52 protein-coding genes and 2 pseudogenes (2 of these 54 only partly in view) are annotated in these 55,268 nt (G+C 73.8%); 29 read left to right on the forward strand and 25 right to left on the reverse strand.

The features are described from left to right. The 3 genes from ACF07V_RS28855 to ACF07V_RS28865 form a co-directional block, all read right to left on the reverse strand. Window positions 1-286: the 5' portion of a hypothetical protein gene (locus ACF07V_RS28855; protein ID WP_392158515.1), read on the reverse strand. It extends 194 nt beyond the left edge of the window; the window shows 286 of its 480 coding nt (coding positions 1-286); its start codon is at window positions 284-286; the stop codon falls past the left edge of the window. Window positions 287-436: 150 nt separating this feature from the next. Continuing rightward, a complete protein-coding gene (locus ACF07V_RS28860) occupies window positions 437-976 on the reverse strand; it encodes a GNAT family N-acetyltransferase (protein ID WP_392158517.1) in 540 nt (179 codons plus the stop codon). A gap of 59 nt (window positions 977-1,035) precedes the next feature. Continuing rightward, on the reverse strand, window positions 1,036-1,584 hold the full coding sequence (locus ACF07V_RS28865; protein ID WP_392158519.1) for a hypothetical protein: 549 nt from the start codon (window positions 1,582-1,584) through the stop codon (window positions 1,036-1,038). A gap of 106 nt (window positions 1,585-1,690) precedes the next feature. Here ACF07V_RS28865 and ACF07V_RS28870 point away from each other — a divergent pair, with 106 nt between their 5' ends. The 6 genes and pseudogenes from ACF07V_RS28870 to ACF07V_RS28895 all read left to right on the forward strand — a co-directional run bounded on the left by ACF07V_RS28870 (window position 1,691) and on the right by ACF07V_RS28895 (window position 6,960). Then, complete coding sequence (locus ACF07V_RS28870; RefSeq protein ID WP_392158521.1) at window positions 1,691-2,269, forward strand: isochorismatase family protein; 579 nt, start codon at window positions 1,691-1,693, stop codon at window positions 2,267-2,269. A 344-nt stretch (window positions 2,270-2,613) separates the two neighbouring features. Then, a complete protein-coding gene (locus tag ACF07V_RS28875) occupies window positions 2,614-3,648 on the forward strand; it encodes a hypothetical protein (RefSeq protein ID WP_392158523.1) in 1,035 nt (344 codons plus the stop codon). A gap of 156 nt (window positions 3,649-3,804) precedes the next feature. Next, window positions 3,805-4,143, forward strand: a pseudogene (locus ACF07V_RS28880) (ArsR/SmtB family transcription factor); the annotation flags it as partial. A gap of 170 nt (window positions 4,144-4,313) precedes the next feature. Then, window positions 4,314-5,963: a SulP family inorganic anion transporter gene (locus tag ACF07V_RS28885; RefSeq protein ID WP_392158711.1), complete on the forward strand. Its 1,650-nt coding sequence runs from the start codon at window positions 4,314-4,316 to the stop codon at window positions 5,961-5,963. Between the two features lie 8 nt (window positions 5,964-5,971). Beyond that, window positions 5,972-6,358: an anti-sigma factor antagonist gene (locus tag ACF07V_RS28890; protein ID WP_392158525.1), complete on the forward strand. Its 387-nt coding sequence runs from the start codon at window positions 5,972-5,974 to the stop codon at window positions 6,356-6,358. 242 nt (window positions 6,359-6,600) lie between these two features. Then, window positions 6,601-6,960 carry an ArsR/SmtB family transcription factor gene (locus tag ACF07V_RS28895; protein ID WP_392158527.1) on the forward strand — a complete coding sequence of 120 codons (360 nt, stop codon included), beginning with the start codon at window positions 6,601-6,603 and terminating at the stop codon, window positions 6,958-6,960. A gap of 12 nt (window positions 6,961-6,972) precedes the next feature. On the opposite strand, the gene ACF07V_RS28900 is transcribed toward ACF07V_RS28895, so the two are convergent. The 3 genes from ACF07V_RS28900 to ACF07V_RS28910 form a co-directional block, all read right to left on the reverse strand. Continuing rightward, the gene (locus tag ACF07V_RS28900) at window positions 6,973-7,503 is read right to left on the reverse strand and encodes a carboxymuconolactone decarboxylase family protein (RefSeq protein WP_392158528.1); all 531 of its coding nucleotides are present in this window, start codon (window positions 7,501-7,503) and stop codon (window positions 6,973-6,975) included. Window positions 7,504-7,598: 95 nt separating this feature from the next. Next, complete coding sequence (locus tag ACF07V_RS28905; protein ID WP_392158530.1) at window positions 7,599-9,215, reverse strand: FAD-dependent monooxygenase; 1,617 nt, start codon at window positions 9,213-9,215, stop codon at window positions 7,599-7,601. 179 nt (window positions 9,216-9,394) lie between these two features. After that, window positions 9,395-10,222, reverse strand: a complete 828-nt coding sequence (locus ACF07V_RS28910) for a helix-turn-helix domain-containing protein (protein WP_392158532.1) — start codon at window positions 10,220-10,222, stop codon at window positions 9,395-9,397. Here ACF07V_RS28910 and ACF07V_RS28915 point away from each other — a divergent pair. Then, window positions 10,221-10,706: a DUF2000 family protein gene (locus ACF07V_RS28915; protein ID WP_392158534.1), complete on the forward strand. Its 486-nt coding sequence runs from the start codon at window positions 10,221-10,223 to the stop codon at window positions 10,704-10,706. The two genes, ACF07V_RS28910 and ACF07V_RS28915, sit on opposite strands and share 2 nt — an antisense overlap. Window positions 10,707-10,809: 103 nt before the next feature. Beyond that, window positions 10,810-13,887: an AAA family ATPase gene (locus tag ACF07V_RS28920; RefSeq protein ID WP_392158536.1), complete on the forward strand. Its 3,078-nt coding sequence runs from the start codon at window positions 10,810-10,812 to the stop codon at window positions 13,885-13,887. On the opposite strand, the gene ACF07V_RS28925 is transcribed toward ACF07V_RS28920, so the two are convergent. Further along, on the reverse strand, window positions 13,869-15,677 hold the full coding sequence (locus tag ACF07V_RS28925; RefSeq protein ID WP_392158537.1) for a serine/threonine-protein kinase: 1,809 nt from the start codon (window positions 15,675-15,677) through the stop codon (window positions 13,869-13,871). The two genes, ACF07V_RS28920 and ACF07V_RS28925, sit on opposite strands and share 19 nt — an antisense overlap. Next, complete coding sequence (locus ACF07V_RS28930; RefSeq protein WP_392158539.1) at window positions 15,674-17,284, reverse strand: hypothetical protein; 1,611 nt, start codon at window positions 17,282-17,284, stop codon at window positions 15,674-15,676. The genes ACF07V_RS28925 and ACF07V_RS28930 overlap by 4 nt, the downstream gene beginning before the upstream one ends. 267 nt (window positions 17,285-17,551) lie before the next feature. On the opposite strand from ACF07V_RS28930, the gene ACF07V_RS28935 reads away from it, so the two are divergent. Beyond that, the gene (locus tag ACF07V_RS28935; protein WP_392158541.1) at window positions 17,552-19,612 is read left to right on the forward strand and encodes a SpoIIE family protein phosphatase; all 2,061 of its coding nucleotides are present in this window, start codon (window positions 17,552-17,554) and stop codon (window positions 19,610-19,612) included. Between the two features lie 12 nt (window positions 19,613-19,624). Here the strand turns inward: ACF07V_RS28935 and ACF07V_RS28940 are convergent, their stop codons facing one another. The 3 genes from ACF07V_RS28940 to ACF07V_RS28950 all read right to left on the reverse strand — a co-directional run bounded on the left by ACF07V_RS28940 (window position 19,625) and on the right by ACF07V_RS28950 (window position 21,505). After that, on the reverse strand, window positions 19,625-20,242 hold the full coding sequence (locus tag ACF07V_RS28940; protein WP_392158543.1) for a DinB family protein: 618 nt from the start codon (window positions 20,240-20,242) through the stop codon (window positions 19,625-19,627). Between the two features lie 283 nt (window positions 20,243-20,525). Then, window positions 20,526-20,921, reverse strand: coding sequence for a molybdopterin-binding protein (locus ACF07V_RS28945; RefSeq protein WP_392158544.1), 396 nt, complete (start codon window positions 20,919-20,921; stop codon window positions 20,526-20,528). Between the two features lie 104 nt (window positions 20,922-21,025). After that, the gene (locus ACF07V_RS28950) at window positions 21,026-21,505 is read right to left on the reverse strand and encodes an Lrp/AsnC family transcriptional regulator (protein ID WP_392158545.1); all 480 of its coding nucleotides are present in this window, start codon (window positions 21,503-21,505) and stop codon (window positions 21,026-21,028) included. 159 nt (window positions 21,506-21,664) lie between these two features. Between ACF07V_RS28950 and ACF07V_RS28955 the strand changes: the two genes are divergently transcribed. From ACF07V_RS28955 to ACF07V_RS28965, 3 genes are all read left to right on the forward strand, one after another. Further along, the gene (locus tag ACF07V_RS28955; protein ID WP_392158546.1) at window positions 21,665-24,004 is read left to right on the forward strand and encodes a SpoIIE family protein phosphatase; all 2,340 of its coding nucleotides are present in this window, start codon (window positions 21,665-21,667) and stop codon (window positions 24,002-24,004) included. Window positions 24,005-24,280: 276 nt separating this feature from the next. After that, a complete protein-coding gene (locus tag ACF07V_RS28960) occupies window positions 24,281-25,774 on the forward strand; it encodes an FUSC family protein (RefSeq protein ID WP_392158713.1) in 1,494 nt (497 codons plus the stop codon). Window positions 25,775-26,014: 240 nt separating this feature from the next. Further along, on the forward strand, window positions 26,015-27,076 hold the full coding sequence (locus tag ACF07V_RS28965) for a lactonase family protein (RefSeq protein WP_392158548.1): 1,062 nt from the start codon (window positions 26,015-26,017) through the stop codon (window positions 27,074-27,076). Between the two features lie 105 nt (window positions 27,077-27,181). On the opposite strand, the gene ACF07V_RS28970 is transcribed toward ACF07V_RS28965, so the two are convergent. Together ACF07V_RS28970 and ACF07V_RS28975 are read right to left on the reverse strand one after the other, a co-directional pair. After that, window positions 27,182-28,105, reverse strand: coding sequence for a sirohydrochlorin chelatase (locus ACF07V_RS28970; RefSeq protein ID WP_392158550.1), 924 nt, complete (start codon window positions 28,103-28,105; stop codon window positions 27,182-27,184). 179 nt (window positions 28,106-28,284) lie between these two features. Beyond that, complete coding sequence (locus tag ACF07V_RS28975; protein ID WP_392158715.1) at window positions 28,285-29,274, reverse strand: N-acetylglucosamine kinase; 990 nt, start codon at window positions 29,272-29,274, stop codon at window positions 28,285-28,287. A 118-nt stretch (window positions 29,275-29,392) separates the two neighbouring features. Between ACF07V_RS28975 and ACF07V_RS28980 the strand changes: the two are divergent. Together ACF07V_RS28980 and ACF07V_RS28985 are read left to right on the forward strand one after the other, a co-directional pair. Further along, a pseudogene (locus ACF07V_RS28980) lies at window positions 29,393-29,512 on the forward strand (RNA-guided endonuclease TnpB family protein); the annotation flags it as partial. A 95-nt stretch (window positions 29,513-29,607) separates the two neighbouring features. Continuing rightward, a complete protein-coding gene (locus tag ACF07V_RS28985; RefSeq protein WP_392158551.1) occupies window positions 29,608-30,285 on the forward strand; it encodes a uracil-DNA glycosylase in 678 nt (225 codons plus the stop codon). A gap of 43 nt (window positions 30,286-30,328) precedes the next feature. Here the strand turns inward: ACF07V_RS28985 and ACF07V_RS28990 are convergent, their stop codons facing one another. The 3 genes from ACF07V_RS28990 to ACF07V_RS29000 all read right to left on the reverse strand — a co-directional run bounded on the left by ACF07V_RS28990 (window position 30,329) and on the right by ACF07V_RS29000 (window position 33,261). After that, a complete protein-coding gene (locus ACF07V_RS28990) occupies window positions 30,329-30,871 on the reverse strand; it encodes an RICIN domain-containing protein (RefSeq protein WP_392158553.1) in 543 nt (180 codons plus the stop codon). 127 nt (window positions 30,872-30,998) lie between these two features. Further along, complete coding sequence (locus tag ACF07V_RS28995) at window positions 30,999-32,081, reverse strand: WD40/YVTN/BNR-like repeat-containing protein (RefSeq protein WP_392158555.1); 1,083 nt, start codon at window positions 32,079-32,081, stop codon at window positions 30,999-31,001. Between the two features lie 100 nt (window positions 32,082-32,181). Next, window positions 32,182-33,261, reverse strand: coding sequence for an NADH:flavin oxidoreductase/NADH oxidase (locus ACF07V_RS29000; RefSeq protein ID WP_392158557.1), 1,080 nt, complete (start codon window positions 33,259-33,261; stop codon window positions 32,182-32,184). Between the two features lie 123 nt (window positions 33,262-33,384). Between ACF07V_RS29000 and ACF07V_RS29005 the strand changes: the two genes are divergently transcribed. Next, window positions 33,385-33,738: an ArsR/SmtB family transcription factor gene (locus tag ACF07V_RS29005; RefSeq protein ID WP_392158559.1), complete on the forward strand. Its 354-nt coding sequence runs from the start codon at window positions 33,385-33,387 to the stop codon at window positions 33,736-33,738. A gap of 42 nt (window positions 33,739-33,780) precedes the next feature. Here ACF07V_RS29005 and ACF07V_RS29010 read toward each other — a convergent pair whose 3' ends face one another. Beyond that, window positions 33,781-34,428 (reverse strand): DUF305 domain-containing protein, encoded by a 648-nt coding sequence (locus tag ACF07V_RS29010; protein WP_392158717.1) that lies wholly within the window; start codon window positions 34,426-34,428, stop codon window positions 33,781-33,783. A 284-nt stretch (window positions 34,429-34,712) separates the two neighbouring features. Between ACF07V_RS29010 and ACF07V_RS29015 the strand changes: the two genes are divergently transcribed. Continuing rightward, a complete protein-coding gene (locus ACF07V_RS29015) occupies window positions 34,713-36,143 on the forward strand; it encodes an LVIVD repeat-containing protein (protein WP_392158718.1) in 1,431 nt (476 codons plus the stop codon). Between the two features lie 14 nt (window positions 36,144-36,157). On the opposite strand, the gene ACF07V_RS29020 is transcribed toward ACF07V_RS29015, so the two are convergent. The 4 genes from ACF07V_RS29020 to ACF07V_RS29035 all read right to left on the reverse strand — a co-directional run bounded on the left by ACF07V_RS29020 (window position 36,158) and on the right by ACF07V_RS29035 (window position 39,308). After that, window positions 36,158-36,781: a TetR/AcrR family transcriptional regulator gene (locus ACF07V_RS29020; protein WP_392158560.1), complete on the reverse strand. Its 624-nt coding sequence runs from the start codon at window positions 36,779-36,781 to the stop codon at window positions 36,158-36,160. A 129-nt stretch (window positions 36,782-36,910) separates the two neighbouring features. After that, on the reverse strand, window positions 36,911-37,594 hold the full coding sequence (locus ACF07V_RS29025) for a phosphatase PAP2 family protein (RefSeq protein ID WP_392158561.1): 684 nt from the start codon (window positions 37,592-37,594) through the stop codon (window positions 36,911-36,913). Window positions 37,595-37,693: 99 nt separating this feature from the next. Continuing rightward, a complete protein-coding gene (locus ACF07V_RS29030) occupies window positions 37,694-38,629 on the reverse strand; it encodes a M56 family metallopeptidase (protein WP_392158563.1) in 936 nt (311 codons plus the stop codon). A 118-nt stretch (window positions 38,630-38,747) separates the two neighbouring features. Then, window positions 38,748-39,308: a DUF5134 domain-containing protein gene (locus ACF07V_RS29035; RefSeq protein ID WP_392158564.1), complete on the reverse strand. Its 561-nt coding sequence runs from the start codon at window positions 39,306-39,308 to the stop codon at window positions 38,748-38,750. 171 nt (window positions 39,309-39,479) lie between these two features. On the opposite strand from ACF07V_RS29035, the gene ACF07V_RS29040 reads away from it, so the two are divergent. From ACF07V_RS29040 to ACF07V_RS29060, 5 genes are all read left to right on the forward strand, one after another. Continuing rightward, window positions 39,480-40,031, forward strand: coding sequence for a GNAT family N-acetyltransferase (locus tag ACF07V_RS29040; RefSeq protein WP_392158566.1), 552 nt, complete (start codon window positions 39,480-39,482; stop codon window positions 40,029-40,031). 157 nt (window positions 40,032-40,188) lie between these two features. Then, window positions 40,189-41,595, forward strand: coding sequence for a DUF6421 family protein (locus ACF07V_RS29045; RefSeq protein WP_392158568.1), 1,407 nt, complete (start codon window positions 40,189-40,191; stop codon window positions 41,593-41,595). A 35-nt stretch (window positions 41,596-41,630) separates the two neighbouring features. Continuing rightward, window positions 41,631-42,392 (forward strand): SDR family NAD(P)-dependent oxidoreductase, encoded by a 762-nt coding sequence (locus ACF07V_RS29050; RefSeq protein ID WP_392158720.1) that lies wholly within the window; start codon window positions 41,631-41,633, stop codon window positions 42,390-42,392. Next, window positions 42,389-43,468, forward strand: a complete 1,080-nt coding sequence (locus ACF07V_RS29055) for a threonine aldolase family protein (protein ID WP_392158569.1) — start codon at window positions 42,389-42,391, stop codon at window positions 43,466-43,468. Before ACF07V_RS29050 ends, ACF07V_RS29055 begins: the two co-directional genes overlap by 4 nt. 74 nt (window positions 43,469-43,542) lie before the next feature. Next, on the forward strand, window positions 43,543-44,142 hold the full coding sequence (locus ACF07V_RS29060; RefSeq protein ID WP_392158570.1) for a transglutaminase family protein: 600 nt from the start codon (window positions 43,543-43,545) through the stop codon (window positions 44,140-44,142). Window positions 44,143-44,173: 31 nt separating this feature from the next. Here the strand turns inward: ACF07V_RS29060 and ACF07V_RS29065 are convergent, their stop codons facing one another. Further along, on the reverse strand, window positions 44,174-44,896 hold the full coding sequence (locus tag ACF07V_RS29065) for a lysophospholipid acyltransferase family protein (RefSeq protein ID WP_392158572.1): 723 nt from the start codon (window positions 44,894-44,896) through the stop codon (window positions 44,174-44,176). Between the two features lie 223 nt (window positions 44,897-45,119). Here ACF07V_RS29065 and ACF07V_RS29070 point away from each other — a divergent pair, with 223 nt between their 5' ends. The 6 genes from ACF07V_RS29070 to ACF07V_RS29095 all read left to right on the forward strand — a co-directional run bounded on the left by ACF07V_RS29070 (window position 45,120) and on the right by ACF07V_RS29095 (window position 51,704). Further along, the gene (locus tag ACF07V_RS29070; protein ID WP_392158574.1) at window positions 45,120-45,431 is read left to right on the forward strand and encodes a TlpA family protein disulfide reductase; all 312 of its coding nucleotides are present in this window, start codon (window positions 45,120-45,122) and stop codon (window positions 45,429-45,431) included. Window positions 45,432-45,628: 197 nt separating this feature from the next. Continuing rightward, a complete protein-coding gene (locus ACF07V_RS29075) occupies window positions 45,629-46,153 on the forward strand; it encodes a flavin reductase family protein (protein WP_392158575.1) in 525 nt (174 codons plus the stop codon). Window positions 46,154-46,353: 200 nt separating this feature from the next. Continuing rightward, the gene (locus tag ACF07V_RS29080; RefSeq protein ID WP_369142806.1) at window positions 46,354-47,139 is read left to right on the forward strand and encodes an electron transfer flavoprotein subunit beta; all 786 of its coding nucleotides are present in this window, start codon (window positions 46,354-46,356) and stop codon (window positions 47,137-47,139) included. A gap of 63 nt (window positions 47,140-47,202) precedes the next feature. Then, window positions 47,203-48,177: an electron transfer flavoprotein subunit alpha/FixB family protein gene (locus ACF07V_RS29085; RefSeq protein WP_392158577.1), complete on the forward strand. Its 975-nt coding sequence runs from the start codon at window positions 47,203-47,205 to the stop codon at window positions 48,175-48,177. Between the two features lie 155 nt (window positions 48,178-48,332). Then, window positions 48,333-49,625: a DUF6986 family protein gene (locus ACF07V_RS29090; protein WP_392158579.1), complete on the forward strand. Its 1,293-nt coding sequence runs from the start codon at window positions 48,333-48,335 to the stop codon at window positions 49,623-49,625. Window positions 49,626-49,670: 45 nt separating this feature from the next. Beyond that, complete coding sequence (locus ACF07V_RS29095; protein ID WP_392158581.1) at window positions 49,671-51,704, forward strand: protein kinase; 2,034 nt, start codon at window positions 49,671-49,673, stop codon at window positions 51,702-51,704. Between the two features lie 10 nt (window positions 51,705-51,714). On the opposite strand, the gene ACF07V_RS29100 is transcribed toward ACF07V_RS29095, so the two are convergent. Further along, entirely contained in the window at window positions 51,715-52,749 is a 1,035-nt protein-coding gene (locus ACF07V_RS29100; RefSeq protein ID WP_392158582.1) for a LacI family DNA-binding transcriptional regulator, read from the reverse strand. Between the two features lie 155 nt (window positions 52,750-52,904). On the opposite strand from ACF07V_RS29100, the gene ACF07V_RS29105 reads away from it, so the two are divergent. After that, complete coding sequence (locus ACF07V_RS29105; RefSeq protein WP_392158584.1) at window positions 52,905-53,861, forward strand: ROK family protein; 957 nt, start codon at window positions 52,905-52,907, stop codon at window positions 53,859-53,861. A gap of 98 nt (window positions 53,862-53,959) precedes the next feature. Here ACF07V_RS29105 and ACF07V_RS29110 read toward each other — a convergent pair whose 3' ends face one another. Continuing rightward, window positions 53,960-54,577 (reverse strand): hypothetical protein, encoded by a 618-nt coding sequence (locus tag ACF07V_RS29110; protein ID WP_392158725.1) that lies wholly within the window; start codon window positions 54,575-54,577, stop codon window positions 53,960-53,962. Between the two features lie 251 nt (window positions 54,578-54,828). After that, on the reverse strand, window positions 54,829-55,011 hold the full coding sequence (locus tag ACF07V_RS29115) for a hypothetical protein (RefSeq protein ID WP_392158585.1): 183 nt from the start codon (window positions 55,009-55,011) through the stop codon (window positions 54,829-54,831). A 137-nt stretch (window positions 55,012-55,148) separates the two neighbouring features. On the opposite strand from ACF07V_RS29115, the gene ACF07V_RS29120 reads away from it, so the two are divergent. Next, a protein-coding gene (locus ACF07V_RS29120) for an NUDIX domain-containing protein (protein WP_392158587.1) crosses the window boundary here: on the forward strand, window positions 55,149-55,268 show its 5' end (the start). 915 nt of this gene lie beyond the right edge of the window; only the first 120 of its 1,035 coding nucleotides appear in the window; its start codon is at window positions 55,149-55,151; the stop codon falls past the right edge of the window.

Genomic DNA, 55,268 nt, shown 5'->3' on the forward strand with positions numbered 1-55,268 from the left:
CGACGTAGACGCACCGAACCGGGTCAAGAGAGCCGCTCCGCGCCACCACGAGCAGCCTGCGGTCGCCGCGATCGGCGGCAGGCTCAGTCTTCACCTCCTCCTCCGAGCCACCGAACACAGCCGAGACAAAGCCGCCGAGAAGCAACGTCGATGCGCCGATGACGAGCAGCGTGGTGACCAGAGGCACGCGCAGTGAGGACTTCGTCAGCCCCAAGAGGACTGCCCCGGTCAGCGCGGCCAGGGCGAGCCGTCCCAGCGACAGGACGTACTCACGGATCCCGATCAAGCGGACGGCGAGCTGGTCGTAGCGCGTGGTGGCAACAGCGTGGTGCCGCTCGAGCCGGTTGATCCCGCACTCGAGCGCGTGGCGCTCGCGGTGGTCGGCCGGGTCGAAATGAGGCGGCCGACGCGTCCGCCGGTCCGACGGCGTGGCGCCCTAGGACCGGTCGGACTTCCACTCGTGGGCGAGCTGGCCGAGCAGGATCTCGTCGAGGAACTCGCCCAGGACCCAGGCCGAGGACCGCAGCACGCCCTCGCGGACGAAGCCGTTGCGCTCGGCCGCGCGCAGCATCGCGTGGTTGTCCGCGAGCGTCTCGATCTGCAGCCGCTGCAGGCCGCGCACGACGAAGCCGTAGTGGCAGAGGACCGCGACCACGTCGGTGCCGTAGCCCTTGCCGCGGGCGGACGGCAGGAGTCCCAGGCCGATGTGCGCGAACCGGTTGTGGTTGTCGATGCCCCAGAGGTTCGCGCTGCCGATCAGCGTGCCGCCCTCCAACTCCACGATGGAGAAGGAGACGTTCCGCTCGTTGGTGTCGTCCACCACGAGGCGCGGGTCCTTCGAGCCCGGCGTGATCGGGCGCCACGGCGTGCTGTCGGCCCGCGAACCGTTGACCACGTCGTCGAAGAGCTCGGTCCGCAGGATCGGGATGTCGTCCTCGTGCCGGGCCCTGAGCCCGATCGTCGTACCTCTCAGCATGCAGGCTTCCTATCGGACCGGACTCGCCGCCCGCAAACGAATTCGGCGCCCCCCGCCGCTCACAGCCGCAGGCGCGGCGCCTCGTCGTCGGGGGTGTCCGGGCTCGCGAAGTGGAAGGGCACGGCGAGGTGTTCGGCCAGCGCCCGGCCGACCAGGGCGGCGGCCGCGGCCTCCGGGTGGAGCGCCTTCTCGTTCCGCGCGTCGCCCAGGTACCGTACGGCCGTCTCCCGGTAGATCGTGGCGAGATGATGCTCGCCCGCGGGCTCGGCGGTGATCGCGAGGAGGAGCACGAACCAGTCGTGGACGGTGTCGCCGTCCCAGATCGCCTCGACCGCGGCCACGGGCCCGGGGCAGCCGGCGGCCCGTGCGACCAGCGACTCCAGGTCGAGGGGGCTCAGCGGGGTGCGCGCGATCCGGTCGCCGTGGTGGAGATACCGGTCGTGGACCACCTGCTCCGCCTCGTGGAGACCCAGACCTCGGCTCCGGCAGATGTCCAGGACGACGCGCACCGCGCGGAGCCGGGCGTCCTGGAGGACGTACCCGTCGACCTCGGCCCGGATCCCCTCCGGCAGCAGTGCCCACCACTCGGGCGTCGTCGACTCGGCCATGCGGACCTCCCCCTCTTTCCGGCCAGTGAGGATACCCGCAGGTCCGGGGCGCGGGCTCGGGTGAAATCCCGTGGCGGGCACGGCCGGTGGGCGTGATGATGACCGGATGACCCAGCGCGCGCAGCCCGTGGATGCCCTGATCGTCGTCGACGTGCAGTCGGCCTTCGTCACCGGCGCCGGGGCGGTGCCCGCCGCCGAACGGCTCGTCGACCGGACGACCGACCTGATCGCCCGGGCCCGGCGGGACGGGGCGTTCATCGCGCACCTGCAGAACGACGGGCCGCCCGGTGCCGAGGACGAACCGCACACGCCCGGCTGGGAGCTCCACCACCCGGTGCGGCCCGGCCCGACCGAGGTGGTGATCCGCAAGCCCCACGACGACGGCTTCGAGGAGACCGATCTCGGCGCGGTGCTCGGTGCGGCGGGGGTACGGGCGGTCGCCGTCTGCGGCGTGATGTCGGAGATGTGCGTACAGGCCACGGCCCGTACGGCCCTGGCGCTCGGCTACCGGGTGGTCGTCCCGCACGACGCGCACGCCACCCAGGACATCCCGGCGGCGCCGGGCATCAGCGAGGCCGTGCCGGCCGTGACGGTCTCCCGCGTCGCGGCGTACGCCCTCGGCAGCGACGCGGAGACCACCGTCCCCGCCGCCGACGTCACCTTCACGGCCCCGAAGGCGCCCTGACGCCGCGTACGCCTCGCCGTCGTGCCGACGGCCAACCCGCCTTGCCGTTGTGCCGGGCCGACCCGCCTTGCCGTTGTGCCGGGCCGACCCGCCTTGCCGTCGTGCCGGGCCGACCCGCCTCGCCGTTGTGCCGACGGCCAACCCGCCTTGCCGCCTTGCCGTCGTGCCGGGCCGACCCGCCCCGCCGCCGCGCCCGGCCACCTCGGCGACGACCGCCCGGTGTTGCCGGGGGCTGGAAGGCGCGGTGCCCCTGCGGTTGCCCGGCTCCGCCCTTGTTGCGCGGTCTCCCCGCGGCGGACGCTGGGCACGCACGCGTCCTCGGCGAGAGGCAAGGGGGACCCCGGATGAGGCATGTGCCGTTCTTCCGCTGGGTGGTGACGCTCGGTCTGGTTCTGATGGGGTGCTCGTTCGTCCTGTACGGGGCCGTGCCGGACTCTCCCGGCGGCGGGCTCGGCGCACTGGCCGACGGACTCGGGACCGGCGGGTTCCTCCTGGCGGCCGGTGGCCTCGCCGGCGGGGTGATCCGGGCACGGCCCCGGCCGCGTGGCGTGCACCGGCGCCCCGGCCGCCGGGCGGAGCTGATGCGGGACGTCGCCGCACTGGTGACTCCGGGCCACCGCCGGGTCTTCCGCCGGGCGACCCGGCTGGGGGAGACCGCCGCCCTCGTGGCCCGGGACTACCGGCACGCCGTGGACGCGGTCCGTACGGCGTGGGCCCCTTCGCACCGGGCCCTGGTGGACGCGGAACTGGCCCTGATGCCGGTCACCCGGCTCAAGCGGGTGGCCGGCAGGGCCTTCCCCGCCGGGGAGCTGGCCGAGCACGGCGTGCACACCGTCCGGGACGTGCTCGACGCCGAGGAGTGGGGCCTCGAACACGCCGGGGTGAACCGGCGCGTCGCGCGGCCGGCGGTCGCCGCGGCGCGAAGGCTCGCCCAGGAACGGGCCAGGTCCGTGACGGTACGGATCGAGGCGGACGGGCCGGAGGCGGGCACCGCCGCGGTGCTCGGCGCCCTCAGGGTCCTGGTGGAAGCCGGGCCGCGGGCGAAGGGGGCGGCGGAGCGCGGTGAGGCCCTGGCCGCGCGCCTGGACACCCTGCTCGCCGAGTCGGCACCGGCCGTCCGGTTCGGACCCATGCTGACCGCGGGGCCGCGCCGGATCCGGCGCGCCAGGGCCGCCCTCGCCGAACTGCGCCGGCTGCTGGACCGCGCCGAGCGGGACGGCCTCGCCCAGTCGTTCGCGCAGGCCTCCGTCGACCTGCTGCGCGGGCCGGACGCCGATCCCGCCGGACTGGCCGCGTGGGTCGACTTCACGTCACGGCCCGAGAAGTACCACGCCCTTCTCTCGAAGTTCGCGGACCGGAGCCTCTCCTGGGCCGACTGACCGGAATCCCGGCCAGGACCGCCCTCGGCGCGCCTCAGCCCCGTGGCTGCGGAATCCGTGAATTGCATAATTCTGCAATTACATACATCCTGGTCCCGCTGCGCCCGCAGGTAGCCGCGGGCGCAGCACCCCGCCCACCCCGCCGGAGGAGAGCCCGTGCCGGTCCCGCTGTACCAGGCCAAGGCCGAGTTCTTCCGGATGCTCGGCCACCCGGTCCGCATCCGGGTCCTCGAACTGCTCCAGGACGGTCCGATGCCCGTACGCGAGCTGCTCGCGCGGATCGAGGTGGAGCCCTCGGCACTCTCCCAGCAGCTCGCCGTGCTGCGCCGGTCCGGGATCGTGACGTCCACCCGTGAGGGATCGACCGTCGTCTACACGCTCGCGGGCGGCGACGTGGCCCAGCTGATGCAGGCCGCCCGGCGGATCCTCACCGAGATGCTCGCCGGACAGGGCCAGCTCCTCGCCGAACTCCGCGAGAGCGAGAGCGAGCCCAGGAGCGAGAGCAGGAGCGAGAGCGGGAGCGAGAGCGGGAGCGAGAGCAGGAGCGAGAGCGGGAGCGAGCCCAGGAGCGAGACCGGCGCGGGCGTGGGCCGGTGAGCACGCCCGTGGCCGGGGCGTGGCGCCGGGTCCGTGCCCTGCTGCCCGTCCGCGAGGACCTCGTCGCGATGACCCGCACCCCGCGACGGGACCTGGTCGCCGGACTGACCGTCGCCGTCGTCGCCCTGCCCCTCGCGCTCGGCTTCGGGGTCTCCTCCGGCCTGGGCGCCGAGGCGGGCCTCGTCACCGCCGTCGTCGCCGGGGCGCTCGCCGCGCTCTTCGGCGGCTCGAACCTCCAGGTCTCCGGGCCCACCGGCGCCATGACCGTGGTCCTCGTCCCCATCGTGGCCGCGTACGGCCCCGCCGGCGTGCTCACCGTCGGCCTGCTGGCCGGCCTCATGCTCATCGCGCTCGCCCTCGCCCGCGCCGGACGCGCCATGCGCTACGTCCCCGCCCCCGTGGTGGAGGGTTTCACCCTGGGCATCGCCTGCGTGATCTTCCTCCAGCAGGTGCCGAACGCCCTCGGCGTCGCCCGGCCCGAGGGCGAGCGGGTCCTCGCCGTCGCCTGGCGTGCCGTCGAGGCCTTCGCCGCCGCCCCGAACTGGACCGCGCTCGGACTCTCCGCGGGCGTCGCGGCGGTCATGCTGGCCGGCGCGCGACTCCGGCCCGGCCTGCCGTTCTCCATCCTCGCGGTGATCGCCGCCACCCTCGTCGTCCGCGTTCTCGACCTGCGGGACGCCACCCCCATCGGGGACCTCCCCTCCGGTCTCCCCGCTCCCTCCCTCGCCTTCCTCGACCCCTCCGCGCTGTCCTCGCTGCTCGCTCCCGCCGTCGCGGTGGCCGCGCTCGCCGCCCTCGAATCTCTCCTCTCCGCCACGGTCGCCGACGGCATGACGGTGGGGCAGCGGCACGACCCCGATCGCGAGCTGTTCGGCCAGGGCCTGGCCAACCTGGCCGCGCCCCTGTTCGGCGGCGTGCCGGCGACCGCCGCCATCGCCCGTACGGCGGTGAACGTGCGGACCGGCGCCGCCTCCCGGCTCGCCGCGCTCACCCACGCCGCCGTCCTCGCGGTCGTCGTCCTCGCCGCCGCGCCGCTCGTCTCCGCGATCCCGCTCGCGGCGCTCGCCGGGGTCCTGCTCGCCACCGCGATCCGGATGGTCGAGGTCGGCTCGCTCCGCGCGATGGCCCGGGCCACCCGCTCCGATGGTGCCGTCCTCGTCCTCACGGCCGTCGCCACGCTGGCCCTCGACCTCGTGTACGCGGTGATCATCGGCCTGGTGGTCGCGGGCGCCCTCGCCCTGCGCGCCGTCGCCCGGCAGGCCCGGCTCGACCGGGTGGACCTGCGGTCCGAGCTGCCCGGCGAGCACGGCGACGAGGAACACGCCCTGCTCGCCGAGCACATCGTCGCGTACCGCATCGACGGCCCGCTGTTCTTCGCGGCGGCCCACCGCTTCCTCCTGGAACTCTCGGAGGTGTCGGACGTGCGGGTCGTCGTCCTGCGCCTGTCCCGGGTCACGACGATGGACGTCACGGGCGCCCTCGTCCTCAAGGACGTCGTGGAACGGCTCGACCGCCGCGGCGTCGTCGTGCTCGTCTCCGGGGTGCGGGACGGCCAGCGGCGCGTCCTCGACTCGGTGGGCGCGCTGGACGTCCCGCGCCGGGCCGGACACGAGTACGCCACGACCCGCGAGGCGATCGCCGGGGCACGCGCCCACCTCCAGGGAGCGGGCCTGCTGCCCGCCCGAGCCTCCGCTGTGACCCCCGTACGAGAGGGATGACGACACCCATGACCATCGAATGGCGCTACACCGTCCAGCAGGAGCTCGGGGTGCTGTCCCTGGCCGGGTTCCTCGGGGCCGACGCCGTGGGGCGGTTCACCGGCGCCGTGGGCTGGGCGGTCGCGCGCGGCACCGGACCGGTCGTCCTGGATCTCACCCGCCTGCGCGGCTGGTCGGTGGGCGGACAGCTCGCCGTCGCCGAGGCGGCCGTACGGCTGCGGGCCGTCGGCCGGAGCCTCGAACTGGCCGCGATCCCCGCCGACGGCTCCCTCGTGCCGGCCGGCGACGAGCCCGCCGTCCCGGTCCACCGCGACCTGGCCGCCGCGCTCGCCGCCCACCGGGGCACGGGCACCGAGCAGCGCGCGTGGCACAGCGACGCGTGGCCGACCGCCTGACCCGATCTGGCCCGACCCGACCCGACCTGACCCGATCCGGCCTGCCTGACCCGACCCGACGTGACCTGCCCGACCGGCCTGCCTAGACGGGATCCGACCTGCCTCGACGGGATCCGGCCTGCCTCGACGGGATCCGACCTGACGGCTCTTGTCCGCCCCGTGTGCGTCCCGCCTGCCCGCAGGGGTGAGGATGGGGGCATGGTGCAGAGTGCTGGGTCGACGCGAGGCGCGGTGTGGGTGCGATGAGTACGCCGCTCTACCAACTGAAGGCGGAGTTCTTCAAGACGCTGGGGCATCCCGTGCGCATCCGGGTCCTGGAGCTGCTGAGCGAGCGCGAGCACGGGGTGGCCGAGATGCTGCGCGACACCGGTGTCGAAGCGGCGTACCTCTCCCAGCAGTTGGCCGTGCTGCGCCGGGCCAACCTGGTCGTCGCCCGCCGCGAGGGCACGGCCGTCTACTACGCGCTGACGAGCCCGCAGGTCGCGGAGCTGCTGCGGATCGCCCGTACGATCCTCTCCGGCGTGCTCGCGGGCCAGGCGGAACTCCTCGCCGACCTCCGGGCGGGCGGCCCGGCCCGCCCCTCGCGGGAAACGGCTCCGTGACCGCCCCCGCCGTCAGTCCTCCGACTCCGGCTGGATGCCGGCGAGGAGGTTGAAGGCGCCGGTCAGGAGGTTCAGCGTGACCACGCCGACCACCTCGGCGATCACCCGGTCGCTCCAGCTGTGCGCCCGCACCTCGGCGACGTCCTCGTCGGAGAGGGCGCCCGGTTCGGCGAGGACCCGCAGCGCGAGGCCGATGAGGGCGGCCTCGCGCGGGTCGGTCGACGTGCCCTGACGGGCGAGTTCGACGTCGGTCTCGGTGAGTCCCGCCGCACGGCCCGCGTCGCGGTGCGCCTCGCGGCAGGTGCCGCAGCCGATCCACTCCTGGACGGCGAGCGACAGCTTCTCGCTCAGGGCGCGCGGGATCTTCACCCGTTTCATGGCGCGCGAGAGGCCGAGATAGCCGTCGAGCAGGGCGGGCGAGTGCGCCATCGTGGACACCATCTCGCCGACCGAACCGTGCCGTTCGACGATGTCGGTGAGCAGCTCGCGTGCGCGGCCGGGGGCCTGCTCGGGGGCGAGCGCGGTCAGTCTTCTCGTGGTCATGGAACCTCTCCTCCGTATACCCTTGGGGGGTATAACGCGGGGATGGGGGGAGAGGTTCCCGAGCCGCCTGAGGTACGTGTGCTGGTGGGCCGGCCTCAGTCGCGCCGGGCGTGTGGCACAGGACGGGCGAGCGCCGCGAGGTAGTCGTGGAGCAGGGCGGTGCGGGCGAGCGGGGCGACGAGTCCCACGTATCCGTCGGGCCGGACGAGGCACAGGTCGTCGGGGTGCCAGAGCCTTCCGGCCTCGACGCGGTCCCGGGGCGTCACGGGCAGGATCCGGACCGGCGCGGAGAACCGGACGCACGTCTCGTGCAGGGCGTCGAGCACCCGGGGCTCGGCCCGGGCGGCGTGCAGGAGCAGCGTCCACCACTCGTACGCGAGGAGGGTGTGCAGCCGGCGGGCGACGGGACTTCCGCCGGCGGTGACTCCGGCGTCCGGAACGCGGTCGCCCGCGCGCGGGCCGCGTCGGCGGTGCCGGGCGGGGTGGTGCCGGGACAGCGCGCCGCCCCGGTGCTCGCGGCGCAGGTCGCTCGGGCGCAGGTTGCCCAGGCGCAGGTCGAGCGGGTGCCGGAAGCCGCGCCGGGCGAGGGCGCCGGGCACCGTGGCCGTGAACGCCCGGTGGCCCAGCGGGGGCAGGGGCGGCTCCATGAAGTCGAACCGCGTCTCGCGGATGTACCGCGCCGCCGTCCGCCGCTGCTCCTCGTCGTACGTGTCGAGGAGCCGCTCGTCCGCCTGCCCCCGGTGCACGGCGGCGAGCTTCCAGGCGAGGTTGTGGGCGCCGAGGATGCCGACGTTCACGCCGTGGCCGCCGACCGGGGCCCAGGTGTGTGCCGCGTCCCCGGCGAGCAGCGCGCGGCCGTGGCGGAGCCGGGCGGCGGCCCGGTCGACGAAGCGGGCCCGGTTCGTCCGGGGCGGCTCCGTCGTGTCGAGGCGGAGCCCGGGCATCCGGGCGGTGTCGGCGATCAGCTCGCGCAGTTCGGCCATGGTGGGAGCGGCGGGCGGGGTGGGGTCGGGACCGTCGCGGAAGCAGAAGAAGAGGAAGCCGCCGCCGGTCAGTGGGAAGGCGAGCAGCGAGCGGTGCGGAGCCAGGAAGATGTGTCCGCGTCCCGGCCGTTCGCCGAGCGACCGCGTGGGGCGGGCCCTGCCCTGGACGACCTGGAGGCCGGTGCGGCGACGGCCCTCGAAGGCGATGCCGAGGCGGTCCCTGACGACACTGGCCGTGCCTTCGCAGCCGACGATCCACGGAGCGGCGGCGGACTCGACCCCGCCGTCCCCGTGGCGCAGCGTGAACGCGGCCCGGTCCTCGTGGAGCTGGACGTCCGTCACCTCGGTGTTCCACTCGACGCGGGTCCCGAGCCGGGCGAGTTCCTTGCGGAGGAGGCGGGCGATGTCGTGCTGCTCGATGGTGAGCGGGCGGGCGTGCGCGGAGAGCGCCCAGCCGGTGGTGAGTTCGCCGAGGAACCGGTCGCGCGCGTGGATCGTGACCGCGTCCAGCTCCACCCCGTGGTGCCGGAGGAGCTCGCCGACCCCCAGGGCGTCGAGCGCCTCACGGGCCCGCGCCCAGATCACCAGGGCACGGGTCTCGTGCCGGGCGGCCGGCGCCTTGTCCACGATCCGCACCCGCAGCCCCAGCCGGCGCAGGGCGATCGCGAGTGTCAGTCCGACCGGTCCGGCCCCGACGACGCACACGTCCACGTCCTTGCCTGTGTCCACTCGGCCCCCGCTTTCCGCTCGCGCTCCTTTGGTGGTCAGGGTGCGGGCGGAGCCCCGGCTGGGACAGGGCGTGCGACGGAGTGTTGGAGTCACTGCGACCAGGCGGGATGACCACCTGTGCATCATCTGGTCGGTTTGGGTGACGATAGGCGGAATCCGGTCGTCCGCAGGTGGCCGGTTCACGACAGCGCGGACGGTCCGCCTCGCGTCCGGGCGAAGCGCCCCGGGGTGGTGCCCACGATCCGCTTGAACGAGCGGTTCAGATGCGACTGGTCGTAGAAGCCGGTCGCGGCCGCCACGTCGACCGGCGGCTGCCCGTCGAGCAGCAGCCGCCGGGCCCGGTCGATCCGCCGCGCCGTCAGGTACTGGTGCGGTGCGATGCCGAAGGCCCCGCTGAACGCCCGTACGAGGTGCGCCGGATGGGCGTGGAGCAGCCGGGCCGCCTCGTCCAGCGTCACGCCCTCGACGAGGTGCGCGTCCAGGAGCTCCCGCAGACCGTGCGCCGGCCCGGGATCGGCCGCACGCGCGGGCGTGAGGAGCCGCGGCCGCAGATGGCCGCGCAGCCGCTCGCCGATGAGAGCGAGACGGCTCTGCGCCTCCAGCGCGTCGCCCGGTTCCGCGAGCGCGGTGTGCAGCTGCCCGACCCGCCGCCGCAACAGCGGGTCGACCAGGTCGGGCGCGTCGACCGCGGGACCGATGAAGCTCTCGTCCAGCTGCGTCAGGTCCAGATACAGGACCCGCTTCCGGAAGCCGCCGGAGGTGGCGGGCGAGCCGTTGTGCGGGACCTGCGGCGGGAGCAGGGACACGGTGTCGCCGGGAGTGCCGCGCTCGTGCCGGTCGAGGTCGTAGCGGACCGCGCCGTCGTCGACGATGAGCAGCGTCCACACGTCGTGCACGTGCATCGGGTACGCGTGCTCGGTGAACCGGGCGTGGAACACCTCCACGACACCCGGCACGCGCGGGCGCCATGCCGAGACCTCCTGACGGGTCGTCGCGCGGGCCACCATGCAAGGAATGTACAAGACCGCGCGGAGGGGCCGGCGGCAGTCTCGGAGCATGACGACGACCGACCACACCCCCGTACGCTTCGACACCAAGATCGCCGTGCTGCTGCGCGAGGACCTGGAGACCTGGCAGCGCCTGAACGTCACGGCGTTCCTGGTCAGCGGCCTCGGCACGGAACTCCCCGAGGTGATCGGCGAACGCTACGCCGACGCGGACGACACCCCGTACCTGCCGATGTTCCGCCAGCCCGTCCTGGTCTTCGAGGGGACCAAGGAGACGCTGACCGCCGCCCACGGCCGGGCCCTCTCCCGCGGGCTGCCCCGCGCGGTGTTCACGACCGACCTCTTCACCACCGGCAACGACCGGGACAACCGTGCCGCCGTACGGGCCGTGGGCGCGGGACAGCTCGACCTGGCGGGGATCGCCGTGTACGGGCCGCGCAACGCCGTGGACAAGGTGCTCAAGGGCGCCATGATGCACCCCTGAGCGGGCCCGTGGGAGCCCCGGACCTCGCCACCGGCCGGGACCGTTGTCGGTGGCGTGCCGTACAACTGAGAGCGGGGAAAGAGCAGGACAGGGGGACTGTGACATGGACGCCTTCGCGGACCTCGGGCGCGTCGACCGCGCGCCCTTCGTCGGCCGGAACCGGGAACTGGACCGGCTCGACGCCCTGTCACGCGCCAGGAACGGCGGCGCCGGACCGGTGGCCGTGGACGTCACGGGAGAGCCGGGCATCGGCAAGACCCGCCTGCTGACGGAGTTCGCGGTACGGGCGAGGGGCCGCGGGGTGACGGTCCTGCACGGCCGGGCGGGATCGGCCGCCGGGGACGGCACCCCCTTCCAGCCCTTCGTGGACGCCTTCGCCGACCTGGACGACCACGACCGCGCCACGGCCCCGGACCTGGCGGAACTCGCGGAGCTGGTCGAGTGCGCCGGAGCCGGGGGCGCGGGAGTCCCGGGCGTCGGCGTCCGGGGCGCGGGAGTCCCGGGCGTCGGAGTCCGGGGCGCGGGAGTCCGGGGCGTCGGCGTCGAGTGCTCCAAAGTCCGGGGCGTCGGCGTCGAGTGCGCCGGAGTCCAGGGCGTCGGCGTCGACGGTGTCGGCGTGGAGCGCGCCGGCGTCGAGCGCGCGGGCGTCGACCGCGCGGGCGTCGACCGCGCCGGACACGTGCGGTCGATCGCGGCGGCGGTGGGGCGGGTCGCGGCGCCCGGGCTCGTGCTCGTCCTCGACGACCTCCAGGAAGCCGACCCCGCCTCCGTCGCGCTCCTGGACCACCTCCTCCGGCACCCGCCGAGGTCGCCCGTCCTCCTCGTCCTGGCCCGGCGCGAGCGCCAGACCCCACCGGCCCTGGCCTCCGTCCTCGCCCGCGCCCAGGACACGGGCGCGCTCGCGAGCCTGGTGCTCCTCCCGCTGACGCCGGAGGACTGCGCGGAGGGCCTCGGCCCCGGGCTGCCACCGGAGCAGACGCGGGCGATCCACACCGCCAGCCTCGGCAACCCCCTCTACTACCGGGCCCTCACGGCCGCCCGTACGCCCGGCACCGGCCCGGCGGGCGCCCCGCTCACCGAACTCGCCGCGCTGGACCGCGCGGAGCGCTCGCTCGTCGAGGCGATCGCGGTACTCGGCCCCCACGCGACGACCGAACTGCTGACAGCCGTCACCCGGGACGACGACGCGAACCCTTCCCCGGTCGCGGAAACGGGCACGGCCCTGAAGGAGTTGGCGCGGCGTGACCTCGTCCGGGGCGGGCCGGACGGGCGTGTTCTCGTGCTGCGGCATCCCGCGCTGCCCGAGCTGCTCCTCGGCGCGCTCGACCCCTGGCGCCGCCGGGAGCTGCACCGGCGGGCCGCGGCCGCACTCGCCGGGGCCGGGGCTCCCGTGACCGAGCGCGCCCCGCACCTCGTCCGGGCCGCGACCGTCTGGGACCCGGCCACCGCCGCCGAGCTGACGGAGGCCGCCGAGCGGATCGCGCCGGCCGACCCCGCCCGCGCCGCCGACTGGCTGGGGGCCGTGCTCGACCTTCTGCCCGACGCCCCCGAACACCACGCCACCCGGCGCGAACTGACGCTCCGCCGGGCCCGCGCCCTCGGCTCCGCGGGACGCGTAGCGGAGAGCCGGGACCTCCTCCACCACCTCATCGACGGCACCCACGGTCAGGAAGGGGGAGCCGCGGACGCGGAGCTGCGGACCTCGGCCGTACTGCTCTGCGCCTTCATGGAGCGCCACCTCGGCCGCTACCCCGAGGCGGACGCCCTGCTCCGCCGCGAACTGGAGCGGACCCCCGGCCCCCGGCCGGACCTGCGGACCTGGCTCGTCGTCGAGTGGGGCTGCCGCGCCCTGTTCGCCGCCCGCTACCCCCAGGTCCGCCCGGTGGTCACCGAGAACCTCCACGAGGCCCGGCGGCGCCGCGACGACGCGGGGACGGCCGAGCTGCTCACCCTGGCCGCCCTCGGCGAGGCGTACGAGGGGGAGACCGCCGCCGCCCGCGCCCACGCCGCCGGGGCGGCGGCCCTCACCGACGCCTGCACCGACGGCCGGCTCGCCGACCACGCCGAGTCCCTGGTGCGCCTCGGCTGGAGCGAGGCCTTCCTCGAGCAGTACGGGACGGCCGAGCGGCACACCACCCGGGGCATCGCGATGGCCCGCCGCGCCGGACGCCCCTTCGCCCTCTCGCAACTCCTGCTCTGCTCGGCGTACGTCCACCTCCTGACCGGCAGGGTCGGCACCGCGCTCGACCGGGCCGAGGAGTCCCTCGCGGTCGCCCGCACCCTCGGCGGCGCCGAACTCATCGGGTTCAGCGGGGCGATGCGGGCCACCGTGCTCCTGTACGCCCGCCCCCTCGGCGACCCCGAGGCGCGGAGCGCCGCCGAGGCCGCGGCGGCGACCGTCGGGACCGCCGAGGGCTGGTGGGCCACCCAGGCCCGCTGCATGCTCGCCCACTCCCTGCCGCTCGACCAGGACCCGCACCGGGTCCGGGAGGTCCTCGTGCGCGCGGGCGGCGACCGTGACCTCTCCCGGCTCCAGCCCTCCCTGCGCCCCGGCTATCTCGAAGTCCTCACGGCCGCGTCCCTCGCCGCCGGAGAGCTTCCGGAGGCCGAGCGGATCGCCCGCCGGGCCCTCGCGGAGGCGGAGCCGCTCGGCCTGCCCGTCCAGCGAGGTGCGGCCCGCCGCGCCTTGGGCCGTGTCCTGGCCCGGCGGGGCGAACCGGAGGCCGCGGCCCGGGAGTTCACCGAGGCCGCGCGGGACAGCGCGCGCGCCGGGGCGGCCCTGCGCGAGGCCCACGGCCTGCTCCTCGCCGCCCCGCAGCTCCAGGCCTCGGGCGACGCGCCGCAGGCCGCCGCCGTTTGGCGCAGGGGCCGGCGGCTGGCCGCCGACTCGGGCGCCCGCATGCTGCTCGACCTGGCCGACCGCACCCGTCCCGCGCCGCCCCGCGACGATGCCACCGGCGGCCGCCTCGCCGTCCTCACCCCCCGCGAGCGGGAGATATCGGCCCTGGTGGCCGAGGGGCTCACCAACCAGGCCGTGGCCGACCGGCTCTGCCTGAGCCCCCGCACGGTCGAGAGCCATGTCGCCCGGGTCTACCGCAAGACGGGCGTGGAGACCCGCGCCGGACTGGCCTCGCTGGTCGTCAGGGACGAGACGGTGGGCCGTCAGTCCTTGCGGGGATAGGTGGCGGTCACCCGGCCCCGGGCATCGGCCGTCAGATACGCCACGCCGTAGGTGTCGGACAGATAGACGCTCAGCCCCGCCTCGCTGCCGAGGAGCGTCGAACCCGGGGTGACGACGAGGTAGCGGCTCGTCGGCTCGTCGACGCCCAGCTCCTTGTCGGCCCGCTTCATGAGCGCCGGCAGCGCGTCCCACGCGAACGCGTCCAGGTCGGCCGGGACCGCGCCCGGGAAGGCGGTGCCGCCCGGGCCCTGCCGGACGGCCACGTCACCGCCCCGGTACACGTACCGGTCGTACCGCTTCGTACTGCCCTTGACCAGCGACTCGGCCACCGCGTAGTCCGGGTACACGACGAACCCGGTGACCTTCGCCCCGCCCGAGGCCGCCTGCACGGCCGCGACGGCGGTCCGAACCCCGTCGGCCGTGAGCAGGTCGAGCTTCTCGGGAGCCTTCTCCTCGGCGGGCGCCGACGCCGTCCCGGGCCGCCGCGAGGGAGGAGCGCTGCTCGGCCCGCTCCCGGCGTCGGCCGGCCGCCACTCCCAGCTCATGGCGGCCACGGGAGCCCCGACGGCGAGCACGACCACGGCGGCCGACCCCAGGAACCGGGCGACGAGCCCCCGCCGACGCCGACCGACGACGGGCACCGGATCGGCCCCCACGGGCGCGGTGGCCGGGCCGCCGTCGGAAGCGGGGGCGGGGGCGGGAACGGAAGCGGAAGCAGAAGCCGGGGCGGGAACGGAAGCAGAAGCGGAAGCGGACGCAGAAGCGGGGGCGGGGGTGGCTGCGGAAGCGGAGGCTGCGGGGCCGGTGGTTGCGGCGGAAGCGGAGGCTTCGGGGGCGGGGGTGGCGGCGGAAGCGGAGGCTGCGCGGCCGGTGGTTGCGGAGGCGTCGGCGGGGGCGGACGGCGGCGCAAGGCGGAACGACGTCGTCCCGGCTCCTCCGGAGGCCGTCGCCCGCTCCTCCGGCGGCTCCTCCGCCCCGACCGCTGCCAGCGCGCGGTCGAGTTCGTCCGCGTCGGGGCGGGCGGCGGGGTCCCGTACGAGCAGCCCCGTCAGTACGTCGGTCAGCGCCCCCGCCCGCACGGGAACGGGCACGTCGTCCGAGAGGACGGCGGCGAGGGTGGCCAGGGTGTTCTCCCGGCGCAGCGGGTGGTGGCCCTCCACCGCCACGTACAGCAGCATGGCGAGGGACCAGAGGTCGGCGGCCGGGCCGCTCGTGCCGCCCCGGATCCGCTCGGGCGCCATGTAGTCCGGTGAGCCGATGATCGAACCCGAGGCCGTCAGGACGGTGGACTCGCGGATCGCCGCGATGCCGAAGTCGGTGAGCACCGGCCGCCCGTCCGGACGCAGCAGGACGTTGGCGGGCTTCACGTCGCGGTGCTCGATGTCCCGCTCATGGGCGGCGCGCAGGGCGGACAGCAGCTCGCGGCCGAGCGTGGCCGCCTCGGCCGGAGTCACCGTGCCCCGATCGAGCCGGTCCTGGAGGGAGCCGCCGGTGACCAGCTCCATCACGAGCCACGGGTAGGTGCCCTCGCCCGCATCGACGATGTGATGGATCGTCACCACGTTGGGGTGGTCGATCCTCGCCAGCGCCCGCGCCTCGCGCAGCACGCGCGCCCGCAGGGTCCTGGCCCCCTCGACGTCGTGATCGGCCATCGCGGGGTCCGGCGGACGCACCTCCTTGACCGCCACGTCGCGGTGGAGGGCCAGGTCGCGGGCGCGCCACACCGTGCCCATCCCGCCGCCGCCCAGCCGCTCCACCAGTTCGAAACGGCCGTCGATCACTCTGCTCACACGCACCCCTGTACTCGTGTCACACCTTGCTCCTCCGGGCGCCGCCGCCCGCCCGGCGGGGTCGGGGTTCCGACCCCGCCCACCTCGCCGTACACGTTCACCCGGTAGCGCCCGGGCGGCCCGTACGGCTCGGGGAGCGCGCGGAGCCAGACCCGGGCACCGCCCGGCTCCCCGTCGCCGCCCGGCCGCCCGCGTCCGGCCTCCCGCCGGGCCTCCTCCTCGACCACCTCGGCGGCGGCCGCGCCCCACACCCGCCCCACCTGCCGGGCCCGGGCGCGCAGGGAGCTCGCCGCGGCGGCGTGATCGCCGACCGACCGCCACAGGTCGGCGGCCCGCCCGTAGGCGCGGGCGGCCCTCTCCGGCGCACCGGCCGCGTCCAGGGCGTGCGCCGTGAGCCGGCTCAGGGCGGCGCCGTGGCGCCGGTCCTCCCAGCGGCGGACCTCCGCAGCGGCCCGCGCGAACTCCCGTGCGGCCCGGCCGGGTTCACCGAGAGACAGCGCACAGTACGCGAGCCAGGCCCTGGCCCGTACGCGCGCCGCCTCGTCGCCGTCGCCGTCCTCGGCAAGCCCGGACAAGGCCTCCTCCAGGACGCCGGACGCCTCACGCCAACGGCCGCGCTCCGTCTGCGCGATGCCCAGCGCGAGGCGTGTGAGGGCACTGAGCCGCCTGTCCCCGGCCGCCGCGTCGGCATGCCGGACCGCCTCCCGGAGAAGCACCAGGACCTCCTCGTCCCCGACCGGCCCGGCGGTGGACCCGGCGAGCGTCCGCGCGAGGGCGAGGCACAGCCGTGCCCGGTCGGCACCACGCGCGTGCGTGGCGGAGGCCGTCGGGCCGAGAGCGGCCCGGAGGACGGCGGCCGCCTCCCGGTGGGCGCCGGTGGCGCGGAGCATCCCCGCGAGCAGGAGCTCGCTCTCGGCGGCCGGCCGGAGCCGGCCCCCGGCGTGGTGATCCGCCACCGCGGCCCGCAGCAGGCCGAGGGCGGCCGCCGGGTCGTCGGGCGCGGTGACGCGGCCGAGCAGCGCCCGCGCCTCGGCGAGCGTCCCGAGGACGGCGGGGCCCGCCCGGTGCGGCGCGGCGAAGGCGATCAGCCGCCCGAGCTCCTGGCGCAGCGCGGCGGCCTCGGCGGCCGGGTCGGGGCCGGTGCCGAGCAGCTCCGCGCGGGCCCGGCAGCGCAGCAGCAGCACCGTCGCGGTCTCGGCGGCGGTGGCCCGCCCGGCGGTGTGCAGGGCCGTCGCCCGCTCGCCCAGTTCCGTGAGCCCGGCGCAGACCGTGGCCCCCGGTTCCGGGCCGCTGAGCAGTGCCCGTGCCCGCGAGACCAGTGCCTTGCCTCGCTGACCGGCCCGTTCGTGCAGGTCGGCGGCGCGGGAGAAGAGGGGGCCCGCCGCCGGCCGTGCCCGGCCCCGGCAGTCGAGCGCGGTCGCGTCCAGGGCGTGGGCGTGGTCACCGGGCGTGAGGGAGCCGCCCGCGCGCCGCAGAGCCGGCGCCGCCCGTTCCCAGGCGCCGCCGGCCGCGGGATGTCCCTCGGCGGTGAGCCGCCGGGCCCGGTGGAGCAGCTCGTACGGGTCCTCCGGTTCGAGGCGGAACTCGTCGGGCGAGCGGCTGCTCATGCGGGCTGCTCCGGAGGGCAAGGGGGAGGGGCGGGAGGTCCGTACGCGCCGGTCGGACCGAACACACAGGCCGGACCGACTCTCGCACCCCCGCCCCGCCCCGCACATCCGTAGAACTACGGAACCCTCACCCCGCACCCCCGTCGGCGGGAACCCGCCTCCGTACCGAACGGCCGCACTGCGCAGCGCCCGCCGACAGCTCCTCGGCTAGGGTGATTCGGTAGGGATTGAGCCCCCTGGGGCCAGGCCGATGCGTAGGTCGATGCGTTGGAGACTCATCAGTCGTCGAGCAGGGTTCCGCAGCCGCCCCGGGCGGCCGTCGGGGACGCGGGTGTGCTCCGCGAGCTGCTGCCGATCGCCCTCTGGCGGGAGGACGCCGAGGGTCGCATCGTCGAGTGGTCGCTCGCCGCCCAGGACCTCCTCGGCCACCGGCCCGAGCACGTCCTCGGCCGGCTCGCGACCCCGCTTCTCGTCCCCGAAGCGAACCGCGAACTCGCGGACCGGCTCACCGATCGCGTCCAGGCCGGCGAGACCATGGTCGGCACGCTGCCCGTCCGCCACCGCGACGGCCACACCATCGCCATGGAGATGTGGATCGTCCCCGCCGCCGACCCGGACGGACGCCCGGGGGCGATGCTCATCGCCGTGGAGACCTCCGAGGTCCTGCGGATGCGGGAGAACCTGGCGGCGATGGAGAGCCTCTTCACCCAGTCGCCCATAGGGCTCGCCCTTCTCGGCCCCGACCTGCGCTTCCTGCGCGTCAACGACGCCCTCGCGCGGATGAACGGCGTGTCGGCCGCCCGGCACGTGGGCCACCGGCTCACCGAGGTCGTGCCCGGCGTCAACGCCGCCTCGCTCGAGTCCCTCATGCGCGAGGTCCTGGAGAGCGGTACGGCCGTCGTGGACGCCCGCCGGGTCGGCCGTACCCCTGCGGATCCCGACCGCGACCACATCTGGTCCTGCTCGTACGCCCCGCTCGTCGACCGGACCGAGCGCCGTCCGCTCGGACTCATCGCCTCCCTCGTGGACATCACCGAGAGCCAGGAGGCGCACATCGAGGTCGAGCGTGCCCGCCACCGCTTCGCCCTGCTCGCCGAGGCCGGCGCCAGGATCGGCACCACCCTGGACCTGCAGCAGACCGCCGAGGAGGCGGTCCGCTTCCTCGTGCCCCAGCTGGCCGACTCGGCCGACGTGCAGATGCTGGAGTCCGTCCTCGAACCCGACGACCCGGCGGCCTCCACCCGGGGTGTGCTGCGGCGCCTCGCGGCCCGCTTCCCCGACCCGACCGCGCCCACGGCGCTCCTCGCCCCGGGCCAGACCTTCCAGATCCCCCTCGACTCCGTGTACGAGCAGGTCGTCGTCCACGGACGGCCCACGAACCTCTACGCCTCCGACATCCCGAAGCTCTTCACCGATCCGCGCACCGAGTCGCTCCGCACCTACCTCGCCACCCGCATCGGCTCGGCCCGCCTCGTCCCCCTGGTGGCCCGGGGGCAGGTGCTCGGGGCGGTCACGGTCACCCGGCTCCGCACCCGTGAGCCCTTCGACGCGCAGGACTGCGTCCTCATCGACGAGGTCGTCGCCCGCGCCGCCCTCAACATCGACAACGCCCGCCTCTACACCACCCAGCGGGAGGCCGCCCTCACCCTCCAGCGCAGCCTCACCAACAGCGAACTCCCCGACGTCAAGGGCCTCGAACTGACCGGCCGCTATCTCCCCGCGAGCTCCCACGACGTCGGCGGCGACTGGTTCGACGTCATCGCGCTGCCCAACGGCAGGACGGGCCTCGTCATCGGCGACGTCATGGGCCACGGCATCCACGCGGCGGCCGTCATGGGCCAACTGCGCACCGCCGTACGGACCCTGGCCCGGCACGACATCGCACCGGCCCGCATGCTGAGTTCCCTCGACGCCGTCGTGGCCGACCTCGGCGAGGACGAGATGGCGACCTGCGTGTACGCGGTCCACGACCCGGCCGACGGCGGCTGGGTCATCGCCCGCGCGGGCCATCCGCCGCCGGCCGTCGCCACCCCGGACGGCACCATCACCTTCCTCGACGGGCCGCCGGGCACGCCGCTCGGCACCGGAGCCCACGACTTCGGCACGGAGGAGGTCGTCCTGCCCGGGGGCGGACTCCTCGTCCTCTACACGGACGGTCTCATCGAGGCCCGCGACCGGGACCTCGACCAGGGCATGCGGCAGCTCGCGGCGGCACTCCGGCCGCTGGACCGGCCCCTGGACACGCTGTGCGACGAGGTCATCGAGCGGCTCCTCGCGGGAGCCGCCCAGGACGACGTGGCGATGCTCCTCGCCCGCACGACACGCTGAACTCCCGAGGGCCTACGGGAGCAGCCTGTGGAGGTCCCGGAGGAGGGCGATCTCCGCGCCGTGGTGCAGGAGTTCCTGGTTGACCCACCAGACGATCTCCAGGAAGGGGTTCTCCGCGTCGCTGCCGTGCGGGTAGGTGCAGTGGCCGACCGTGTCGAGCGCCTTGTCGTCGACGGACAGCAGCGCCTCGCGCCAGGCGTCGGCGGCGGCGTCGAAGGCCGCGAGGGCGGCGGCGGCGTCCCCGCTGACGGGGAAGTCGTCACGGGTCAGGCTGCGGCTGCCGTTCGTGTGGTCGGCGCGCAGCGCGAGCATCTCGGAGAGGTGGTTCAGCCGCCAGGCGATCGTCGTGAACGGCGGCGGCGCGGGGTGCGGCGGAGGCGTCGTGTCCCGGCCCCACTCCCCGGCGCCGACCAGCAGGGTCGCGCGCGCCCCCGGGCCGTCGGCGTGCCGCCGGACGGACCAGCAGCCGGGCCCCGGCTCCCACAGGTACTCCGCGTCGGTCATCGGCCCGACCTCGACGTCCGTACCGTTGCCGCTGTCCATCACCGGCCCAGCCATCCGGTCGGCGAGCCGCTTCCGGGCGAAGTCGAACTGGTCGAGAAGGGGGACGAGCCGCTCGGGCAGGGACACGGGACGCTCCGGATCGCACGGGGAAAGGGCGGTCGAACCCTGCCACAGGCCCCTGCGGGGCGCACGCGAATATCGGTCCCGGTCAGGGCAGTTGAGACCACGTCACGGGCCCACGACGTGGTGCGGCGGCGTGGGGCCGTCCGTCACGGAAGCCACCGCCACGACGATGCGAGGGACCACGACGATGTGGGGGCTGCCCGTCCCCCCGGATTCGGGCAGACCCCACCGTCGGCTCCGGGCCCACGAACCCCCGGGCGTCCGGAGTTCCGCGTGCCGGAGGGTCTCAGGTCCGGTCGATGTGCACGCTGGTCGACTTCACGCGGGCGGTGGCCTGCATGCCGACCTCGAGGCCCAGCTCCTCCACCGCCTCGCGGGTGAGCAGCGACACGAGCCGGTGCGGACCGGCCTGGATCTCGACCTGGGCGGCGACGTCGCCGAGCTTGACGGCGGTCACGATCCCGGGGAAGGCGTTGCGGGCCGAGGTGTAGGGCTCGTCGTCGTCCCCCTGGGAGCCCTGTCCGACCTCGATGGAGAAGGCGGCCAGATCGCGGCCGTCGATGAGGCGCCGGCCGTTCTCGTCGCGGTGGGTCGCGACCCGGCCCGCGTCGGCCCAGCGGCGTGCCGTGTCGGGGCTGACGCCGAGCAGGCGTGCCGCCTGACCGATGGTGTAGGACTGCATGACGATCACGTTAGGCGGTGAAAGATCTCATCTGCAAGGGATCGGAGATCGTCTCATGGCATCTGCCAGCCCACTTGGAGAAACCGACGAACGAACGCGGTGGCTCACGCCGTTCCCGAACGCCGCCCGACCGACTCGACCAGCGGAAGCAGCCGGTGCGCCACCCGCTCGCGCAGCGCGATCTCGGTCCGGGTGCGGACCACTCCGGGCAGCTGGATCAGCCGCTGGATGACGTCCTCCAGATGCCCGGCGTCCCGGGCCACCACCCGGGTCAGGAGATCGCCGCCGCCGGTGATGGAGAAGGCCTCCACGATCTCCGGCACGGCCGCGAGGGCGTCGCCGACCTCGTCCAGATGCCCCTGGGTCACCTCGACGTGCACGAAGGCGAGTACGGGGTGCCCGAGGGCGGCGGGGGAGAGGACCGGCCCGGTCGCCGTGATCACCCCGTCCCGCTCCAGGCGGTCGATCCTCGCCTGCACGGTGCCCCGCGCCACCCCCAGGATCCGCGCGTACTCGCGCACGCTCGTCCGCGGCTGCTCGATCAGCAGCCGCAGGATCCGCGTGTCGAGTTCGTCCACCGCCATGCTCCGTCGGCCTCCTTCGCCCCGCCTCGTCCGATTTCCGACTGTACCCATGCCGCCGCGGGGACAACGCTGCTCCGTTCGCGGGACGGACGGATCTGGGAGAGGCTCGTCGGGATCGGCTGACGCGCGGCCGTGCACGTCCGGCGGGAGCGACGACGAGTGGACGCATACCGTGAGCAGGAGCATGCGGGGCCGCCCCGGCCCGGGGGTGGCACACCCTGGGCCGCGGAGACGGCGTGGGGCGACGCCGTCCTCGACGCCGTCTTCACCCAGTCCGACATCGGACTCCACGTGCTGGACACGGACCTCCGCATCGTCCGGGTGAACGCCGTCGTCGCCGAGCTCCACGGCGTGCCCGCCGACCGGGTCCTCGGCATGCCCGCGGTCGAGGCGTACGCCTCGTACGCCGGTGTGCACATCGACGAGGCCGTCCTGCGCGAGGTCCTCGCGACGGGCCGCTCCGCGACCGACCGGCTCGTCACCCGGCGCTCAGCCGGCGCCGAGCGGCCCCAGCACCCCGAGCACGTCTACTCGGCCTCCGCGCACCGCCTCCAGGACGGCGCGGGCCGGGTGCTCGGCGTGGTCGTCACCAGCATCGACGTCGCCGACCGCGAACGGGCGGAGGCCCGGCTGCGGCTCCTGCACGACGCCCACGAGCGCATCGGCACCGGTCTCGACGTGGAACGCACCGCCCGGGAGCTCGTCGACGTGACCGTGCCCGCGTTCGCCGACTCCGTCGTGGTCGCCCTCACCGACGCCGTGTTCCGCGGCCAGGACCCGGCCCTCCAGTCCAGGGACACGGTCCCGCTGCTGCGCTGCGCCGCCACCGGCAGGACGGATCACGGACCGGAGGTCCCGGAGGCCGGCGCCGTCCTGCTGCCGGGGATCTTCGGGGACCGGCTGCCGACGCCGGAGGACCCGTTCCCTCCGGCGGGGACGGGCGACGGCCCGGTGAGGCGCCTCGTCGTGCCCCTGACGGTACGGGGGCAGATCTTCGGCGCGGTCGCCTTCCGGCGCCTCGACGACACGGAGCCGTACCGCCCCGACGACCGCGCCCTCGCCGACGCCCTCGCGTCGCGCACGGCGAACTGCCTGGAGAACGCCCTCCGGTACACCCGTGAACACATCGTCATGACCGCCCTGCAGAGCTGGCCGCCGCCCAGGGAGGAGGCCACCCAGAGTGCCGTCGACGTCGCCCGCCGCCACCGGCCCGGCGGCAGCGGCGCCGGTTCCTGGTGCGACGTGATCCCCCTCCCGGGCGCGCGCGTGGCCCTCGTCGTGGGGCAGGTCGAGTCCCGGGGGCCCGGTGCCGTCGCCACCATGAGCAGGCTGCGGACCGCCGTCCACAGCCTGACCACGCTCGACCTCGACCCGCACGAACTCCTCGCCCGCCTCCACGCGACGACGCTGCGGCTCGCGGCGGAGGGCATGGAGACGCCCGGGGCGCGAACCACCGGGCCGACCACCCCCGGGGCCGCCCCCGGGGCCGCCCCCGGAACCGACCCCGAGGTCGCCCCCGGAACCGCCCCCGGAACCGCCCCCGAGGTCGCCCCCGGAACCGACCCCGAGGTCGCCCCCGGAACCGACCCCGAGGCTGCCCCCGGAGCCGGCCCCGAGGCCGCCCCCGGAACCGCCCCCGGAGCCGCCCCCGGAACCGCCCCCGGAACCGACCCCGAGGCCGCCCCCGGAGCCCTCGTCGGAGCCGGCCACGGGGTCCTCCCCGTCACCGCCCCCGCAGCCCTCCCCGCCCCCGCCGACCTCCACCCCACCGCCGGCTGCACGATCGCCGTCCACGACCCCGTCGACGGCCGGCTCGACATCGCACGCGCCGGTGCCTCCCTGCTCGTCGTCGTCCACCCCGACGGGTCCGCGGACGACCGGCCGCTCGACGACGGCCCCCTGCTGGGCGGCGAAGGCCCGCCGTTCGCCTGCGCGACGCTCTTCCTCCCCGAGGGCAGCACCGTCTGCCTGGCCTCCGCGGGCGAAGGGCCCCGGACGGAGGACCTCATGGCGGCCCTGGCCCACCCGGAGCGCGACCCGGAGGCCATGGCCGACGACGTGGAACGGCTCCTCGCCCCCGACCGGGTCCTGCTCCTCGCCCGCACCCGCCATCTGCCGCCGGGCGAACTCGCCGAGTGGGAGGTCCCGCACGACCTGTCCGCCGTGGCCACCGCGCGGACCCACGTCGAGGACCGCCTCAGGCGCTGGAACCACCCCGCCGACCCCTTCACGGTGACGCTCGTCGTCAGCGAACTCGTCACCAACGCCCTTCGCTACGGCGCCGCTCCCGTCACCCTCCGCCTCATCGCCGACGGCCCGTCCCTCACCTGCGAGGTGACCGACGCCGGGCAGGCCGCACCCCACCTCCGCCACGCCAAGGCCGTCGACGAGGGCGGCCGCGGCCTCCTCATCTGCGCCTCCCTCGCGGACAACTGGGGCGTGCGGTACACCGACGACGGAAAGACCGTATGGGCCGAACTGGGCGGCAACGGCGCCTAGCGAGAGGGCCCGGTGGTCCGTTGGTCCCCCGATGGCCCGATGCGAGCGAAAAGCGCTGGGCCAATGGCCCAGTGGTCCGGTGTTGAGTTGAGCCGGCGGCACCCGGATGGTTTCCTTGTCGTATCCAGGTACTTTCGGCGCCGCGCAGCGCCGGGGCGGCGACGAGGCCGGTCCGGACCGCGGCGCCTTCGTCGTGTCCGCGTGCTCCCACCACCCCGGGACCCCACGCGACAGGCGGAAGGCAAGACAAGGGGGCGGCTCACCGCCGTGAAGAGGATGTTCGTGGCGCCGGATCCGGGGCGCGTCAGGCTGAGGAACTCACTGCGAGCCGTCGTGGGGATCGCGCTCGCCGTCACACTCGCGGAGCTCGCCGGGCTCTCGCTGACCGCCTCCATCACCGGTGGCCTCGCCGCACTGCTCGCGCTGTTCACCGTGACCGACACCACCGTCCGCGCCCAGGCCGTGACGACCCTGCTCCTGCCGGCCGCCGGATTCCCCGTGCTCGCCGTCGCCACCGCGCTGCACGACCTGACCCCGCTCCGCGACCTCGCCTTCCTCCTGGTCGTCTTCTGCGGCGTCTACGCCCGGCGCTGGGGCCCGCGCGGGCACGCGCTGGGGATCTTCGCCTTCATGAACTTCTTCACCACCCAGTTCCTGCACGCCGTGCCCGGCCAGCTCCCCGAGCTCTACGCCGCCGTCGGCATCGCCCTCGCGGCGGCCGCCACGGTGCGCTTCGTCCTGTGGCCGCTGGAGCGCCGTACGCCCCCCGCCGCCGTCCCGGCCCCGCTGCCCGGCTCCGGCCTCTCCCGCGTGACCACCCGGCAGGCCGTGCAGGCCGCGGCCGCCTGCGCCGTCGCCCTCGGCATCGGCCAGGTGCTCTCCGAGGACCGCTGGTACTGGGCCGTCGGCACGACCTGGTGGATCTTCGTGAACACGGTGTCCCGGGGCGAGACGCTCGTACGGGGCTTCCGCCGGGTCCTGGGCACGGTGATCGGCATCGCCGTCGGCATGGTCGTCGCCATCCCGCTCCACGGCGCCCCCGCGCCCACGGCCGTTCTCGTCGCGCTCTGCGTCTTCGGGATCTTCTACGCGGCACCCGTCTCGTACAGCTGGATGATGCTCGCCGTCACGGTGATGGCCGGGCTGCTCTACGGACTCCTCGGCGTGCTCGACCCGGCGCTGCTCGTGCTGCGCTTCGAGGAGACCGCCGTCGGCGCGGTCTCCGCCGCGCTCGCCGTGCTCCTGATCCTCCCGGTCACCACGCACGCGATCAACGACGCCTGGATCCAGCGGGCCCTGCAGGGCGTGCGCGCCGCCACCTCCGCCTCCCTGCGGCGGCTGTCCGGCGACCCGGACGCCGACCCGACCCCGCACGCCGCCGAGCTGGAGCTGCTGCTCGGCCGCGTACGGCTCTCCCTCGCGCCGCTGGTCCATCCGCTCAGCCCCTTCCGCGGCCGGAAGGCCCGGGCCCGCCAGGTCCTCGCCCTCCTCGACGAGTGCGCCGACGAGGTGCGGGGTCTCACGGCGGTGGCGGCCGACCCGGCCGCGAGCCACGACGCCCGCCTCGCGGCGGCCTGCTGGCGCGTCGAGGCGGCCGTGGAACGGCTGACGTCGCCGGACGGCGGCCGTGCCGCCGACCACGAAGCACCGGCCGCCACGGCGGCCGCGGGACACGGCGCACTCGGCCACGTCAGCGGTCTGGAGAAGCTCCTCGCCGCACTGGACGAACCGCTGCGCACACCCCCGGGCTCCCTGCTCGTCCGCTCCTGAGACTGTGGGGCTCTTCCGAGGCTCTGAGCCTGTGGTGCTCTGAGGCTGTGGTGCTCTGAGGCTGTGGTGCTCTGAGGCTTCGGGGCCGCCCGGACGTGCAATTCGTACGTCCGGGCGGCCCTTGCCCGTCCGCTCCCGCGTGCCCACGCTCCCCGCTTTGGTCTAGACCGCCTGCTACCGTCGGCCCGACGAGACGACGGCCGGTCGACCGCGACCGGCCCCGGGGACAGGGGAGGCGCCGTGGGCGGCACAGGGACGGATCAGGGCCGGAGCGGGGCACGGGCGTACATCGGCTCCTTCACCTCGGCGGGCGGCCGAGGAGTCCTCGCCGCCGACGTGGACCGGGAGACCGGCGCCCTGACCGTCACCGGCACCGGCACCGGCGACGCCGTCGCCGACCCCTCCTTCCTCGTCCTCGCCGGCCCCGTGCTCCATGCCGTGTCCGAGACCGACGCGGGAGCCGTCGCCGCCTTCGACATCACCGGACCCGCGCCCCGGCCGCTCGGCGCCCCCGTCCCCGTCGACGGAGCAGGCCCCACCCATCTGGCGCTCGCCGCCGGACACCTCCTCACCGCCAACTACACCTCCGGCAGCGTCACCGTCCTGCCCTTGGCCGACGACGGCACCGCCCGCCCCGCCACCGCCGTCCTGCGGCACGAGGGCAGCGGCCCCGTCGCCGACCGCCAGAGCGGCCCGCACGCCCACCAGGTGCTCCCCGACCCCAGTGGAGACTGGGTCGTCAGCGTGGACCTCGGCACCGACTCCGTACGGATCTGCGCCCTCGACCCCGCGACCGGCCGGCTCACCCTCCACGGCGAGACCGCGCTCCGCCCCGGCACCGGACCGCGTCACCTCGCCTTCCACCCGGCCGGCACGCACGCGTACGTCCTGAACGAGCTGGAGCCCACCCTCACCGTCTGCCGCTGGGACGCCGCCGAGGGCGTGCTCGAACCGCTCGGCGAGACCCCCGTCGTCCCCGAGGGCAGCACCGGCCCCAGCTACCCCTCCGAGGTGGTCGTCGCCCCCGACGGCCGCTTCCTGTGGGCCGCCGTGCGCGGCGACGACACCCTCGCCGTGCTCGCCCTCGGCGCGGACGGCGCCGAGGCCCGCCTCGTCGCCACCGTGCCCTGCGGCGGCACCTGGCCCCGCGACCTGACCCTCGACCCCGCCGGCAGGCACCTTTACGCGGCGAACGAGCGCTCCGGCGACGTCACCTGGTTCACCCTCGACCCGGAGACCGGCATCCCGTCGCGTGCGGGTTCGATCGAGGCCCCCGCCGCCTCCTGCGTGGTCTTCGGCTGAGCCGCCGGACTCCCGCTGGACTCCGCCGGCCTCCCACTGGCGTCCCCCGGACACGACGAAGGGCCCGCACCGGACGATTCCGGAGCGGGCCCTTCGTCGTACGCGTCAGAGCGAGGGCGCGCCCTGCGGCTGCTGCGGCGGAATGCCCAGCGCGGCCGTGTACTGCGAGAGCACCAGCTTGCCGATGGCCGGGTAGGCGCCCAGGGGCTCGGCGGCGGCGCAGCCGGCCTCCTTCGACGCCTCGTCGAGGAGACCCTCGGCCAGCTCGGGGCCGATCAGGTACGGGGCGAGGGCCAGCTGCTCCGCACCGGCGGCGCGCAGCTGCTCGGCCACCGAGGCGATGGAACCCTCCTGGTCGAGCGCGGCGGCCATCACCGGGACGGCGAGGCGCGCGGCGAGCAGCATGCCGGTGATCCCGGCGGCCTGCACGGCCTCCTCGCCACCGACCGTCGCCAGGATGATGCCGTCGGCGGCCGTCGCGACCGTGAACAGCCTCGCCCGGTCGGCGCGGGCCAGACCGGCCTCGGAGAGACGCACGTGCAGCGCCTCGGCGAGCAGCGGGTGCGGGCCGAGGACATCGGTCAGCTCGGCGGTGTTGCCGCCGTCCATGAGGGCCTGGCGGACCTGGCGCATCTGGGCGCTGTCCGGGCCCGCGAGCAGCGGGACGACGACGGCGGCCGGGCCCGTCGGCGCGGTGGCCTCGCGGCCGGCGGCCAGGGCCAGCTCGTACCGCTCGGTGCGCAGCTTCTCGGTCGCCGCGAGGACGGTCGAGAGCGAGGGGTACTCGGTGTCGTCGCCCTCCAGGAAGCCGATCGCGGCCTCCAGGCCGGGCAGCTCGGAGCGGGCGATGCTCACGACCTCCTCGGCCAGCGAGCGTATGGCGGCGGACGGCGCGCCGGGCACGGCGAGAACCAGTGCGGGAGCGCCCTCGGGCGCCGCCGCGGGTTCGGGGCGACGGTGCCGCCCGGACTGGCGGGGTCGAGGCATTCGTACAGGCAGGCCGGAAGCAGGCCCAGTGGGGGAGCTCATGGCGCCGCATGCTACTGGTTTCGCCCCCCGCGCCGTTGGCTGAGGTGCGGTCACGTGCCTTCTGCCCCTCTATGTCCGCTCTCGGTCCCGGCTTCCGTTCCGCTTTGGTTCCTCCGCCGCCTCTTCCCGGCCTGCTCCGGCTCTCGCCCACCACCTCCCACCTGGGCGGACGGCCAGGCCTAGACGACCTCGGTGCCGAACAGCCGGAGCAGTGAGGCGTCCTCCGGCAGGCGCAGGGTGCCGGAGGCGAGGGCGGAGGCGAGGGCGACCGCCCCGGCGAGCGGATCTCCCGCCGGCTCCACCGTCCGGGCCCGCGGCAGCAGCTCCCCGAGGGCGTCCCGCAGCGGTACGAGGAGGGGCTCGCCCATCTTGAAGAGCCCGCCGGTGAGGGCCACCAGGGCCCCCGGCCCCGCCGGACACGCGGCCTCGGCGGCCTCGGCGATGTGCGCGCCGGCCCGCGCGAGGATGCCGGCCGCCACGGGATCCTCCGCCGCGCGCCGCCCCACCTCGGGGGCGAAGGAGGCGAGCACCGCGGGACGGTCCGTACGCGGGTAGAGCACGCCCGGCAGCCCGGCCGCCGGCCCGAAGAGCTTCTCGGCCCCGGCGAGGAGCGCCGCCGAGCCCCCGCGCCGCCCGTCGTGCGCGCGCATCGCCGCCTCCAGGCCCGCCCGGCCGATCCAGGCGCCGCTGCCGCAGTCGCCGAGCAGGTGCCCCCAGCCGTCGGCCCGCCGCCAGGACGTCAGATCCGTGCCGAGCGCGATCAGACCCGTACCGCCCGCGACGACGACGCCCGCCCGCTGCCCGATGGCCCCGGCGTACGCGGTGACCGCGTCGGCCGCGAGGGCGACGCGGCGCACCCCCCATGCCTCCGCGAAGGCCGCCGGGAGCTCGGCCCGCAGCTCGTCCCCGAGGGTCGCCATCCCGGCGGCGCCCACGCCCACGGCGAGCAACGGCCGCGCACGGAAGGGCTCCGCGAGGTCCCGGACGGCGGGCAGCACCTGCTCCAGGAAATGTCCGGCGGAGATCCCCCCGGGGCCGGTACGCACCGGCTCGCGCAAGGAGACGCTCTCCAGGACGACGCCACTGGCAGCCTCGCCCAGGGCAACCCGAAGCCCGGACCCACCGGAGTCGATGCCGACGACAAGACCGTCGGACTGCTCGTTCACCAGATACCTCCGAAGATGTCCCGGCTTTCGGGCCGGGTAGGAATCGGACTCCTGCGGAACAGGGAATTGGCGGGTGTTGCGGCGTCAGGGCGGGGCATTGTATGCCGCATGCTTGGGTGACTGGGACCGGTGCCGGTGGATCTGGAACGAGTCCGTCGCCAAGTCCAGAGCCGTGCACCTGCACAACAAGGCCACGGGCGAGAAGCGGACGTGTGGCCCGGCCCAGCTCGACAGGATGCTGCGTGAGCCAGAAATCCCCAGGTCAACCCTGGAGGGCGAGGACTTTCTCCCTTCAGGGAGGGGAGGACTCGATGTAGGCCGGTAGAGTGACGGACCGTGACAGCGCGACCCTTGAACGAACTGGTGGAGCCCGGCTGGGCGGAGGCTCTGGGCCCCGTCGCGGGGCGTGTCGCCGCGATGGGTGACTTCCTGCGGGCGGAGATCGCCGCGGGCCGGACCTACCTGCCCTCCGGGCCGAATGTGCTGCGGGCCTTCCAGCAGCCCTTCGACGAGGTGCGGGTCCTGATCGTGGGTCAGGACCCCTATCACACACCGGGGATGCCGATGGGGCTCAGCTTCTCGGTCGCCCCCGAGGTCCGCTCGCTGCCCCCCAGCCTGGAGAACATCTTCCGGGAGCTGCACACCGACCTCGGCCTGCCCCGGCCGTCGAACGGCGACCTGACGCCGTGGACCCGCCAGGGCGTCCTGCTCCTCAACAGGGCCCTGACCACGGCCCCGCGCAAGGCGGGCGCGCACCGGGGCAAGGGCTGGGAAGAGGTCACCGAGCAGGCCATCCGCGCGCTGGCCGGCCGCGGCAAGCCGCTGGTGTCGATCCTCTGGGGCAGCGACGCCCGGAGGGCTCGTCCGCTCCTCGGCAATCTGCCGGCGATCGAGTCCGCGCACCCGTCCCCGATGTCGGCGGACCGGGGTTTCTTCGGCTCCCGCCCGTTCAGCCGGGCGAACGAGATGCTCCTCGGCATGGGAGCCCAGCCGGTGGACTGGCGCCTGCCCTGAGGGCGGAGGGGCGCCGGACGGACCCGGCGCCCCGATCAGCGGGTCAGACCCGGTGGAAGTAGAACTTCTGGTTGGGCTGGTAGGTGCAGTCCCACAGCCGGGCCGGGGCCCCGTTGTCGGTCCGCCAGTCGGCGATCTCCAGGCACTTGCTCGACGCGTAGGTGAAGTCCGGGTAGATCATGCCCGAGTTGCCGTACCAGGTCTGGTTGGCGCCGTAGTGGCAGTCCCACTGGTCGGCCACGGCGCCGTTGTAGGTGCCCCAGTCGCGGATCTCCAGGCACTTGCCGCTGTTCAGGTTCTTGTACCAGTACGGGCCGGTCGAGGACCCGGGTGCGTAGTACCGCGCCCACTTCTGGTTCCTCCCGCCGGTGCAGTCCCACTGCCGGACGGCGGCGCCGTCGTTCATGCTCCAGTCGGCGACCTCCAGGCACTTGCCGGAGGTGTGCAGGGGCTGGAGCTCGAAGACGCCGTCGAGGACGAGGTCCTGGGCCTGCGCGGGCGCGGCCGTGAGTCCGAAGAGCATGCCGATGGTGGCCGCGAGCACGAGCAGACCGCGGCGGGCATGGGAGAGCAGGCTGAGCTTCATGGTCCTCTGCAATCAGGCAGGCCCCGGCCGACGGCCGGGAAGGCGGCCCCATGATCGCATGCCCGTGCGAAAGAACTCCCCTGTCTCCAGCGGTACTTGAAGAGGCTCGGCGGAATCCGCGGTTCCGTCAGATCACCGCCGCCCGCACGCACAGCACGTCCGGCAGGTGCTCCGCGAGCAGCCGCCAGCTGTCCCCGTCGTCGGCGCTCGCGTACAGCTCGCCGTTCCGGTTGCCGAAGTAGATGCCCGCGGGGTCCGCATCGTCCGTGCACAGGGCGTCCCGCAGCACCGTGCCGTAGTGGTCGTCCTCGGGCAGGCCCCGGGAGAGCGGCTCCCAGGTCGCGCCGGCGTCCGTGGTGCGGTAGACGCGGCAGCGGTGGCCGGCCGGCACCCGGTCGGAGTCGGCGGTGATGGGGAAGACGTAGGCGGTGTCGGGGCGGTGCGGGTGCGCGGCGATCGCGAACCCGAAGTCCGAGGGGAGTCCCGAGCCGATGTCGGTCCAGCTCCCGCCGGCGTCGTCGCTGCGGAAGACCCCCCAGTGGTTTTGGAGATAGAGCCGGTCCCGGTCGCCCGCGTCCTGGGCGATCTTGTGGACGCACTGCCCGAACTCGGGGTGCGGGTCGGGCAGGAAGACCGCGGACACGCCCTGGTTGGAGGGCGCCCACGCGGACCCGCCGTCCCGCGAGCGGAACACCCCCGCGGTCGACACCGCGACCGTCAGGGCGTCCGGGTCGCGCGGGTCGGTGACGACGGTGTGCACGGCCTCGCCGCCTCCGCCGGGCACCCACTTCGAGCGCGTGGGGTGCTCCCAGAGCGGGCGGACGAGCTCGAACGACTCGCCGCCGTCCGCCGACCGGAAGAGCGCGGCCGGCTCGGTCCCGGCGTAGACGACGTCGGGGGAGTGCTCCGGTGCCGGGTGCAACTGCCAGACGCGCTCCAGGGAGGCCCCGGTGTCCTCGGGGAACTTCACCGCAGGCCGGGCCGGTTCGGTCCAGCTCTTGCCGAGGTCGTCGGAGTGGAAGACGGAGGGGCCCCAGTGGGCGCTGTCCCCGCCGACGAGCAGCCGCGGGGCGGGCCGCCGGGTGTCGATGGCGACGGAGTACACCGCCTGCGCGGGGAAGGCGGGATCGTCGAACTCCCACCGTCCGTCGTGTCGCCGGCCGATGAAGAGACCCTTGCGGGTGCCTACGGTGAGGAGTACGTCGGGCATGGCTGCCACCTCCAGGACGCCGTTGTCGCGGATACGGGCCAGTCTGCACCCGCCCACTGACAACGGCCCCCGCAGACACCCCGGGCCCGGCCGCGGGCCGTCAGATCGCCCAGGCGTACTGCGAGGGCGCCGGGGTCGTCGCGCCCAGTTCGCGGGCCGCCCGGCGGGGCCAGGAGGCGTCGCGGAGGAGTTCGCGGCCGAGGAGGACCGCGTCGGCCTCGCCGTTGGCGAGGATCTTCTCGGCCTGCTCGCTCTCGGTGATCAGGCCGACGGCGGCGACGGGCAGCCCGGTCTCCGCCTTGACGCGGGCGGCGAAGGGCACCTGGTAGCCGGGGCCCACCGGGATCTCGGCCGGTCCGCCGTTGCCGCCGCTGGAGACGTCGAGGAGGTCGACGCCGTGCTCGCGCAGCAGCGCGGCGAAGCGTACGGTCTCGTCGACCGTCCAGCCCTGCTCCTCCAGCCAGTCGGTGGCGGAGATCCGGAAGAGGACGGGCAGCTCCTCGGGCCAGACGGCGCGCACGGCGTCGACGACCTCCAGGGCGAGGCGGGTCCGGTTCTCGAACGAGCCGCCGTAGGCGTCCGTGCGGTGGTTGCTGTGCGGGGAGAGGAACTCGCCGATGAGGTAGCCGTGCGCGCCGTGCACCTCGACGACCTCGAATTCGGCCGCCAGCGCGCGCCGGGCCGCGTCCGCGAACTGCGCGGTGATCTCCCGGATCCGGTCCACGGTCAGCTCGGTGGGCACCGGGTAGCCCTCGGCGAACTCGACCGGGCTGGGGCCGACGGGCTGCCAGCCCTCGCCCGGGTCGACGGGGCCGCGGCCCTCCCAGGGGCGGTTGGTGGAGGCCTTGCGTCCGGCGTGGCCGATCTGGATGCCGGGCACGGTGCCGTGCTCCTTGAGGAATCCGGAGATCCGCCGCAGTCCCTCGACCTGGGTGTCGTTCCAGAGGCCGAGGTCCGCCGGGCTGATGCGGCCCTCGGGGGCGACGGCGGTCGCCTCGACGAGGATCAGTCCGGCGCCGCCGGTGGCGCGGGCCGCGTAGTGGGCGAAGTGCCAGTCGCCGGCGACACCCGCGTTCGGCCCGCTCGTCTCCGCGGAGTACTGGCACATGGGCGCCATCCAGACCCGGTTGGGCACGGTCACGGACCGCAGGGTGTAGGGCTCGAAGAGGGCGACGCTCATGACGGACTCCGTTTCGGGATGCCTCGAAGATGCTCGTACGATACTCATCGTAGTACGGCACCTGTCAAACTACGAGGACTCTCGTACAATGGGTGGCATCCCGGATGAAGTGGAGCCGCCGCCATGACGACCACCACCAGCCCGCGCGTCCTCGAACACCCCACGCGCGACCAGATCCGCCTCGAAGAGGTGCTGCACGCCCTCTCGGACGCCGTGCGTCTGAGGATCGTGCAGGACATGGCGCGCGAGGACACCGAACTCAGCTGCTCGTACTTCGACCTCCCGGTGACCAAGTCGACCACCACGCACCACTTCAGGGTGCTCCGCGAGAGCGGTGTCATCCGGCAGATGTACCGGGGCACGGCCAAGCTCAACTGCCTGCGCAGGAGCGACCTCGACGCCCTCTTCCCCGGGCTCCTCGACTCCGTCCTCGCCGCCGCCGGCGCCCAGGCCGGGCGCGAGGGGGAGACGGCCTGACGGCCGCCGTCCCCACGCGAAGCCCGACGGTGGAGCCCCCGGCTACAGCGAGCGCATCCGGTTGATCTCCGAGGTCTGCTGGGCGATCACGTCGTTCGCCATCTCCTCCACGAGGACGTTGTTCCCCTCGCCCAGCACCTCGGCGGCCATCGTCACGGCCCCCTCGTGATGCGCGATCATCAGCTTCAGGAAGAGCTCGTCGAAGGCCTTCCCCTTCGCGTTCCGCAGCTCCGTCAGCTGCTCCTCGGTCGCCATGCCCGGCATCGAGTGGTGGTCGTGCGCGCCCTGTTGGCGCGGACCGCCGTTGTTTTTCAGCCAACCTTCCATCGCGCCGATCTCCGGCCGCTGCGCCGCCGCGATCCGCTCGGCGACCTTCTTCACCTGCGGCGAGGACGCCCGCTGCGGGGCCAGTGCCGTCATCGTCAGGGCCTGCCGGTGGTGCACGATCATCATCTGCGTGTACCGGAAGTCCGCCCCGTTCGGGCTCTCGTCGGGGAGCAGCCGGGCCGCCTCCTCGGGGGATATCCGCCGGGCCGGTTCGCCGGGCTTCCCCGGTGCCACCACCGCCGGGCCCTTCGAGGCCCCGGCCTGCGGCGCGTCCTTGGCGGGTCCCGACTCGCAGGCGCCCAGGGCGAGTACGGCGACGGCGGACAGGGCCGCGGCGACGACGGCACGCTGACGGCGGATCAACAACGCGACCTCCAGGTGTTCTTGCGGGACAGTGACCGTTCCTAGCACCTTTCTCCGGGGGACCGATCAAAAACCTTCATTACGTCTGTGTTGCCATCTGTTGAGATGTGCATGGCACGGAAGATACTGCCGGGGTCCCAACACCCGTTCAAAGCTGAACGGATACCAGGGAGGACGGAGTGACTTCGTTGCGTACCCCGCGTTCCACGTCCGACACGCGTGACCCGCGTGCCCGCATCAGACGCCTGGGCGTGGCATCCGCCGCCGCCGGGCTGCTCGCCACCATGCTCGTGGCGGGACCCGCGACCGCCAGCCCCGACCCCGGAGACACCGGCCCCGTACAGGGCGCGGTCTCCTCGCAGCAGGCCGACGAGGCGCGCGCCGCCATCCAGAGCGGCGAGATACCCGGCGTGGACGAGATCGTCCACAGCCAGAACATCGAGCACCTGGCGAACGTCCCCAAGGACGCCCTCAAGGGCCTCAACTCGGACCTCGCCTTCCAGGGCAAGTACGCCTTCGCCGGCAACTACGACGGCTTCCGGATCTTCGACATCAGCGACCCGAAGGCCCCGAAGACCGTCGCGCAGGTCCTCTGCCCGGGCTCCCAGAACGACGTCTCGGTCTCCGGGAACCTCCTCTTCCTGTCCACCGACTCCTCCCGCAGCGACAACTCGTGCGCCAGCACGACGCAGCCCGCCTCGGTGAAGGAATCCTGGGAGGGCATGAAGATCTTCGACATCAGCGACATCGCCAACCCGAAGTACGTCGCCTCCGTCGAGACCAACTGCGGTTCCCACACCCACACGATCCTGCCCAAGGGCAAGAACGTGTACATCTACGTCTCCTCCTACTCGCCCAACGTGGCCTTCCCTGACTGCCAGCCCCCGCACGACGGCATCTCCGTCATCAAGGTGCCGAGGAAGGCGCCCGAGCAGGCGGCGGTCGTCAACTTCCCCGTCCTCTTCCCGGGCGAGGGCCCGGACGGCGGCGGCAACCCGGGCGCGCCCACCAACCCGGGCGTCTCCAAGACCACCGGCTGCCACGACATCACCGTGCTTCCGTCGGAGAACCTCGCGGCCGGCGCCTGCATGGGTGACGGCATCCTCTTCGACATCAAGGACCCCGAGCACCCGCGGGTCATCGACCGGGTCCAGGACAACGTCAACTTCGCGTTCTGGCACTCCGGGACCTTCAACCAGAAGGCGAACAAGGTCGTCTTCACCGACGAGCTCGGCGGCGGCGGCGCCGCCACCTGCAACGCCCAGGTCGGCCCCAACCGGGGCGCCGACGGCATCTACGACATCGTCGGCAAGGGCGACCAGCGCAAGCTCGTCTTCCGCAGCTACTTCAAGATCCCGCGCCACCAGGCCGACACCGAGAACTGCGTCGCCCACAACGGCTCGCTGATCCCGGTCAAGGGCAAGGACCTCATGGTCCAGGCCTGGTACCAGGGCGGTGTCTCCGTCTGGGACTTCACCGACTCCTCCGCCCCGAAGGAGATCGCCTACTTCGAGCGCGGCCCGCTGTCCGCCACCACCATGGCGACCGGCGGCTCGTGGTCCGCGTACTACTACAACGGCCACATCTACTCGAACGACATCGCGAAGGGCTTCGACGTCCTGAAGCTCTCCGACCGTCGTACGGACCCGGCGAAGCGGATCCGGATGGACGGGCTCAACGTCCAGACCCAGCCGGACTACTTCGACGACTTCTAGGACCGATCAGCGCTTCATGATCGCGGCGCGCCGTCGGGCGGACCCCCGTCCGGCGGCATGCCCGCCTCCCAGTCGAGGCCGTACCGGTGGAACAGCTCCGACCGCAGGCGCGCGAGCGGCATCGGGGCCCCCGGCAGCAGCACCGCCACCACCGCGCCCATCAGCAGGGCGCGCAGCAGCGGATAGTCCGTGTCCACGTCCGTCGAGCCGTACCGCGTGACCGTGTCCCGCAGCAGGAAGGCGAGGCGCTGCTGCTCCTCGCACTGCACGAATCCGTCGGCCTGCAGGATGCCGGCCATGTGGGTCCGCATCAGGGTGGGGCGCGTCACCGCGAGCCCGAGTATCGCGTCGATCGCGCGCGCGAGACGCTCCCGGCCGTCCTCCGTGCGCGGCTCCCGTTCGAGCGCCTCCTCCAGGGTCAGGTGCATCAGCCGGTGCACCGCCGCCTGGAGCAGGACGCGCTTGCCGGGGAAGTAGTACGAGATCAGCCCCCGCGCCGTACCGGCCCGCTCCGCTATGTCGCCGAGCGTGGTCGCCTCGTAGCCGTGCGTGTCGACCAGGTCCACGGTGGCCTGGAGAATCCGCTCCCGCGACCGGCGCCGAAGCTCTTCATTGACCGATGGGCTACGCGGGGACATGCTGGACTCCTGCGTTGACTGGCTGCCGGCCAATATACTCGGCGCATCCCGTCGGCATGCCCGCGTGGCATACCGCCGGGGATGCCGTCTGTTCTGGGCGACACGGGGGATCGTCCAGAACAGGCGGCTTCATCGTCTTTCTCCCATTCTGCTCCCGCCGCCTTCGCCCTCGGGGGCGTGGCCTGCCGCTCCGCGCCGCTCGTTCCACCGGTACGTGAGCACCGCCACGGACACACAGCACCAGCCCAGCAGCCAGCCCTCGACGACGTCCGAGGGCCAGTGCACGCCCAGGTAGACCCGCGTCCAGCCGACCCCGAGCACCGAGACCAGGGCGGCGCCCGCCAGAGTGCCCCAGCCGCGCCACTCCTCCCGCCAGTGCAGGGCGAGCACCCACAGCAGCAGCCCGCAGGTGACCGTCGCCGTCATCGCGTGCCCCGACGGGAAGGCCGCGTACCGCGCGGAGTCGACGGGATCGGTCCAGTACGGGCGGTCCCGCCCGACCAGTGCCTTGAGGGCCTGCTGGAGCCCGACGGCCAGCAGGCTCGTCCCGGCCACCCACAGCGCCGCCCGCCGGTCCCGCCGCCACCACAGCAGCACCGTGGCGGCGGCGGCCAGGGCACGCATCGTCCACGGGTCCCACACCCAGTCGCTGAGGACGCGGTTGAGGTGGGTGAACCCGGGGTGGGCGAGCGCGCTGCGGTGGAGTGCCTCGGCGACCGACCGGTCGAAGGAGAGCAGCGGCGCCCACCCCACGGCGACGAGCACGAGCAGGGTCAGGGCCAGGACCCCGGAGACCAGGGCGGAGGTGCGCATGCGCCGATCCTGCCCGACGATCAGCCCGTGGCCGCCCTCCGGACCACCGGCGCGCGTCGCCGCCCGGGCCGCGGTGGCCGTGCGCGCCGTCACCCGCGGCTATCCCAGCGCGCGGAGCGCCGGGACGAAGGCCACGAGCACGGGGATCACGGGCACCAGGGACGCGGCCGCCGTCAGCCGGAGCCGGCGTCCTGCGGTGAGGCGGGGCGCCGCGGTGAGCAGCCGGTTCACCCGCTGCGGCAGATCGGCGGCGGGGCCCGGGCCGGGACCGAAAACCCCCCGGTCCTCGTTCAGTTCGACCAGCGCGAGCGCGATCGTCAGTCTCCCGAAGCGGCGCGAGGCCACGTCGTCGGCGGCCAGTTCCACCAGGCGGTGCATCTCCTCGCGGAAGGCCGCGAAGACCGGGATCCCCGGGAACCCGGCGGCCAGCGCCCCCGAACTGTGCAGCAGCCAGTCGTGCCGGGCCCGGGCGTGGCCCTGCTCGTGCGCGAGGACCGCGTCCAGCTGACGCCCCTTCAACCGCCGCAGCGCCGCCGTGGTGATGACCAGCTGCGGCGTGGAGCCGGCCATCCACCAGGCGTCCGCCCGCTCGCCCTCCAGGACGACGAGCCGCTCGCTGCCCGGTCGCTCCCCGGGCAGCAGGGGCGCGCGCACGAGCAGGTCGCAGCGGCGCTGCCGGCGCCGGGCGCGGGCCCGGCCGATCTCCCGGCCCAGCATCGCCCCGGACCAGAGCCCGCCCGCCGCCAGGGCCACCGCGAGCACCGCGGACCAGGGGCCGGAGGTGCCGAGTTCGTACGCGTCGACCACCGCGCGCGGCGCGGGCGCGAAGACCTGCCCCCGCACGGCCTGCCAGGCGGCGGAGGCGCTGAACGTCATGGAGAGCGCGAAGCTCAGCAGCACGGCGGCCACCACGCACTGCCACACCCACAGGGCCACCACGGGTTCTCGCTCCGCCCAGTCGGCCCGGGACAGCAGCCGGGGGGCCGCGAGGGCGGTCAGGACGCCGAGCAGGAACAGCGCGAGGGAGACCCACATGGCGTCAGCCTATGAGCGCGGTACGCGCCGGGGTATGGGCGGGGACGGCAAGTGACGTACGCCACGGTTTGGTTGGCCGGAAGGCGCCGGCTCCGGGCCGGATCCCGTCAACACCCCCTCACAGGGTCACCAGCATCGCGAGCATCGCGAGCGCCATCGAGAGCCGGCAGGCCAGCGTCAGCTCCGGGCGGGTCGCCCAGGCGGGACCCGGGCCGCCGGCCGCCGCCGCCACCGGGACGAGCCGCGCCCCGGAGCGGAGCACGTACGCCACGTAATAGAGGAGAAGTCCGCCCGTGAGCGCGGGTATGCCTCCCGTGACCCCCGCCGTGTGCCCCGTGTGCGCCCCCGCCGCGCCGGGCGCCGCCATCGCCACCGTCATGTAGACCATGGCGAGCGAGCCCACCAGATGGTGCAGATGGTGGCCGCCGTGCCGCACCGACAGGAGACCGTGCAGCGCGGCCGCGCCGAACACCGCCGCGTACACCGCGAGGACCCACTCCGGCGGGGTCAGGACCGCGGCGGGCAGCGCCATGGCCGCCATCCCGAAGCCCATCAGCGCCTCGCCGCCCGCGGCCTTCCGCTCCTCTCCGGCGCAGGCGCGCATCCGCAGGAGGCAGTACCCGCCCGTCGCCGCGCACAGCGCGACCATCAGCCACCCGGACAGGGCCGGTCCGTGCACGGCGCACCTCCCCCTCGATGCCGTCCCCTCCAGGGAGGACTGCCCGCCCCCGGGACGCCGCACGCGGGCGCACGGGCGCGCACAGGTGTACGAGGGGAGCGAAAGGCGCGCGCGCTAGGCTCGGGACGATCGCGCACGCCGATCGTCAGCGCCCGAGGGGAGCCCCGAAACATGGACACCGCCACGTCCCAGGAGACCGGCCGGATCAGCTACCGCGAAGCGGTCCTCGACGACGTCCCCGCGCTCGTCCCGCTCGTCGAGTCGGCCTACCGGGGCGACGCCAGCCGGGGCGGCTGGACCACGGAGGCGGACATCCTCCAGGGGCAGCGCACCGACCCCGAGGGCGTGGCCGCGGTCATCACCACTCCCGGCAGCCGGCTCCTGGTCGTGGAGCGCGACGGCGAGCTCGTCGCCTGCTGCCAGCTGGAGCACCGGGGCGAGGCCGCCTACTTCGGCATGTTCGCGGTCCGTCCCGAGCTGCAGGGCGCGGGCCTGGGCAGGCAGATCATCGCGGAGGCCGAGCGCCGGGTGCGCGAGCTGTGGGACGCGCGCGAGATGCACATGACGGTGATCTCCGTGCGCGAGGAGCTGATCGCCTGGTACGAGCGGCGCGGCTACCGCCGTACGGGCCGGATGACCCCGTTCCCGTACGGCGACGAGCGCTTCGGCCTGCCCCAGCGCGACGACCTGCAGTTCGAGCTGCTGATCAAGCCGCTGAGCTGACTCGTACGGCGGAAGAGTGGCTTCGACCCTGACGGACAGGAAAAACTTCTGCCGTCAGGGGGGTCGCACAGGATAATTTCTCTTGGCTCCTCTTGTGGGAACCACGCGTCAATGGTTACGTTGTTTTGACGCAAGGTTCTCCTGTGGAGGAAGAGGCATGACGGAAATTCTTGTGCAGGACGTGACCGGTGGGGCGATATCCACCGACGCCCGCGTGATCGACCACCCGGCCTGGGCCGAGCTCAAGAATGCCGTGGAGGAGATCCGTCCCTGGCAGAGCGCCGACGGCTCCATCGACTTCGAGGCCGAGGGCGCCCCCGCCCGCGCGCTCGTCGAGCTGGCCGTGGACCGCCTGGCCGCGGCGGTCGAGCAGCTCTCCCCGCTCGTCCCGCACGACGGCGCCTACCACCGCGCCCTCGTCGCGGACCTGCGCAAGTGGGTCGAGAGCGGCTTCACCGTGCCGGACTTCCTGGACTCCCTCATGGAGTTCCACCCGGCCGCCGGCCGCGCCGACGGGCTCCAGCACCTCGTGCTCTTCCCGATGTACACGCAGAACGGCAACCTCGACCGCAACTTCGAGGCCGTCGTGCTCCGCATGGTCTGGCCGGAGTGGCTCTCCGAGCTGGAGCGCACCCGCTACGACAACCCGGGCTTCTGCGGCATCACCTTCGAGGACTTCACCGCCGGTTACGACACCAACTCGGCCGTCCTCTTCCCGGAGACCGTCGCCGTCCGCGAGGTCCCCGAGCGCTTCACCTGGGGCGGCATCTTCTGCGACCGCGAGGCCGCGCGCTTCCGCAAGGTCACCGAGGCCGCCGTCGACACCCTCGGCGTGAAGCTGCCCGAGGACATCGCCGTCATGCTCGGCGACCAGAAGCGCTGCGAGCAGGCCTTCGCGCTCTGGGACCTGGTCCACGACCGCGCCCACAGCCGCGGCGACCTGCCCTTCGACCCCTTCATGATCAAGCAGCGCCAGCCCTTCTGGATGTACGGCCTGGAGGAGCTCCGCTGCGACCTCACCGCCTTCAAGGAGGCCGTGAAGCTGGAGGCCGAGGGCAACCCGCACGGCCGTGACGTGCAGTACGCGGTCCTCTTCGACCGGATGTTCCGCTTCCCGCTCACCGGCGACCGCAACCGCAACTACGACGGTCTGGGCGGCCAGCTCCTCTTCGCGTACCTCCACAAGAACGACGTGGTGCGCTGGACGGACAACGTCCTCACCATCGACTGGGACCGCGCCCCCGAGGTCACCAACCGCCTCTGCGCCGAGATCGAGACCCTCTACCGCGAGGGCATCGACCGCCCGAAGCTGGTCCACTGGTTCAAGGCGTACGAGTTCGTCACCACCTACCTCGCCCCCCACCCGGGATCGAAGTGGGCCAAGGGTCCCGACGCCCTCGACCTCTCCCTCCCGCCGCGCAAGCTCGTCGACGACGTGCTTCCGGACGAGTTTCCGCTCAGCATGTTCTTTGAGGCCCTCGCCAAGAAGCTGAAGGGCGTGATCGCCGACACCAAGGGCATCACCGCCGCCGACGTCCCGAGCACCGAGCGGGCCGCCGCGTGAGCGACCTCACCGAGCACACCGAGGAGGCGTCGCCCATGATCTCCAACGGAAACGGCGGACCGCTCGACGGCGCCGTCATCGCCGTCGCCGGCGCGGCAGGCCCCGCGGGACGCGCCACGCTGCTGCGCCTGGCCGAGGCGGGTGCGACGGTCGTCGCCTCCGACGCCGACCCGGCGCGCCTCGCGGAGGCCGTCGACGCCGCCCGCTACGCCCACGGCGGAGCCAAGGTCATCGGCGACACGGTCGACCTCCTGGACCTGGACGCCACCCGCGACTGGGCCGCGAAGACCGAGAAGGAGTTCGGCCGGATCGACGGCCTGGTCCACCTCGTCGGCGGCTGGCGCGGCAGCGCCTCCTTCACGGAGACCGACCTCAAGGACTGGGACTTCCTGGAGAAGCTCCTCATCCGCACGGTCCAGCACACCTCGCTCGCCTTCCACGACGGGCTGCTGCGCGCCGGCGGGCGCGGCCGGTACGCCCTGGTCAGCCAGTCCGGCGCGCACAAGCCGGTCGCCAACAACGCCGCGTACAACGCCGGCAAGGCGGCCGCCGAGGCGTGGACCCTCGCCATGGCGGACTCCTTCCGCAAGCTGGGGGGCGACGACGGCCCGCAGGCGGCTGCTGCCATCCTGGTGATCAAGGCATTGGTGCACGACGCCATGCGCGCCGAACGCCCCAACGCGAAGTTCGCGGGCTTCACCGACGTCAAGGACCTGGCGAACGAGATCGCCGGTCTCTGGGACAAGCCCGCCCAGGAAGTGAATGGACAGCGTCTGTGGCTGACCCCCAAGCCGTGACCGCGGCACTCGGCCCCAGGACCGACGCACGTCGTCACCACGACCCGTCGGTCCGGGGCTTCGCCAGCGACAACTACGCCGGCGCCCACCCCGAGGTCCTCGCGGCCCTCGCCCTCGCCAACGAAGGCCACCAGGTCGCCTACGGCGAGGACCAGTACACCGATCACCTCCAGCGGATCATGCACAGCCACTTCGGCCCCACCGCCGAAGCGTTCCCGGTCTTCAACGGGACCGGGGCGAACGTGACCGCCCTGCAGGCGCTCACCGACCGCTGGGGCGCCGTCATCTGCGCCGAGACCGCCCACATCAACGTGGACGAGGGCGGCGCGCCGGAGCGGATGGGCGGCCTCAAGCTGCTCACCGTCCCGACCCCGGACGGCAAGCTCACCCCCGAGCTGATCGACCGGCAGGCCTGGGGCTGGGAGGACGAGCACCGGGCCATGCCCCAGGTCGTCTCGATCACCCAGAACACGGAGCTCGGCACCGTCTACACGGTGGAGGAGATCCGCGCGATCGTCGAGCACGCCCACTCCAAGGGAATGAAGGTGCACCTCGACGGGGCCCGCATAGCCAACGCGGCCGCCTCGCTCGACGTGCCGATGCGCGCCTTCACCAACGCGGTCGGCGTGGACGTGATCTCGTACGGCGGCACGAAGAACGGCATGCTCTTCGGAGAGGCCGTCGTCGTGCTCAACCCCGACGCGGTCAGCCACATGAAGCACCTGCGCAAGCTGTCGATGCAGCTCGCCTCGAAGATGCGCTTCGTGTCGGTGCAGCTGGAGGCCCTCCTCGCGAAGGACCTGTGGCTGCGGAACGCCCGCCACGCCAACGCGATGGCGCAGCGTCTCGCGGCAGGGGTGCGCGAGGTCGACGGGGTGGAGATCCTCTACCCGGTGCAGGCCAACGCGGTCTTCGCCCGCCTCCCGCACGAGGTGAGCCGACGTCTGCAGGAACGGTTCCGCTTCTACTTCTGGGACGAGGCCGCCGGCGATGTCCGCTGGATGTGCGCCTTCGACACCACGGAGGACGACGTGGACGCCTTCCTCCAGGCGCTGAAGGAAGAGATGGCCCGCTGACCAGGGCTGAATGAATATACGGCCGGACGGAAAGTCATTGACTCCGTCCGGCCGTCTTCATAGGGTCTTCCCGCATGGAACTCATCCAGCAGAGCCCTGACATCGAGGCATACCTCGCGGCGAGCGAGGTCGTCGACCATGAGCACCCGCTCGTCAGGGAGGTGTCCGACCGCCTCGCCGCCGATCACCACGATGCATACTCATACGCGGAAGCCGCCTACGCACACGTCCGCGACACCATTCCGCACTCCATGGACTCCGGCGATCTCCGCGTCACCTGGCGCGCCTCCGACGTCCTGGAGCAGCGCAACGGCATCTGTTACGCCAAGTCCCACGCGTACGCCGCGCTCCTGCGGGCCCGCGGCATCCCCGCGGCCCTCTGCTACCAGCGGCTCACCGAGGACGACGGCTCGGACCCGGTCATCCACGGCCTGGTCGCCGTCCTGCTGCCCGGCGAGCGCGCCTGGGCCCGGCAGGACGTGCGGGGGAACAAGCCGGGTGTCGACGCCCGGTTCTCCCTGAAGGAGGAGCGGCTCGCCTGGACGGTACGGCCGGAGCTCGGCGAAGTGGACCACCCCGAGCTGTACGCCGAGCCGCACCCGGTCGTCCTGGGCGTCCTGAAGGCCGCCCGGGACCGTCCGACGCTCGACCGGACGCTGCCCGCGGAGCTCTGACCTCCGGGGGCGGCGCGGGGAAACGGTTCCGTCAGCCGGCGTCCTTGACCTGGGCCGGCGTCGGAGCCGTACCGCCGAGGTGCGCGGGGATCCACCAGGTGTCGCTCGCGTCCTTCGGTCGCACCGGGTAGGCGCGCTGCGCGGCCTCCAGGAGCTCCTGGACGCGCTCGCGCAGCCGCCGGGTGATCGCGCCCGCGTACTGGTCCGCGGGGGCCTCCACGGGCTCGCCGACGCGGATCGTCACCGGGATGTGGCTCCGCTTGAAGTTCCGCGGGCGGCCCTTCGTCCACACCCGCTGGGTGCCCCACAGGGCCATCGGGATCAGCGGGACGCCCGCCTCCTGCGCGAGGCGCGCCGCACCCGTCTTGAAGCTCTTCAGGGTGAAGGACTGCGAGATGGTCGCCTCGGGGAAGACGCCGATGATCTCGCCGGCCCGAAGGGACTCCAGGGCGTGCTTGTAGGCGTGCTCGCCCTGGGCGCGGTCCACCGGGATGTGCTTCATGCCGCGCATGAGCGGTCCCGAGATCTTGTGCTTGAAGACCGAGTCCTTCGCCATGAAGCGCACCAGGCGCTTCTGCGGCAGGGCCGCGAGACCGGTGAAGATGAAGTCCAGATAGCTGATGTGGTTGCTCACGAGCACCGCGCCGCCGGTCTTCGGGATGTGCTCCGAACCCTGGGTGTCGATCTTCAGGTCGAGCGCCTTGAACATGGTCAGAGCGGCGCCGATGACCGGTCGATAGACGAGTTCTGCCATCGGAGAGGAACCTCTTCTTCATGTGCCCGGAGCGTGTTCTCCCGGCGAAGTTACGCGGCCGTAGGTTTTCGGCTTTGGGCAGATCGTGCCCCATGTGCGGCCCCGTGACCAGTCCAGACGGCTTCGTACGGGGAGATTCTCGTCACTCGCGGTGGTCGTGGCGGGAATCGATCGGCCCCGTGGGACGCTGCACCGGAGGAACGGGAGAGCGAAGGGGAGTGGGATGACCGAGGTCCTGGGGCCGGAGGCGCTGGGCGCCGCACTGGGGGAGCGGGCCACCCTCGTCCAGTTCTCGACGGCCTTCTGCCAGCCCTGCCGGGCCACCCGCCGCACCCTCGCCGAGGTCGCCGCGATGGTGCCGGGCGTGGGGCACGTGGAGATCGACGCCGAGGAGCGCCTCGACCTCGTGCGCGAGCTCGGCATCGCCCGTACCCCCACCGTCCTCGTCCTCGACTCCGCCGGGCGGGTCGTCCGCAGGGCCGCCGGACAGCCCCGCAGGGCGGACGTCATCGCCGCTCTGGGCCGGGCGGTCTGACGCCGTGACACTTCTCCCACATCCCGGTACGCACTTGACTGCACGGTCCACCGATCGTCACCCTGACGGAGTGCCCATAGAACTCCTTCTCTACGGCCGGGCCCACGTGGATCTGGCCCGCAACGCGAGCGCGCGCTGTCCGGGTGTCTGACCACCCCAGGACCCCTCTCATGACGCCCTCGCAGAAGGACAACTCCATGACGGTTTCGCCCGAGCTCCGTACCGTTCCCACGATCGGCGCACCCCGGCAGGCCTCTCCCGATCTGCTTCGCTCCGTCTTCCGCCGGCACGCGGCCGGAGTCGCGGTCATCACCGCACACGGGGAACGCCCCGTCGGCTTCACCGCGACCTCCCTCAACTCCGTCGCCGCCGAACCCCCGCTGATCTCCTTCGGCGTCGGTACGGGCTCCTCCAGCTGGCCCGTGGTCTCCGAGGCCGAGTTCATCGGCGTGCACATACTCGGCGAGCACCAGCAGGAGCTCGCGGCCACCTTCGCGCGCAGCGGCGCCGACCGCTTCGGCGAGGGCACCCGCTGGAGCATCGGCCCCGAGGGCGTCCCCGTGCTCGACGGCGTCCTCGCCTGGCTGGTCTGCCGCGTGATCGCCCGGGTGCCCGCCGGGGACCACCGGATCGTCATCGCGCAGGCGGTCGCCGGGGACCCGGACGGGGCGGGCCGGCCGCTCCTCTACCACCACGGCCGCTTCAACGCGCTGCGCGACTGAGGGTTCCCGTACGCGCCGCTCTCCGCGCGTTGGCAAGGTCACATGCCTGAGCGCTTGCTCAGCGGTAACGAACTGGGTGTACTGGCGAGTAATATTCGGCTCGGGGCGTCTGGCGCCCCGACCGGAAACCCGCCCTTCAGGCGCCTATGCTGCGAGCAACAAGGCAGCCCAGTTATGACCGATGCAGTAGGAGAGCCGGCGTGAGCTTGAGGATCGTTGTCTGTGTGAAGTACGTGCCCGACGCCACCGGCGACCGGCACTTCGCCGATGACCTGACCGTCGACCGCGACGACGTCGACGGCCTGCTGTCGGAGCTCGACGAGTACGCCGTCGAGCAGGCCCTGCAGATCGCCGAAGAGGCCGACGACGCCGAGGTCACCGTGCTCACGGTCGGCCCCGAGGACGCCAAGGACGCCCTGCGCAAGGCGCTGTCCATGGGTGCCGACAAGGCCGTCCACGTCGAGGACGACGACCTGCACGGCACCGACGTCATGGGCACGTCGCTGGTGCTCGCCAAGGCGATCGAGAAGGTCGGCTACGACGTCGTCATCGCCGGTATGGCCTCCACCGACGGCACCATGGGTGTCCTGCCGGCGATCCTGGCCGAGCGCCTGGGCGTCCCGCAGGTCACGCTGCTCTCCGAGGTCAAGATCGAGGACGGCGTCGTGACCGGCCGCCGCGACGGCGACACCGCCTCCGAGCAGCTGGAGGCCTCGCTTCCGGCCGTCGTCTCCGTGACGGACCAGTCGGGCGAGGCCCGCTACCCCTCCTTCAAGGGCATCATGGCCGCCAAGAAGAAGCCGGTGGAGTCCCTGGACCTGTCCGACCTCGACATCGAGGCCGAGGAGGTCGGCCTGGAGGGTGCCTGGACCGCGGTCGACTCCGCCGCCGAGCGTCCGGCGCGCACCGCGGGCACGATCGTCAAGGACGAGGGCGAGGGCGGCAAGCAGCTGGCCGAGTTCCTCGCGAGCCAGAAGTTCATCTAGCCGCTGGGCTCGCGTGAGCCGCTGAAGTCCGCCCCCTTTCCGTTCGCAGGAGATTGAAGTCCCATGGCTGAGATTCTCGTCTACGTCGACCACGTCGACGGAGCCGTCCGCAAGCCCACCCTGGAGCTGCTGACCCTCGCCCGCCGCCTCGGCGACCCGGTCGCCGTCGCCCTCGGCAACGGCGCCGCCGACACCGCGGCCGCGCTCGCCGAGCACGGCGCGGTGAAGGTCCTGACCGCCGACGCCCCCGAGTTCGCCGAGTACCTCGTCGTCCCGAAGGTCGAGGCCCTCCAGGCCGCCTACGAGTCTGTGTCCGCCGCAGGCTCCCTGGCCGCCGTGCTCGTCCCGTCCTCCGCCGAGGGCAAGGAGATCGCCGCCCGCCTCGCCGTGCGCATCGGTTCCGGCATCATCACCGACGCCGTGGACCTGGAGGCCGGTGACGAGGGCCCGGTCGCGACGCAGTCCGCGTTCGCCGCCTCCTTCACCACCAAGTCCCGTGTCTCCAAGGGCACCCCGGTCATCACGGTCAAGCCGAACTCGGCCCCCGTCGAGGCCGCCCCGGCCGCCGGCACGGTCGAGGCACTGGCCGTCTCCTTCTCGGAGAAGGCCCACGGCACCAAGGTCACCGCGCGCACCCCGCGCGAGTCGACCGGCCGCCCGGAGCTGACCGAGGCCGCGATCGTGGTCTCCGGCGGCCGCGGCGTCAACGGTGCCGAGAACTTCGCGATCATCGAGGCGCTCGCCGACTCGCTCGGTGCCGCCGTCGGCGCCTCGCGTGCCGCCGTCGACGCCGGCTGGTACCCGCACTCCAACCAGGTCGGCCAGACCGGCAAGTCGGTCTCGCCGCAGCTGTACATCGCCTCCGGCATCTCCGGCGCGATCCAGCACCGCGCGGGCATGCAGACCTCGAAGACCATCGTCGCCATCAACAAGGACGCCGAGGCTCCGATCTTCGACCTCGTCGACTACGGCGTGGTGGGCGACCTCTTCGACGTCGTCCCGCAGCTCACCGAAGAGGTCAAGTCCCGCAAGGGCTGATGACCTGCGGTTCTGTCGGTCCCGGGGGCCGCACGGCGATCTGTCGCCGTGCGGCCCCCGGCCGTTTCGGACAACCATTGACGCAGGTCCCGACGCCTACTAACTTCGCTATACGGATTGTTGATTCCGTGAAGCGGAAAACAGGAGGATGCAGGATGGGTCAGCAGGAGAAGGTGTCGACGAGCCTCGCCGGCGCGGTCAGCGAGGGAATCAGCGCCTCCCTCGCAGCGGTGGACGCCGAGCTCGACCGGCGCTACCCCGGGGACCCCGGCACCCGCCAGCCCGTCCACACCGTCTACGTCCCCGGCAACGTCTTCGACGCCGGAACCATCCGCTCCTGGGGCGACCAGGCCCTCGCCGCCCTCGACGAGCACGCCCCCGACGCCGCCTCCTTCGCCGCCGTCCTCGGCCTCTCCGACGACCTCGCCGAGGACGTCTACGGCCGCGTGCGCGCCAAGCTGGAGCGCGAGCCCATCGAGGACCTCCGCGTCGACTTCGAGGACGGCTACGCCGGTGCCGACGAGGACCAGGACGCGGCCCGTGCCGCCCGCCTGATCTCCGAGGCGTACGAGAACGGCACCGCCGCCCCGTACATGGGCATCCGGATGAAGTGCATGGAGTCCGCCGTACGCGACCGCGGCATCCGCACCACCGACGTCTTCCTCACCGGCCTCCTGGAGAACGGCGGCCTCCCCGACGGCCTCGTCCTCACCCTCCCGAAGGTCACCTACCCCGAGCAGGTCTCCGCCTTCGTCCGCCTCCTGGAGGCCTTCGAGAAGGCCCACGGCCTCGACGCGGGCCGCCTCGGCTTCGAGATCCAGATCGAGACCAGCCAGTCCATCCTCGCCAGCGACGGCACCGCCGCCGTCGCCCGCATGATCGGCGCCGCCGAGGGGCGCGCCACCGGACTGCACTACGGCACCTTCGACTACAGCGCCTGCGTCGGCGTCTCCGCCGCCTACCAGGCCAGCGACCACCCGGCCGCCGACCACGCCAAGGCGATCATGCAGGTCGCCGCCGCCGGCACCGGCGTCCGCGTCTCCGACGGCTCCACCAACGTCCTGCCCGTCGGCACCACCGAGCACGTCCACGAGGCCTGGCGCCTGCACTACGGCCTCACCCGCCGCGCCCTCGCCCGTGCCTACTACCAGGGCTGGGACATGCACCCCGGCCACATCCCCACCCGCTACGCCGCCGTCTTCGCCTTCTACCGCGAGGGCTTCGAGGCCGCCGCCAAGCGCCTCTCCGCCTACGCCAACCACGTCGGCGGCGACGTCATGGACGAGCCCGCCACCGCGAAGGCGCTCTCCTCCTACCTGCTGCGCGGCCTCCAGTGCGGCGCCCTCGACACCGCCGAGGTCGACGCCCTCACCGGCATGACCCGTGCCGACCTCGACCGCTTCGCCGCCCCGCGCCGCGGCGACCTCACCGCCACCACTGATCGCTAAACGGTCACTTTCCCGCCAACTGCCCCGTACTCTTGTCGAGTTCACATGATCGACAAGGGGGACGGGGCAGCGGTGTCATCGGGGGAGAACGGGCGGCTCGCGGGCCGCTACAGAATCGTGCGGCAGCTCGGGCGCGGAGGCATGGGCGTCGTCTGGCGGGCCGTCGACGAGGTCCTCGGCCGCGAGGTGGCCGTCAAGGAACTCCGTACGTACTCGGACGCGGCCGCGCCCGAACTGGCCGACCTGCGCCTGCGGATGACCCGCGAGGCGCGCGCCGCCGCCCGCGTCCGCCACCCCGGAGTCGTCGCCGTCCACGACGTCACCGAGCACGAGGGCCGGCCCGTCATCGTCATGGAGCTCGTCGAGGGACCCTCCCTCGACGACGTCCTCGGCGAGCGGGGCACCATCGACCCCGCCGAGGCCGCCCGCATCGGCGCCCACGTCCTGGAGGCACTGGCCGCCGCGCACGACGTGGGCGTCCTCCACCGGGACGTGAAGCCCGGCAACATCCTGCTCGACCGTCCCCAAGCCCTCGACTCCGCTCGAGCAGGGGAGACCCCATGGGGCCGGATCGTCCTCACCGACTTCGGCATCGCCACGATGGAGGACCCCGGCGACGGCTCCGCCACCCATCTCACCCGCAGCGGTGAGATCGTCGGCTCCCTCGACTTCCTCGCCCCCGAGCGCGCCCAGGGGCAGGACCCCGGGCCCGCGTCGGACGTGTGGGCGGTGGGCGCGACCCTGTACGCGGCGGTCGAGGGCTCCTCGCCCTTCCGGCGTACCTCGACCTGGTCGACCCTCGCCGCCATCGTCACCGAACCCCTCCCGGAACCCCGCCGCGCCGGAGCCCTCGCCCCGGTCCTGCTCCGCCTCCTGGACAAGGACCCCGCCTCCCGCCCCACCGCACGCGAGGCGGCGCGACTGCTCGCCGAGGTGGGGGAGACGGCGCCGGAACCGGAAGGCGCCGGGGCCGCTCAGGAGACGCCCGCACCGCAGCCGTACGCGAGTCCCGTGGCGCCGAACCCGTACGCCGCACCCGTCGAGCCGAACCCGTACGACCCGTACGCCGGTCCCGTCGAACCGAGCGCGTACGCCGGTCCCGTCGAGCCGAGCGCGTACGCCGGTCCCGTCGAGCCGAGCGCGTACGCCGGGGCAGCCGCGGGCCCGGCGCAGACCCCGCCGCCCGCCGGTGCCTTCGGCCCGGCCCTGCCCGTCCCGCCCGCGCAGACCGAAGCGGGCACGGGCGGGCGCGCGGGAACGCGAGCCGCCCGGCGCGCCGGGACGAAGCCGCGCCGGGGGAACGTGCTGGTCGCCGCGGCCGTGGCCGCCGTCCTCCTGGCCGGCGGCGGCATCACGTACGCCCTCATGGACCACCGGGACGGCGCGCGGGCCGCCGGCGACACCCAGCAGGACGGCGACCAGGGCGCCGCAGGAGGCGACCCCGGCCAGGTCCTGGACCCGGGAACCAGCGCCGCGCCCTCGGGGCAGCCGGGCGGCACCGCCACTCCCTCCGCCGGTGCCACCCCCTCCGGCCGGGCGTCGGGCGCGGCGGCCGGCGGAGCACCGGCGACCGCAGGTCCCGGCACCGACGGCTCGGATCCTGGCGCGACGGCGGGCGGCGCCGGTTCGGACAGCGCGTCGGGGGCGGGCGGCGGAGGCGGCACGACGGCCCCCGACAAGCCGGGCGGGAGCACCACCACGACCGGCGAGACGAGCACGGCAGGCGGTACGAGTACGGCAGGCGGCTCCTCCGGCGGTGGCGCGACCACCGCTCCCACCACCGAGGCCCCGGCGCCCGCCTCCGGCTGCACCGCCTCCGGCTCCTCGGCGACCTGCCAGGTCGTCCGGAGCGCCACCACGACCCGGTACGACGGCGGTGAGATGGGCACGGTCGGCGCCGGGCCGCACTCCTTCTACTGCCAGGTCGACCTCGACCGGACCGAGACGTACGGCGGAAGCACCAGCCGCTGGTTCGCCCGCACCGACGACGACAGCGGCAACACCAACGTCTACCTCAGCGTGCTCCACCTCTCGGGCGGTGCGGGCGGCGGCCCCGTGGCGGGCCTGCGCATCTGCTGAGCGACGGGCCTCAGACGGCAGGCGGCGCGATCTCGCCCGATCCACGGGCGAGCAGCGTCGTGCCGAGCACCAGCCGCTCCGGGGGCTCGTCGGCCCCGTCGAGGCGCCGGAAGAGGCGCTCGGCCGCCGTCCGGCCGAGGGCGGCGGCGTCCTGGGCGACGACGGTGACGCCGAGGAGATCGGCCAGTTCGATGTCGTCGAAGCCGACCAGGGCGACCGGCCGCCCGTGTCGGGCGAGGGCCCGGACCACGGTCACGGTGACCCGGTTGTTCCCCGAGAACAGGGCCGTCACGGGTTCGGGGGCCGACAGCATCTCCCGTACCGCCGTGCTCACCCGCTCCGGGTCGGTGGACCCGAGGGAGACCCAGGCCTCCCGGACCGGGAGGCCCGCGTCCTCCATCGCCGCGCGGTAGCCGCGCAGCCGCTCGGCCGCCGTGTGGATGCGGGGACGGTCGCCGATGAAGCCGATCCGGCGGTGGCCGTGCGCGATCAGATGGGCCACGCCCGCGCGTGCCCCGCCGAAGCTGTCGGAGAGGACGGCGTCGGCGTCGATCCGCCCGGCGGGCCGGTCGACGAAGACCGTGGCGACACCGGCCCGCATTTCGGGCTCCAGATACCGGTGGTCGTCGCCGGCGGGGATGACGATGAGCCCGTCGACCCGGCGCGCGCAGAGCGCGAGCGCCAACTCCTGCTCCCGGTCGGGGTCCTCGGCGCTGGAGCCGTTGAACAGCAGGGCCCCGTGCGCCCGCGCGACCTCCTCGACCGCCCGGCTCAGCGGCCCGTAGAAGGGGTCGGCGAGGTCCTCAAGGACCAGTCCGACGGTCGCCGTCCTGCCCTTGCGCAGGACCCGCGCGCTGTCGTTGCGGCGGAAGCCGAGGGCCTCGATGGCCTCCCGGACCCGGCGCTCGGTGTCCGGGGTGACGCCCGGTTCGCCGTTGACGACCCGGGACACCGTCTTGAGGCCGACGCCCGCCCGGGCGGCGACGTCCTTCATCGTGGGCCGATTGCCGTAGCGGGGCTCGGTGCGGCGGGCGATGTCGGCCACGGTGCGCGGTTCCTCCGAAGGTGTCGTGCGAGCGGTGTCGAGTCGATCTCGGTTCGAGCATAGGGCCTGGACAACGTTGTCAATGCGGGAAAGACCGTGGAGACTGTACGGAACGACTTCCCGCCCCCCGGCCGCCGACTGGAGATTCCGCACCCATGCCCACCGACCCCGCCACGGGCCTCGTCGCCGCCCTCGACATCGGGGGAACCAAGATCGCCGGCGCCCTGGTCGACGGCGAGGGCCGCATCCGCGTCCGCTCGCGACGCCCCACGCCCGCGCGTGAGGACGGCGAGACGGTGATGGCGGCGGTCGAGGCGGTCCTCGCGGACCTGGCGGCCTCCCCGTTCTGGGAGTCCACCGGGGCCGTCGGCATCGGCAGCGCGGGCCCGGTCGACGCCTCCAGAGGCACCGTCAGCCCGGTGAACGTGCCCGGCTGGCGCGACTACCCGCTCGTCGAACGGGTCCGCCGGGCGACGGCCGGCCGGCCGGTCACCCTCGTCGGCGACGGCGTCGCCATGACGGCCGCCGAACACTGGCTCGGGGCGGCCCGGGGCCACGCCAACGCCCTGTGCCTCGTGGTCTCCACGGGCGTCGGCGGCGGACTCGTCCTCGACGGCCGGATCCACCCCGGACCCACCGGCAACGCCGGTCACATCGGCCACATCCCGGTCGAGCTGGACGGCGAGCCCTGCGCGTGCGGCGGACGCGGCTGCGTCGAACGCATCGCCGCCGGCCCGCACCTCGCCCGCCGCGCCCTGGAGAACGGCTGGCTGCCCGGACCCGACGGCGACGTCTCCGCCACCGCCGTGGCCGCCGCCGCGCGCGCCGGGGACCCGATCGCCGTCGCCGCGTTCGAACGCGCGGCCCAGGCGCTCGCGGCCGGCATCGCCGCCACCGCCGCCCTCGTCGAGATCGACATCGCGGTCGTCGGCGGCGGGGTGGCCGGCGCCGGCGAGCTCCTCTTCGCCCCGCTCCGGCGCAGCCTCACTACTTACGCCACGCTCTCCTTCGTGCGGGACCTGACCGTCGTCCCCGCCGTCACGGGCACGGACGCGGGTCTGCTCGGCGCCGCGGCGGCGGGCAGGGGGGCGTGGGGCGGCGCGGCGTCCTGACCTCGGGCCGCCCGGCGCCCCATGACGACCCGGCAGGTGATCGCTCTCGCCCGCCGCAGGGTGAACGTCATGGGGGCCTTCATCCGGGACCGGCGCCTCTACGAGGTCGTGCCGCCGAGGGGCACGGCGTCGCTCCGGTCGTGGTGCCGCCCTTCGTCCAGGACTGCCTGCACTTGCCGGTGACCAGTTTCTTCACGAGACCAGACGAGCGTCCGGCGGCGCGGATTCCGGCGGTCCCAGCCGTCGTGGTCCATGACGGCGACACTGTCCGACAGCCGCCACCGCGAGGAACCCCACGAGGCTTCGGGCACCTCCACCAGGCCGTCGAGGAGTTCGATCGCCGAGGTGGAGAGACTGTCCATGGGCCATGGTCTCCACGTCGCGACGGCGTCAGTGAGGGCATGTGATTCGATCAGATGCGGGAGTGACGGGGCGACAGGGAGAAAGGGGCTGCCACCGTCGACGTCGGTGCCCACACTGCCGTCGGTGTGCACCAAGTCCCGGCACGGCTTGGACACACGCTCGCCGGTCCACTCGAAGTACCAGCCCCCGCTTCCCGGATCCTGCCATGCTGCCGTCCGCAGACCGAGGTGGTCGTACTCCCATCCGAGGGCGGTCTCGTACCGGTCCCCGTTCACCACCCGGCTGCGGCGTACCTCGTAGCGCAGACCGCCGAACTTCTGCTCGAATCCCTCGCACCGGATGATGAGCTCCATGGGAGCGGGGACGAGTTTCCCGGCGTGGTCGCGCACGCGCCACAGCTCTATCGGCAGCCCGAACCGAGTGGGGCACTCACGCCGGCCTGTGCGGCGCAGAAGGTCCTGTGCGCGCGTCGAGAGCCCGGATGGATCTTCCAGGATGTGCATCCTGAACTTCATTTCCGAAGGAAGGTGTGACTGTCAGGCGGTCACTTTACCGGCCACAAACCGGAACGCTCGGTCACACTTGTCCCGCCCCCGCCCGCCCCTCACTCCTCCCGTGCCCGCTCCGGTGTGCGCTGTTCGACGATCACCAGGAACGCGTCGGACTCCAGGTCCATCACGACGCGGGCCGGCACCCCCTCCTCGCGCCGGGCGCCGGCGAACTCCTCCGCCGGCCAGCTGCCCCGCGGGCCGCCGGCCGGAAACCGTTCGAGAACCGTACGACTCATCTCCGCACCCCCTCGTGCTCGCCGTTCTCAACGACGGCCGCCGGGAAGTGTCACGCACATGCTGAGACATGTGTTCGTGGTTTCCGTGGCAGGGTGTTGCGGGCAAGCCACTGGGGGCTATCGAAGAGGGGGAAGACGTGATCGTCTGGATCAACGGTACGTTCGGCGCGGGAAAGTCCAGCACCGCGCGCGAGCTGGTCGATCTGATCCCGAACAGCACCCTGTACGACCCCGAGCTCACCGGCGGGGGGCTGCGC

The organism is Streptomyces sp. NPDC015661, assembly GCF_043077765.1.
In the GTDB taxonomy this organism is placed as follows: domain Bacteria; phylum Actinomycetota; class Actinomycetes; order Streptomycetales; family Streptomycetaceae; genus Streptomyces.

What these genes read in the sequence shown, in the direction of transcription:
- ACF07V_RS28885 (WP_392158711.1), top strand. Translation starts at nt 4,314, where the DNA reads ATGACCCGCACCCCGCGACGGGACCTGGTCGCCGGACTGACCGTCGCC.
- ACF07V_RS28865 (WP_392158519.1), bottom strand. Translation starts at nt 1,584, where the DNA reads ATGGCCGAGTCGACGACGCCCGAGTGGTGGGCACTGCTGCCGGAGGGG.
- ACF07V_RS28910 (WP_392158532.1), bottom strand. Translation starts at nt 10,222, where the DNA reads ATGGTGGCCCGCGCGACGACCCGTCAGGAGGTCTCGGCATGGCGCCCG.
- ACF07V_RS29110 (WP_392158725.1), bottom strand. Translation starts at nt 54,577, where the DNA reads ATGGAGCTCATCATCCGGTGCGAGGGATTCGAGCAGAAGTTCGGCGGT.
- ACF07V_RS28950 (WP_392158545.1), bottom strand. Translation starts at nt 21,505, where the DNA reads ATGGCGGTGGACGAACTCGACACGCGGATCCTGCGGCTGCTGATCGAG.
- ACF07V_RS28875 (WP_392158523.1), top strand. Translation starts at nt 2,614, where the DNA reads ATGAGGCATGTGCCGTTCTTCCGCTGGGTGGTGACGCTCGGTCTGGTT.
- ACF07V_RS29040 (WP_392158566.1), top strand. Translation starts at nt 39,480, where the DNA reads ATGGACACCGCCACGTCCCAGGAGACCGGCCGGATCAGCTACCGCGAA.
- ACF07V_RS28900 (WP_392158528.1), bottom strand. Translation starts at nt 7,503, where the DNA reads ATGACCACGAGAAGACTGACCGCGCTCGCCCCCGAGCAGGCCCCCGGC.
- ACF07V_RS29115 (WP_392158585.1), bottom strand. Translation starts at nt 55,011, where the DNA reads ATGAGTCGTACGGTTCTCGAACGGTTTCCGGCCGGCGGCCCGCGGGGC.
- ACF07V_RS29005 (WP_392158559.1), top strand. Translation starts at nt 33,385, where the DNA reads ATGACGACCACCACCAGCCCGCGCGTCCTCGAACACCCCACGCGCGAC.
- ACF07V_RS28870 (WP_392158521.1), top strand. Translation starts at nt 1,691, where the DNA reads ATGACCCAGCGCGCGCAGCCCGTGGATGCCCTGATCGTCGTCGACGTG.
- ACF07V_RS28920 (WP_392158536.1), top strand. Translation starts at nt 10,810, where the DNA reads ATGGACGCCTTCGCGGACCTCGGGCGCGTCGACCGCGCGCCCTTCGTC.
- ACF07V_RS29030 (WP_392158563.1), bottom strand. Translation starts at nt 38,629, where the DNA reads ATGTGGGTCTCCCTCGCGCTGTTCCTGCTCGGCGTCCTGACCGCCCTC.
- ACF07V_RS28945 (WP_392158544.1), bottom strand. Translation starts at nt 20,921, where the DNA reads ATGCAGTCCTACACCATCGGTCAGGCGGCACGCCTGCTCGGCGTCAGC.
- ACF07V_RS29025 (WP_392158561.1), bottom strand. Translation starts at nt 37,594, where the DNA reads ATGCGCACCTCCGCCCTGGTCTCCGGGGTCCTGGCCCTGACCCTGCTC.
- ACF07V_RS29085 (WP_392158577.1), top strand. Translation starts at nt 47,203, where the DNA reads ATGGCTGAGATTCTCGTCTACGTCGACCACGTCGACGGAGCCGTCCGC.
- ACF07V_RS28960 (WP_392158713.1), top strand. Translation starts at nt 24,281, where the DNA reads ATGTTCGTGGCGCCGGATCCGGGGCGCGTCAGGCTGAGGAACTCACTG.
- ACF07V_RS29065 (WP_392158572.1), bottom strand. Translation starts at nt 44,896, where the DNA reads ATGGCAGAACTCGTCTATCGACCGGTCATCGGCGCCGCTCTGACCATG.
- ACF07V_RS28930 (WP_392158539.1), bottom strand. Translation starts at nt 17,284, where the DNA reads ATGAGCAGCCGCTCGCCCGACGAGTTCCGCCTCGAACCGGAGGACCCG.
- ACF07V_RS29050 (WP_392158720.1), top strand. Translation starts at nt 41,631, where the DNA reads ATGATCTCCAACGGAAACGGCGGACCGCTCGACGGCGCCGTCATCGCC.
- ACF07V_RS28890 (WP_392158525.1), top strand. Translation starts at nt 5,972, where the DNA reads ATGACCATCGAATGGCGCTACACCGTCCAGCAGGAGCTCGGGGTGCTG.
- ACF07V_RS28995 (WP_392158555.1), bottom strand. Translation starts at nt 32,081, where the DNA reads ATGCCCGACGTACTCCTCACCGTAGGCACCCGCAAGGGTCTCTTCATC.
- ACF07V_RS28970 (WP_392158550.1), bottom strand. Translation starts at nt 28,105, where the DNA reads ATGAGCTCCCCCACTGGGCCTGCTTCCGGCCTGCCTGTACGAATGCCT.
- ACF07V_RS29095 (WP_392158581.1), top strand. Translation starts at nt 49,671, where the DNA reads ATGATCGACAAGGGGGACGGGGCAGCGGTGTCATCGGGGGAGAACGGG.
- ACF07V_RS29015 (WP_392158718.1), top strand. Translation starts at nt 34,713, where the DNA reads ATGCTCGTGGCGGGACCCGCGACCGCCAGCCCCGACCCCGGAGACACC.
- ACF07V_RS29105 (WP_392158584.1), top strand. Translation starts at nt 52,905, where the DNA reads ATGCCCACCGACCCCGCCACGGGCCTCGTCGCCGCCCTCGACATCGGG.
- ACF07V_RS28895 (WP_392158527.1), top strand. Translation starts at nt 6,601, where the DNA reads ATGAGTACGCCGCTCTACCAACTGAAGGCGGAGTTCTTCAAGACGCTG.
- ACF07V_RS29000 (WP_392158557.1), bottom strand. Translation starts at nt 33,261, where the DNA reads ATGAGCGTCGCCCTCTTCGAGCCCTACACCCTGCGGTCCGTGACCGTG.
- ACF07V_RS28990 (WP_392158553.1), bottom strand. Translation starts at nt 30,871, where the DNA reads ATGAAGCTCAGCCTGCTCTCCCATGCCCGCCGCGGTCTGCTCGTGCTC.
- ACF07V_RS28860 (WP_392158517.1), bottom strand. Translation starts at nt 976, where the DNA reads ATGCTGAGAGGTACGACGATCGGGCTCAGGGCCCGGCACGAGGACGAC.
- ACF07V_RS29070 (WP_392158574.1), top strand. Translation starts at nt 45,120, where the DNA reads ATGACCGAGGTCCTGGGGCCGGAGGCGCTGGGCGCCGCACTGGGGGAG.
- ACF07V_RS29090 (WP_392158579.1), top strand. Translation starts at nt 48,333, where the DNA reads ATGGGTCAGCAGGAGAAGGTGTCGACGAGCCTCGCCGGCGCGGTCAGC.
- ACF07V_RS28915 (WP_392158534.1), top strand. Translation starts at nt 10,221, where the DNA reads ATGCAAGGAATGTACAAGACCGCGCGGAGGGGCCGGCGGCAGTCTCGG.
- ACF07V_RS29075 (WP_392158575.1), top strand. Translation starts at nt 45,629, where the DNA reads ATGACGGTTTCGCCCGAGCTCCGTACCGTTCCCACGATCGGCGCACCC.
- ACF07V_RS29060 (WP_392158570.1), top strand. Translation starts at nt 43,543, where the DNA reads ATGGAACTCATCCAGCAGAGCCCTGACATCGAGGCATACCTCGCGGCG.
- ACF07V_RS29045 (WP_392158568.1), top strand. Translation starts at nt 40,189, where the DNA reads ATGACGGAAATTCTTGTGCAGGACGTGACCGGTGGGGCGATATCCACC.
- ACF07V_RS29020 (WP_392158560.1), bottom strand. Translation starts at nt 36,781, where the DNA reads ATGTCCCCGCGTAGCCCATCGGTCAATGAAGAGCTTCGGCGCCGGTCG.